Raw genomic sequence first — 57,671 nt, 5'->3', positions numbered from 1 at the left:
TTCTGCAATTTTCTCAATCGCATCAATGTCGCTCAGCCCGCCGACAGTAATCACCGGTATGCTAACGTCCTGACTGATCACGTGACCATATTCGTGAAAGTAACCTTCTTCTTGTAGTGTGTAACCATCGAACGTTTGACCAACAAGTTCGTTTGCTTTGCCGTGAACATTGCCAGATACGATGATCGCATCAACGCCTATTTCTTCAAGTTTCTTGCAGACGACGCGAGTTTCGTTGAACGTTAAACCGCCGTCAAAGAACTCTGTTGCCGTCAGTTTAACGAGGATGGGAAATTCGCTTCCAACCAGCTTTCTGGTTTCAGAATAAATTTCTAAAAGAAAGCGCATGCGATTTTCTAAGTCACCACCATATTCGTCTTCGCGACGATTATAGTACGGGCTTAAAAACTGGTTAATTAAATAAGTGTGCGCCGCATGAATCTCTACGCCGTCAAAACCAGCGTCTTGAGCACGTTTACTCGCCAATGCGAATGCCTTTACGATGTAGTCTATTTCGTCCTTTGTCATCGCTTTGCCTTGCGTATTTGTACCACGCTCAGGCACGTCACTCGGAGCGAAGATGACACGCTCACCGACGTTATGGGTGGTTTTGGTGCCACCGTAAGCAATTTGCATCACGATTTTAGAATCTTGTTGATGTACTAGCTCTGTTAGCTTTTTGTATTCTTCAATAAAAGAGTCGTTGTAGATCCCCATCATACCTGCGTTGGGTTTCTCTTCTTCAACGATATTGGCATAACCCGTAACAATAAGCCCAACTTCCCCTTTCGCAAGCGTTTCGTAAATATCGTAAAGCTTTACCGTCATGTGACCATCTTCGGTCGCCATGTTCTCCCACGTTGCGCTTCTCACAAAACGGTTCTTTAGGGTCATGTTGCCAATTCGGGCTTCGGAAAACAAAATGCTCAAAACCAGTCCTCTTAAAGTTGTCTTTATGTTTTATCTTTTCGCAAGTAAACAAGAACGAAAAAGGAACAGCGATACACGATGTATGGCTGTTCCTTCTCTGAATCCTTGAGACCTGCTAACTACAGGCGCACCTTAATGCCTCGGAGACGACAAAACTTTAATCTGGGTTAAGGTTTGGTGAGTTTTTAGATTATGTAAAAGGATGATTCTTAATCGTGTTCATTTCACTGGAGCTAAGGTGCTTCCTCACCCACTTTCAGTCGTAAAACTTTTGTATTTCGCTAGCTGGTGATTCAACTCAAACATTCACATTGTTAGTTTGTATGCTGCTATGGGAACTAGCACTCTCCCCAAATGTTTACATTACAAACTATCGATATTGAATTTTCATATGGCAAATAGAGTTATTGCGCTGTTTATACTTTTTAGCTTAATAGTCACTATCTCTTGGCATTATTACGCGTCAGCGAAAACGTGCTTCACTATGTTTTACACACTGGTTGTTTTTGCTTTTAGATATGAATACGTGATAGTGAAGCTAGAGGAGGAGCAGGAAAAACAGGGAAAATAAAGAACAATAGAAAGTTAAATGACCTTACTTCTAGGTAAGGCCATTCATGCATTCAGCAGCAAAAGATATTGGCGCTTAGCAAACGCTTAGGTTTGGTTGTTACAGAGCTAGAGGAATCAACTCGACACCAAGCACACCACTGATCCCCATCACCACTAGCAGTGAGACTTTAAACACCGACTTTGACCAAGCGATATAGTTGTTGTCATCAATGCTGCGAAAGGTCACTTTCGTCCACATAAAGCAAACAACCGCTGCAACCGCTAAGTATTCATACCCGGCTTCACCTAGTAAAAATAACCCCAATGATGCTGCTCCAAACGCCACGACATACGCTTTCATGTGTCGATGAGCTTTATGAATGCCCTCTTTAACTGGCAATACGGGAATCCCGGCTTCTCGGTAGTCTTGCATGCGGAACATGGCAATGGCATACGAGTGCGGCATTTGCCAGAGACAGAACATGGTAAAGAGTAAAATCGCTTCCAAGCTAATGAAGTTTGTTACCGCTAAGTAACCCACCAATGGCGGAACTGCGCCTGAGATACTTCCCACTAAGGTTCCATACACCGAGTTACGTTTGTACCACATCGTGTAAAAGAACACGTAATACACGTAGCCAAGCAACACGACGACAGCGGATAGTGGGTTCACTCGGATAAATAACAGTGCGGTTCCTACCAGCAATAAAGCAAGTGCATAAACAAACGCAATATCGATATTGATGTTGCCTTTCACTGTTTCACGATTTCGTGTACGTGCCATCTTTTGGTCGATATCACGATCGAAAATATTATTCACCACACAACCTGAAGCGATGACTAACCCAACACCAACTAACGTCGTAACGAACAGCATTAGACTGGCTGGTTCTGTTTTTGCGGCGAGGAAGAACCCCGCCGCAACAGAAATCAGGTTGCCGAAAATAATGCCCGGTTTAGTGATAGACAAATAACTTTTCAGCATACCTTGACCTACAACTTCATGTTGACGTTCATGTTGTAGATGATCCATACCGAGCCAGCGATAAGGATAAGTACAACAATGGCGGTAAACATCAGTGATACAAGGTTCCAACGTCCGTCGGATGTTTTTGTTTCCATGTGCAAGAAGTATTTAAAGTGAACAAATATCTGCACTAATGCACATCCAAATAGAATCGCATAGGTCGTTGTATCTGGTAATGATTTCGTCCAAACAAAGTAGAACGGAATTACCGTCAGAATCAGTGAGGCAATAAAGCCTTTCACGTAATCTGACGAACTGGTTTCTACATGTTGATCCATTACATTACCCCCAGTAAGTAAACGATGGTAAAGACACAAATCCAAACGATATCTAGAAAGTGCCAGAATAGGCTTAAGCAGTTAAAGCGCATTGCCATATTGTCGTTCAGACCTTTCGTCGACAGTTGATGATACGCTACCGCTAACCAAATCAGACCAAAGGTTACGTGCAGGCCGTGCGTACCAACCAACGTAAAGAATGCCGATAGGAATGCACTTGTTTGTGGCCCATAGCCTTCTTCAATCAGGTGATGGAACTCATAGACCTCCATACAGATAAAGCCAAGACCAAGCGCGAACGTGACTAACATCCAACGTTTGAGACCAGCAACGTTGTTGCGCTTCATCGCGATAATGCCAAAACCAAATGTGATACTGCTAAACAGAAGCAGCATGGTTTCGACAAACACGAATGGGAGTTCAAAAATGTCTTTACCTGTTGGGCCCGCAATTGAATTGCTCGACAGCACAGCGTATGTCGCGAACAAGGTCGCAAACAGTACACAGTCACTCATCAGGTAAACCCAGAAGCCAAATAGCTTGTTGCCATTCGTGTCATGGTGGTGATCATGGTCGTGATGTGCTGCGATATTAGTTTGCATACGTCACCTCCAGATCATCTTTACTTTCGCTGTCTTTCACTGAGTTTTTCTTCGCTTCTTCAAGCTGAGCTCGACGTTCGGCCTCAATTGCTTTGATCTCTTCAACTTCCACGTAGTAATCCACATCATCGTTATAGCTATGCTGAATACACGTCACGATAATACCGACCAAACTTGCCGCCGCTAGCCACCAGATGTACCAAATCATGCCGAAGCCAAATAGGAGCGACCAAGCCGACACGTAGATGCCTGTTGCCGTGTTTTTTGGCATATGAATACGTTCGTATTCCACTTCTTTAGTTGGATCGAACTCGCCACTTTGTTTCTGGTACCAGAAGGCATCCAGCACATCACCTTTTGGTAGGTGCGCAAAGTTGTAGAACGGCGGTGGAGACGATGTTGCCCACTCAAGAGTACGTCCACCCCACGGGTCACCAGTTAAATCACGATTTTGCTCGCGGTCACGGATACTCACGTAAATTTGGATGAACTGAGACAATACGCCCAGCGCAATCACAACCGTACCTGCTGCGGCAATCGACAACAGTGGGAAGTATTCTGGGTTGATGTCTTGGCTTAAACGACGAGTCATCCCCATAAAGCCCAGCGCATAAAGCGGTAGGAACGCCATTAAGAAACCAATAATCCAAAGATAGAACGCACGTTTGCCCCAAGTTTCATTCATGGTGAAACCGGTCGCTTTCGGGAACCAGTAAGTGATCGCAGCGAAACATCCAAACACCACACCACCGATGATAACGTTGTGGAAGTGAGCGATAAGGAATACTGAGTTATGCAGAACGAAATCTGCACCCGGAACAGCCATTAGTACGCCCGTCATACCACCAACAGTAAAGGTGATCAGGAAACCCACCGTCCACATCATTGGCGTCGTAAAGCGGATGCGGCCTTTGTACATGGTGAATAGCCAGTTGAAGATCTTCACCCCTGTTGGGATAGAAATGATCATCGTGGCAATACCGAAGAAGGCATTTACGTTCGCGCCAGACCCCATCGTAAAGAAGTGGTGTAGCCAAACAACAAAGGCAAGAATCGTGATAACTACGGTAGCCCAAACTAGCGATGTGTAACCGAACAACTTTTTACGTGAGAAGGTTGCGGTGACTTCTGAGAACACACCAAAAATTGGCAAGATCAAAATGTACACTTCTGGGTGACCCCAAGCCCAAATCAGGTTGACGTACATCATTACGTTGCCGCCAAGATCATTGGTAAAGAAGTGCATGCCTAGGTATCTATCCAGCGTAAGCAGAGCGATAGTCACCGTTAGGATTGGGAATGAAATGATGATCAAAATGTTTGCACACAGAGACGCCCAAGTGAAAACTGGCATCTTCATCATTGGCATAGACGGTGTACGCATACGCAAAATGGTCGCGAAGAAGTTCACGCCTGTTAACGTCGTACCAACACCTGATATCTGCAGCGCCCAAATCCAATAGTCGACCCCGACTCCTGGGCTTGCCTCAATACCTGAAAGCGGCGGATACGCTAGCCAACCTGTACGACCAAATTCACCTAAGCCGAGAGACATGTTTGTTAGGATGACACCAACAACAAACAGCCAGAAGCTCAAGTTATTCAGATACGGGAAAGCCACGTCACGTGCACCAATCTGCAATGGCACGATGATGTTCATCAAACCAATGACCAATGGCATCGCTACAAAAAAGATCATGATCACGCCGTGGGCAGTAAAAATTTGATCGTAGTGATGCGGTGGCAAGTAACCTGCTTCACCCGCAGAAGAAAGGAGTTGCTGACTACGCATCATGACTGCGTCAGCAAAACCACGAACAAGCATCACCATCGCTACTGCGATGTACATGAAGCCAAGTTTTTTATGGTCTACTGAAGTAAACCATTCATTCCACAAATATTGCCACTTTCCGGCTTTGGTCACCGCGTAAACTACGGCTAAACCAACCAGCGCCACAACCGCTAGGGTGATGACGATAATAGGTTCGTGGAATGGAACTGAATCAAGAGTTAATCTTCCAAACATTACGATTATCCTTGGTTTTCAGGCAAACAGTTCATTGAACCAGGATGCTGAGTCACAACGTCGGTGAACAAGAACGGAGGAACGCTAGAGAACAAAGTGACTGGCTCTGCGATACTTGGCGCTGCCAGTGAGCTGTATTGCTCCCAATCTTCAATACGATCAGGGCTCGCCTTCACTTTCTGCACCCAATTTAGGAACGCAGCACGATCAGACATTGCTGAAGCTGTGAACTTCATTTGCGAAAAGCCTTCGCCGCTGTAGTTCGATGCAAAACCCTTGTAGTCACCTTCGTGGTTCGCTATCAGGTTGAGCTTGGTTACCATTCCTGGCATCGCGTAGATCTGTGTACCTAAGCGAGGGATGAAAAACGCGTTCATGATGTTGTCCGAAGTCAGTTTGAACTGCACTGGCACGTCTTTCGGGAACGCCACATAGTTCACCGTCGCAATGTTTTCTTCTGGATATATGAACAACCATTTCCAATCGAGTGACACCACTTCGATGGTCATTGGTTTAACATCACTTTCCAAAGGTTTGGATGGCTCTAGTTCATGAGTTGAACGCCATGTGATCGTCGCAAGAATCGCAATGATGATGATTGGAATTGTCCATACCACCACTTCGATTTTGGTCGAGTGTGACCACTCGGGTGCGTACTCTTCTTCAGTGTTAGAGGCGCGGTATCGGTAAGCGAAGTAAATCGTCATTAAAATCACAGGGATTACAACGATCAACATCAGCAAAAGAGCAGTAATAATTAACTCTTTTTCTTGCACACCAATGGCACCTTTGGGGTCAAGTAAAGCTGAATTACATCCTGAGAGCATAAGTATGACGGACGCCAAACTTCCCCTCGACAAGATGCGTTTATATCTTGAGGCTTCCATTAACTTTCTCGATGGTTGTCTGGTTTCAAAGCAGATGCCAATCAAAGTAAATAAAAGCTCACAAATAGCGCAGAGGTAATGTATGAGAACAAGAAAAAACTTCGATAAGTAGTTATTCTACTTACAATTTTTCAACTTCGTCATCAAGCATTTAACCAGCTAGAATGAACCGTTATTTGCTACGATACGATTGGTATCAAGCCAAGAACCAGTTGTTATAGTCATTAGAATGTTTATGTGTTGAGCATGAGTAACGTCGGGCTCAGAGCGAAACAAAACGGAATTGAGTGGAGATCAAAACCACACTCTTAGTGTGAGTTTGTTGTTACACTTTGAAACACTATGTTACATTTGGCGCATTATGAGGAGTAAAAAGTTAAAGCTCATTAGCCACAACTGGAAACTAACCTTCCATTAATGGAAGTTACACACTTTAAATCGAATATTAACCTCAACACGAATTTCTCGTGCTTCAACAATTAATTATTTAAAAACAAATAGTTGAAACTTAAAATTGATGAGACTGACTATCAACTTCATTTACGCAGATAGCCTTAATGAGAAGCGGAAACTAAAAAACCAAAAGTGTGATCAGCATCAAATTAATGATTTCACTTAATATTTGAGTGGTATTTACATCTCTTTATTGGATTGCGAGAAATCATTCTCAAGGTAAATCCAAACATAAGTTGTAAATACATTTGGGTTGCGCAGAATTAGCACTCCACAACATAGAAAATGTTGAAATGGAAAGAAACTTATTATTCAGGTCTATCAGAGCCTTATTTAAGTGGTCACTTACATACGAATACCGCCATCCACTTCTAAAACCCTGCCAGTAAAGTAATCACTCTCAATAATGTATTTTACTGCATGCGCGATTTCGCTTGTTTCGCCCATCCTGCCAACTGGGATCATCTTTTCTAATCGCTCTATGGCTTCTGGTTTCATTTGCTCTGCCATCGCGGTATGAACTACACCTGGTGCAACCGCCGCCGCGCGAATACCGTATCTTGCGAGCTCACGGGCCCATGTTGTCGCCATGGTCGCGACCGCCGCTTTTGACGCAGAATAATTGGTTTGTCCGATATTCCCTGCTCTCGCAACACTAGAAATATTGATGATAACGCCTTGGGAGCCACTCTCAATCATCTTGACGGCAGCTTCACGCCCACACAAAAATGTTCCTGTCACGTTAACGTTCATGACCAAATTGAATTGATCTAAAGACATCTTACTGATCACGCCATCTTTTGCTTTTACAAGTAACCCATCTCTTAACACGCCAGCGTTATTGACTAACCCATTGAGTTGACCAAAATCTTGGATAATCGCTTCAAACGTGGTTTCAACATCGATTTCGTTGGTGACATCCACTTGATATGTCAACGCTTTCGCACTCAGCATTCGACACTGCTCTTGTGTTTCCATTAAGCCACTGGCGTTTACATCCAATAACGCTAAATCAGCGCCAGCTTGAGCAAGGGTAATGGCCATCATTTGCCCAAGCCCCTGCCCTGCTCCTGTAATGGCAATAACACTACTTTTTATGTCCATATTGGTGCACTCCATAGCTCGTAATGTTCTATACCTCAACCAGTCTAAGTTGGCCGAAATGATGCGCATTTTACGTCACCATCTCGGGCTGGTTTGTCACAAAACTCGGTCTAGCCTTTCTTACTCTTGTATAACTCAAATAAGCTTGAGAAATCGAGCTCGCCGTGGCCGCTCGCGTTGTGGAAAGAATATAAGTTGCGCGCTAACGACCCCATCGGAACCGAAGAATGTGTTTGTAACGCCGCATCTAACCCCAAGCCGAGATCTTTTAGCATGAGTTTGCTCATAAAGCCCGGTTGGTAATCGTGACTGGCTGGCGCACTGTCCATCACGCCTGGGCAAGGATTGTAAAGCTCCAATGCCCAATTTCGGCCAGAGCTTTGCAGCATGATGTTTGATAGCACTTTTGGATCGAGTCCATGATCGATACCTAGGTTTAATGCCTCGCACGTACCAGACATTAAAATGCCGAGCATAAGGTTGTTACAGATTTTTGCCATTTGACCATCGCCTGCTTTGCCAGCATGGAAAACATTTTTTCCCATATACTGCAAAATCGCATTGGCTTTAGAAAACGCTTGATCCGAACCACCAACAATAAAGGTTAATGTCGCCGCTTTAGCGCCAGCAACGCCCCCCGAAACGGGCGCGTCGACAAACAACACGCGTTTATTTGCCGCTTCATTGGCGACTAATCGCGCAGAGTCCGGATCAATGGTTGAACAATCAATCATCAAGGTACTTGGCGAGACAAGATTGAGGACACCTACTCCACCGTGTAAGTCACCAAGATACACGGAACGAACGTGAGACCCTGCTGGTAGCATCGTGATGACTGTGCTAGCACCATCTACTACCTCTTCGATAGAGCTCGCCACCACCGCACCAAAAGGTACTAGTTGCTTTGCGGCTTCGCTATCGACATCGAATACTTGCACGTTAAATCCAGACGCGAGTAAGTTTTGCGCCATAGGATGCCCCATCCTTCCTAAACCGATAAATGCGATGGTACTCATGATCATTCTCCTTATTGACCTAGTGTTTGTTCACCCAAATTAGCAAGCGGATGCTCGTTATCTGACCAAAGCGAGGTAAACAAAGTATCGATAACATCTTCATCGACTTCACTGACACTGTTAAATATCCAGCTCGGCTCGCCATCCCGGTCAATGAGCCGAGAACGGACGCCCTCTTTAAACTCACCTAATAAGGCACTGCGAACCGACAAACTCAACTCTAAACGGAAGCAATCTGCAAGCGGTAAGCTGTGGTACTCTTTCACTTGTCTAAAGCAAATATGCGCGGTGATCGGACTGCCCGATGCGAACGTTTGTTTCGCGTTTTCTATCCACTGACTGTTCCCGTCGATAGCCATGATTCGCTGTGCTATCGCATTAAGATCAAAGCCTTTGCACGCTTCCTCTATCTGATCTAAGTATGGACAAATTTGCGTGGTTGGTTTGCTATCAATAACCTGTTCTTCCATTAATTGTAGTAGCGCAGTTACCAACTCTTTCGCATCTTCTTTGCCCCACTGGAGCCGCTTTAGCTCATCCAGTAAGGTGGGATACTGCTCTTCCAACAGTAACCAATCGGCCAAACCAATAGTGACAGCGTCACTTGAATTTACCATTGAACCTGTCAATCCGAGGAATAAGCCCACTTGCGGATCTATCTGGCTTAAAAACCACGTACCTCCCACATCAGGATACAGTCCGATATTGATTTCTGGCATAGCAAGGCGTGATGTTGTTGTCACAACTTTATGGCTGGTTCCCATAAAAAGCCCCATCCCACCGCCCATGACAATACCTTCTCCCCAACCGATAATGGGTTTGTTGTAAGTGTGGATGAGATAGTCACACTCATACTCCAACGAGAAATAGTTCGTACAGAACTCTACGATTTTTTCTTTACTCTCGTTATGCATGACGTGATACATAGCTCGAACATCACCACCAGCACAGAATGCTTTTTCTCCAGCGCCAGTCAGTACCACACAAGCCATATGTGGATCATCTTGCCACTTGATAAGCTGATCGTTGAGTTGGACCAACATGTCATACGTCAATGCATTCAATGAAGCGGTGTTTTCTAACGTTGCGATACCAATGCGGTGCACGCCATCTAAGCACTCTATTTCACTAATGGTTACCATCCCTGCCATGTGGCCTCCTATCGGTTTTTCCATTGCGGTGGGCGTTTTTCTAAAAAGGCGCGAACACCCTCAACTTGATCTTCCGTATCAAAGAGATTCAGAAACAACTCTCGCTCTTTCATGAAGCCGTGCTTAAGTGGCGCAGAGCGCATATTTTGAATGAGCGCCTTACATGCGGCGACAGAAGATGGTGACTGGTTCGCAACAGATTCAGCAAGTTCCAGCGCTTTACTTAAAGCTTCACCTTTGGGAACCAGCTCCTCAACTAGGCCTAGTTCTTTTGCTTTGTAAGCGCTGACTTGCTCTCCACATAAAATGATACGCTTTGCCCAGCCTTCCCCTACTAACGCTGTGAGGTTTTGGGTACCGCCAGCGCAGGGCAAAAGTCCGACTTTGGCTTCAGGTAAAGCAAGTACCGCTTGCTCTTCAACTACTCGAATATCACAAGCTAATGCCACTTCTAAACCTCCACCCATGGCGTAACCATTAATGGCGGCAATGGAAACACCACGGAATTCCGAGAGCGTTTCAAAGGCTTCACCAAAGCATCGCGCCATGTCTAACGCAACCGCTTTGTCACCGTCAGAAAATGGCTTGAGATCTGCACCAGCAGAGAAAAATTTTTCTCCACTGCCGGTTAAAACCAGTGCGTAGACCTGCTTATCATTGTTAAGTGTGAGTATCAGCGACTTCAGTACCTTGAGGCTCTCTGCTGTCCACGTATTGGCTGGCGGGTTGTTCATCGTCACCACCGCAACGTGATTAGTGATCGTATGTTGAATGGCTTCTTGGGTTAATGGCATATCTGAATCCTTTCTCAATGAGCAAATCCAATACTTCGCTAAAGCAAAGCCGACTCCTCAGAGAGCAAACGACGTGCGATGATCAAACGCATAATTTCGTTCGTTCCCTCCAGAATTTGATGCACACGCACATCTCTGAAATGACGCTCCATTGGATACTCTTTGATGTAACCATAGCCACCATAAAGCTGCAGCGCGTGGTCGCAAACCTGAAAACCTACATCGGTTGCGAACCGTTTTGCCATCGCGCAATAAGCCGTAGCATCAGGGTCATTTCGGTCGAGTTTACTGGCGGCATAGCGCACCAACTGCCGCGCAGCCACTAGCTCTGTCGCCATGTCTGCCAATTTGAATTGTAAGGCTTGAAACTGCGCAAGCGGCTTGCCGAACTGCTTACGCTCTTGAATGTACCGTGCCGCCTGATTAAGGGCCTGTTGAGCCGTACCGACGGAACAGGTCGCAATATTTATACGCCCTCCATCAAGCCCTTTCATCGCAAAGACAAAACCTTGCCCTTCTTCGCCCAGTAAATGGCTAGCTGGAATAACGACATTTTCAAAAGTAACCGCTCGTGTTGGTTGGCTGTTCCAACCCATTTTGGGTTCTTTGCGCCCATAGCCGATACCATCAGCGTGAGCAGGAACAACAAATGCGGACACGCCTTTGGCACCCTCATCTCCGGTTCGCGCCATCACGACCAAAACATCTGTCTCTCCTGCGCCAGAGATAAAGATTTTGCCACCATTCAGCACGTAAGTATCACCTTTTTTGCTCGCGGTTGTGGCCAACGAAGCGGCATCCGACCCCGCATTAGGCTCGGTTAAGCAATAGGAGCCTAACCACTCCCCCGTAACTAATTTCGGACAGAACTGCGTTTTGGCTTCATCGGTAGCAAAACTGGCTATCATCCAACTGACCATGTTGTGAATCGTCATAAACGCCGTAGTGGACGTACATCCCATGGCCAGTTGTTCAAAGATAATTGAAGCATCCAAGCGACTCAGCCCTAGGCCACCTTGCGCTTCTGGAGTGTAGAGACTGAGAAACCCCAGTTCCCCCGCCTCTCTCAATACGTCTTTGGGGAAGATCTGCTTTTCATCCCACTCCGCCGCCATCGGTGCTAAACACTCATCGGCAAATTGCTGAGCGGTATCGGCAAATGCACGTTGATCTTCATTAAGTTCAAAGTCCATAAAAGCTCCTTCTATTCACTCAGCGCAGTTGGATGGTCAAATTAGGCCCCGTTGGAATATCGTCATCAAACCAACGTGCCGTCACCGTTTTAGTCTCGGTATAAAAACGTACCGCTTGTTTACCATACGCATGTAAATCACCATAGAAACTGCCTCTCCAACCAGTAAAGGAGAAAAATGGTAAAGGGACTGGAATAGGCACATTGATCCCAACCTGACCGACTTGAATGTCATGCTGATATTTTCTCGCAGCAGCGCCATTAGCCGTAAAAATGGAAGTGCCGTTCCCGTATGGGTTGCGATTCACCAACTCAATGGCCTCTTGCAACGTTTCGACTTCCATACAAACTAAAACAGGGCCAAATATCTCTTGCGTGTAAATCGACATATTCGCTGTTACACCGCTAAACAAGGTTGGGCCAATCCAGTTTCCATCGGGAAAGCCTTCCACTTCACACTGACTGCCATCCAGTTCACACACTGCGCCTTGTTGTTTGCCATCTTCGATTAGGTCCAATACGCGTTGTTTGGCTTGCTCACTGATCAGTGGGCCATAAGCAGCTTGCTCATCGTCCCAAGGCCCTGGGTGTACTTTCGCCATTGCCTGTTTAAGGTCTGTAATCCATTGTTTTGAATCGCCGACAAATACCGCAACAGAAATTGCCATACAACGCTGCCCCGCCGCCCCAACGGAGGACCCCACTAAGTTATTCACCACTTGTTCCTTGTTCGCATCAGGCATGATCACCATGTGATTTTTAGCACCAGCAAAAGCTTGAACGCGTTTAAAGTGTTTCGTACCCGTAGTGTAGATATAACGGGCAACAGGAACCGAGCCAACAAATGACACCGCTCGAATATCAGGATGAGCCAGCAGAAAGTCGACTTGCTCTTTGCGGCCATGAACGATCTGCAACACCCCTTTTGGCGCGCCGGCTTGCTCAAATAGTTCGGCTAAACGAATAGAGGTCAATGGCACTTGTTCGGAGGGTTTGAGCACAAACGTATTGCCCGCAGCGATGGCGATTGGGAACATCCACAACGGAATCATGGCAGGAAAGTTAAACGGCGTGATCCCACAACACACACCTAAGGGCTGAATCATTGAGTAACTATCAATATCCGTGGCAACGTTTTCGACGGTTTCTCCCATCATGTTGCTAGCAATGTTTGCCGCCTGCTCAACCACCTCGATACCACGCCACACATCGCCTTTGGCATCCGCTAAAATCTTACCCGTCTCATGAGAAAGCAGTGTGGCAAGCTCATCATGATGTTCTTTGAGCAAGTGCTGATAGCGAAGCATGACTCTGGCACGCTCGGATACTGCCACTTCCTTCCAAGATTGGAATGTCTCTTTCGCATTATCAATGGCGGCTTCCATCTCGTGCTCTGTGGAACATGGAACGTACGCAATGACATCATTAGTGGCGGGATTGGTTACCTCAACCCAATCCGATGTTTGAGATTCACGAAACTCGCCACCAATAAACAAGGGAACCAAACGAGTCATCATTTACTCCTTTCTGATTTCAATTAAAGCTGTATTTCAATGCCTATCGCCGTGGCTTCTCCACCACCGATACAAAGTGACGCAACACCCCGCATCACTTTTTTGGCTTCGAGATCACCATTGGTGCCTAACGCTTGTAGCTGACGCAAACTGTGAATCAATGTCACCAGAATTCGTGCGCCACTAGCCCCTATCGGATGCCCAAGCGCACAGGCTCCACCTTTAATATTTACTTTGCTCGTATCTAGTCCAAGTTCCGCCACCGCTATTTGTGTCACGACGGCAAAGGCTTCATTGATTTCCCACAGGTCCACTTCATAAATTGACCAATCTAGCTGGAACAGCAGTTGCTCAATTGCGTAGACGGGTGCCAAAGTAAATTCTGCAGGTTTTCTGGCATGTGTAGAGTGCGCCTTGATGATCGCAAGTGGTTTAAGCCCCTGATGACGCGCAGTGTCTTCATCCATAAGCACAAGAGCCGCTGCGCCATCTGAAATGGCACTCGAATTAGCAGCGGTCACCGTACCTTTTTCATCGAATGCAGGTTTGAGTTGAGGAATTTTACCAAGGTCAATCGAGCGAGGGTGCTCATCGTAGTTCAGCACCGCTTGTTCTGACTTGGTATTGAGTGAAACCGGCGAAAGTTCATCGGCAAACAAGCCTCGCTCTTGAGCTTCCAACGCACGTTTTGCCGACATCACGGCCCATTCATCCATTTGCTCTCTGGTGAACTTAAGCCTGTCAGCGACTTGCTGAGCATAAACACCCATTAAGTGCCCTTCGTAAGCATCTTGTAGCCCATCGAGAAACATGTGGTCATACGCAGACTGGTGCCCCATACGCATTCCCTTTCTCGCCTCCCTCAGCAAATACGGCGCATTGGTCATACTTTCCATACCACCAGTAATGGCAGAGCGAATCGTTCCAGCTTTAATGAGATCGTGCGCTAACATGACGCTCTTCATGCCAGAGCCACACACTTTGTTAATGGTGGTGCACCCTACACCCAAAGGAAGATCTGCCCCCATAGATGCTTGCCTCGCAGGAGCTTGTCCACACCCTGCTGGAAGCACACATCCCATGAACACTTCATCCACCGAAGTCACATTCACTTCGTGCATTGCCGCCTTGATCGCCAGTGCGCCTAATTGAGGAGCAGAGTAAGTTTGCAACTTGCCTTGAAAGCGCCCAATTGGCGTTCTTTTCGCGCTGACAATCCAGATGTCTTTTCCCATGATTCGCATTCCCTTAAGGTATATGTGAACACTTGGCAGACTGATGACACCCTACATAGAATTACTCACCAAGCGCCACACCAGCCTTTATCGCCTTTTTCACTAACAAACTTTCATTCCGCGATTTCTTGACGTTTACGTAAGCATAGCACTAGCCTTTACAATGAGATGAAAAAACACACCAAGCAGACGTTTATATTTCAAAGTTGATGTTCGGCCTTCCCATTTAAGGTTCGATTTCCAGAAACTGGATTTTTATTCGAGGTAAGTATGTTATGGAAAAATACAAGATCAGTGACCTCGCCAAGGAGTTTGATATTACTACTCGCAGTATCCGGTTTTATGAAGACGTGGGTCTGATTGAACCAGAGCGAAAAGGCAATATGCGCGTTTATCAACGCAGGGATAGAATTCGCCTCAAACTGATTTTAAGAGGGAAACGGCTCGGTTTTTCGCTGGCAGAAATTCGTGAACTTTTCGAGCTCTACGACATGCAACAAACCGAAGGACAGTTATTGAAAATGCTCAATATCATTGAAGAGAAACAAGCCGTCCTACAACAACAACTCAACGACATCAGCGTCGTTATGGCTGAGTTGAATGCCGCTAAGGAGCGTTGTATTCAAACACTCAAAAGCAAGCAGACATAAACGCTATACTCAATTAGCAACACCGCTACCGGCTTTTCCACCTTACCTCTGATACCGGGAGACGTTATGAAAAGCACCTATACCCCACTCAATTTCGGACTTGGTGATACCATCGATATGCTCCGAGAACACGTTAATGCCTTTGCTACGGAACATATTGCGCCCATCGCCGCTGAGATAGACCGCGATAACCAGTTCCCGAATCATTTATGGCCTTTGTTGGGAGAAATGGGGTTGCTTGGTGTGACCGTCGATGAAGAGCTTGGTGGTGCAGGCATGGGATACCTCGCTCATGTTGTTGCCATAGAAGAAATCAGCCGTGCCTCTGCGTCTGTCGCTTTAAGCTACGGCGCTCATTCTAACCTGTGCGTCAACCAAATCTTTCGTAACGGCACGCCTTCTCAACGCGAAAAATACCTTCCAAAACTCATTGATGGTACGCACGTTGGCGCCCTAGCGATGAGTGAGCCCAATGCCGGTTCAGACGTGATAAGCATGCAACTGAAAGCGGAGAACAAGGGCGACCATTTTGTACTGAATGGCAACAAAATGTGGATAACAAACGGGCCCGATGCTGACGTAGTGGTGCTTTACGCTAAAACGGATGTCAGCGCAGGTTCACGTGGCATTACCGCATTCATTATTGAACGTAACTTCGCAGGTTTCACTCATGCTCAAAAGCTGGACAAGCTAGGCATGAGAGGCTCGAATACTTGCGAACTTGTATTTAACCATTGCGTAGTGCCAAAAGAGAATATTCTTGGCGAGTTGAATCAAGGCGTCGAGGTGTTAATGAGTGGGCTGGATTACGAGCGCGTCGTCCTCGCTGCCGGACCACTCGGGATAATGCAAGCTTGCATGGACATCGTGGTCCCGTACGTACATGAACGAGAGCAGTTTGGAAAACCCATTGGCGAGTTTCAGTTAGTTCAGGGCAAGATCGCCGATATGTACTCTCGAATGAGTGCAGCAAAAGCTTATGTATATACCGTCGCAGCGGCTTGTGATCGAGGTAACGCAACACGCAAAGACGCCGCTGGCGCGATTTTGTACAGTGCAGAACTCGCCACACAAATGGCACTCGATGCAATACAACTGCTCGGTGGGAATGGCTACATCAATGAATACCCTGCTGGTCGTTTGCTACGTGATGCAAAGCTTTATGAAATCGGCGCGGGTACCTCTGAGATTCGCCGCATGTTAATAGGCCGAGAGCTGTTCGAAGAATCTCGCTAACGGAACATACGACAAGGAAGTCATTATGGCCATTATCAAAAGTAAAACTAAGCCAACTGACGAGTTATTTCTTTCCAATAAAGCTGCGATGGAAACGTTGGTCACTCAACTTAATCAACACATCGAGACCATCAAACAGGGCGGCGGTGAAAAAGCCATTCAGCACCAGAGGCAAAAAGGAAAACTCCCCGCACGAGAACGCATCGCGCGCTTGCTTGATGACAACACTGACTTTCTTGAAATCAGCCAGTTTGCCGCCTGGCAAGTGTATGACGAAGCGATCCCCTGTGCTGGCGTTATCGCCGGCATTGGTATCATAGAGGGAATTCAATGCATGGTCATCGCCAACGATGCTTCGGTAAAAGGCGGAACCTACTACCCACTCACGGTAAAAAAACACCTTAGAGCGCAAGAGATAGCCCAACGTTGCCAACTCCCCTGCGTGTACTTGGTGGACTCCGGTGGCGCAAATCTCCCTCATCAGTCCGACGTCTTCCCCGATAAAGAACACTTTGGTCGCATTTTCTTTAACCAAGCGAGAATGTCGGCGAAAGGCATCCCCCAAGTTGCTGTTGTGATGGGGCTTTGCACTGCTGGGGGCGCGTACGTTCCTGCCATGGCGGATGTCTCCATTATGGTTAAAGAGCAAGGCACCATTTTTTTGGCGGGACCACCTTTGGTGAAAGCGGCCACTGGCGAAGTCGTGACGGGTGAAGAGCTCGGCGGTGCAGACGTGCATTGTCGAAAATCTGGTGTCGCAGATTATTACGCTGAAAATGATGAACATGCCCTAATGCTTGCGAGAGAAGCCATTGCCAATGCCAATAGAACAAGACCTGTTAAGCCAGAAAACACCGTACTTCCTCCCCGCTACGACGCAGAAGAAATCTACGGAATCGTGAATGCAAACTTAAGACTGTCATTCGACGTTCGAGAAATTATTGCCCGCATCGTCGATGATTCTGATTTCGACGAATTCAAAGCCTTGTACGGCAGAACGCTAGTGTGTGGTTTCGCTCGTATTCAAGGACACTTGATTGGTATTGTGGCAAACAACGGTATCTTGTTTTCTGAATCGGCACAAAAAGGCGCGCACTTTATTGAGCTGTGCGCCAAACGGAAAACACCGCTTCTTTTTCTCCAAAACATTACCGGCTTTATGGTCGGAAAAAAGGTTGAAGAAGAAGGCATCGCAAAACATGGCGCCAAGCTAGTGATGGCCGTCGCTTGTGCTGACGTGCCGAAGTTTACCGTGATCATCGGTGGATCGTACGGCGCTGGTAATTACGGCATGTGCGGCCGAGCGTATGATCCAACCATGATGTGGATGTGGCCGAACGCGCGTATTTCTGTGATGGGCGGAGAACAAGCAGCAGGCGTTTTAACACAAGTTCGAAAAGACGCGAAGGAACGTCAGGGGGAAGCGTGGTCAGAGCAAGAAGAGCACATTTTTAGAGAATCGATCATAGACTTGTATGAAACACAAGGACATCCCTATTTTGCGAGTGCTCGGCTATGGGATGACGGAATTATTGACCCTAAAAAAACGCGTCAGGTGTTGAGTCAAGCGTTAATGGCAGCATTAAACGCCCCCATTCCTGATAGCGAGTTTGGCGTCTTCAGAATGTAAATATCCAAAGATGAATTAAGGAAGTAAATATGCAGGAAATGCAACCAAGCATTATTCCCAACGCCCAAAGGCAAGATGATGTTCTTTGGCATGTCGATGACAATGGCGTAGCGACCATCACTCTAAACAGAACAGCCAAGCACAATGCTTTTGACGCTTGTACGATCGACTTGCTGATCCACCGCCTAGATTATCTCGCTTTACGAACGGATGTGCGATGCTTGGTATTAAAAAGTAACGGCAAGCACTTTTCATCCGGGGCCGACCTGAATTGGATGCAGTCGATGGCCGACAGCACGAGGCAAGATAATTTCGTTGATGCCCAAAACTTGGCAAGACTCATGGAAACACTAGATTCGTTCCCTCAACCCACCATCGCGGTTGTACAAGGCTCCGCTTACGGTGGCGCGCTGGGATTGATTTGTTGCAGTGATATCGCCATCGCGAGCCAATGTGCCAACTTTTGCTTAAGTGAAGTTAAGCTTGGTTTAGTTCCGGCAACCATTGCACCCTACGTCATGCGCGCGATGGGGAATCGACAAGCTAGACGTTATATTTTAAGTGGTGAAGTCATTTCAGCCGAGGATGCCGAACGGTTTGGTATTGTGCACGAAGTGAAAGAAGCCAAACAACTTGAAAATGCGGTCGATAGCGTGATCAAGACGTTACTACTTAATAGCCCAGATGCGATGCGTAAAGCGAAAACGCTCTGTCACCAATGTCATCAAAACCCCATCGAACAACAACTGATTCACTATACTAGCAAGCTCATTGCGGACATTAGGGTATCGCCACAAGGCCAAGATGGCTTGCAAGCGTTTCTTGAAAAACGAAGCCCAAGTTGGGTAACCAAATCACAGGACAAGTAATGCTGCCTTCAAAAGTAAAGATTGTCGAAGTAGGTCCACGAGATGGATTGCAAAATGAATCTCCTGTTGCGACCCAGACTAAAATCCGGCTGATCAACTTACTCTCTGATACTGGGCTAACGCATATTGAGGCGGGCTCTTTTGTCTCACCCAAGTGGGTGCCACAAATGGCGGACTCAATAGAGGTCATGAAAGCAATAACACGGCGAAATCATGTTACCTACTCTGCCCTGACACCAAACCTAAAAGGCTTAGAACAAGCGTTAGAGGCTGGTGTCAATCAGGTCGCGATTTTCACTTCATCCTCAGAAGGATTCTGCCAACACAATATCAATTGCTCGATTGCAGAAAGCCTAACTCGCTTCGAACCTGTAATGCGATTAGCCACCAAACACGGCATCCCTGTTCGTGGCTATCTATCCTGCGTTGCCGACTGCCCTTACGATGGCCCGACAGCCCCTAAACAAGTGGCGAGCGTGGTCAAATCACTCATCGATTTAGGGTGTTATGAGGTGTCTCTAGGCGACACAATCGGTACAGGCACGCCAAACCGTATCGCTGCTATGCTGGAAGCCGTCATGTTGGTTGCACCTCTTCGCCAGCTTGCTGTCCATTTCCACGACACATGGGGACAAGCTCTCACCAACATTTATCAGGCACTGAGTATGGGCATCAATACCATCGACAGTAGTGTAGCTGGGCTGGGTGGATGCCCATACGCTCAAGGCGCATCAGGAAATGTCGCAACGGAGGATGTACTGTATTTGTGCCAAGGGTTAGGAATAGAAACGGGGATCGACTTAGAGCTACTGGCTAAAGCTGCCTGGATGATCAGCGAAGAGCTGGGTCGGCAGCCTACATCAAAAGTGTCATTAGCATTGCGTAACCGCGTATTATCACTTTCGTAGAAGGCCATCCGGCACCTCAAATTCTCCCAACCCAAGTTAATTTGCTCTACTTTCGGGTAGGGAAGCGAAACCGCCCGCCAGTACGATAAATAATTAGAGAAAATAAGATAAGCACACAACCTACTAGTTTATTTGCCGTTAGTACTTCGCCATACCACAGCACGCTCAGAATAACCGTCCAAACTGGTTCTAATATCATAATTAGAGCAGCGTTACCTGCCTGAACAAATTTTTGCCCCATGGTTTGCATTACGTAACGCAAGCTCGTCGCTAATAAGGTACTCAACGCAAACCACCACCAAATAGAGGAGTCCACCTCTACCGGGAAAGATTCCATAAAAAATGAAACCAACAAACCTAAACAACCTGCTGAAAAAAGTTGCACGCAAGTAAGCAGCAGCACAGGTAGTTTTTGAGAGTATTTGCTGTTCACATTAAAATGAAGCGCCAAAACCAGTGCTGCACCAAGAAACCACAATTGACTGGCCGATTGTTTCCAGCCACCAACTAAAGAAAGACAAGCAAGACCTAATACAGCGATAGGCAAAGAAAGCCAGAAAATTCGTTGTGGTCGTTGACGAAACATAACCCATGCAACAATCGGCACAAACAGCATGGAAAGGCTCATGATAAATGCGCCTTCCCCGAGAGTATCACTGATAGAAATAGCGTAAATCCATGTCATAACGGCACTGCCTAACAGGAGCCCGACACCACCAGCAGAAAGCACATCTTTTAAGTTTGCTTTCAGCAAAGGTCGGTAACATAGAGGCAGTAAGCAGAGCGAAGCGATAGTAAATCGCGCCCCAATAAAGCCAAAAGGTGGTAAACCCTGTATTGTTTCCTTAGAGAATATCCAGCCAAGTGCCGCGATCATCGTCGTCGCAACCAGAATAACCGTCGCTTTGCGTTCTGAGTTAAACATAAGTACTCACAAAATATGGAACACACAATAGCGCAGCAAGAGAGTTTTACTGCGCTATTGTGTAAATTTGAAAGGGGTTTGTGTCGAGCGAAAAAGTGAAAGCCCGATCCTCTCCTGTATTGTTGTCACGCAGACTGAAGTTTTGCTGCTAGATACATTAAATGCAGGCAAAGTCTTAAGGCAAGCCTTTTCGCATACTAAATTACTTTGGCATTCTATACAGCAAGCAAACTGGCTAAAACCTGTACCGGGTGTCGAACTACCCCTCCTTCAAAACGCTTAACTTGACTGCGGCAGGAGTAGTATTGCGACTTCAGCGATCCTCAATACAGGTTGAATAAGGCGAATTGCTTTTTACCCATCGCCCCGACAATGAAAACTTATTGATTAACTACAACGAGCGGTTAAATTGCTCCACGGCCTCTACAACACGGCTAGCGCCATCTTGTATTTCATTCATCACATTGCCTGCTTTTTCAGAGAGCTCTAGCGTATCTAGTGCTTCTTTTTGGCATTTAGCGATCAGCTTAACTGCGTTATCTGTTCGCTGTAGGTTTTCACTGACCATTGTGACAATTTCATCGGTGGTTGCATTGGTTCTTGTAGCAAGCTGTCTGACTTCATCAGCAACAACGGCAAAACCTCTACCATGCTCACCCGCACGAGCCGCTTCTATCGCCGCATTTAACGCCAATAAGTTAGTTTGGTCAGCGATACCACTGATGCTATTTACCAACTCGCTAATACGCGATGAGTGCGCTTTAAGCTCGTCAATCGCGGTGTTCGCTTGCTGCATTTGCTCGGAAAGTATCTGCATCTTTTCTAACGTTGAGCCTATAACCTCTTGCCCTTGCAGGGTTTGTGTTCCAGTTTCTTGCGAGATTTCATTCGCCAATTGCGCAGCCTGGGCCATTTTCTGTTCCTGCATCACCTGCTGGGTAATATCTGTCGCGAACTTAACGACCTTATAGAGCTCTCCTCTGTCGTTATGGATTGGGTTATATGAAGCCTCTAACCACACCTCTTCACCATAACGGTTAACTCGTTTGAATCGCTCTGATGAAAATTGCCCTTTTGCTAAACGTTGCCAAAACTCACGGTAAGCTTGAGAGCTCGACTCTTCCTGATCACAAAACATGCGATGATGCTTCCCTAGAATCTGATCAAGCGTATAACCCATTGTGTTTAGGAAATTATCGTTGGCTTTTAAAACATGGCCATCTAATGTGAACTCAATCACCGCCATAGAACGACTTAATGCATTTAGCATGTCCTCTTGCTCACGAGATGATTTGATCGTTCGCGTAAGTTCAGAAGCAAAAACAAAAAAGCTTTCTACTTCTCTGTGCTCATTTAAAACAGGCTGGATAATCGTTCTTAACCAGGCTTCCTCACCATTACCTTTCTGTACTTGCAATGCCCCATTCCAGAACACTTTATCTTGGACGGCTTTCTTCATTCGATGAAAGTGATCTGTATTACGCGAATTTGACGGTACCAATTCAGTAATTGATTTCGTTAAGATCTCATCATCATTTAAGAAAAGTTCTTGCTGTAGCTTAGTATTTGCAGAAGTAATGATGCCTTTACTATCCAATGTTAAGCGGATCATCTCTTCATCTAAACTGGTTTGGATTTGCTGCAGGATTTGCAACTCCTGCTTTAATCGTTGATTTTCTTGTTGAAGCGACTTATTAAAAAACATGACTTTCTCTCATTTGACCGACCTTCGGATTAGTCAAAGGTTTATTATTTGTATACCGAATAAACTGCAAGCGGCAAAATCGTTTGGTTGCATATTCAAACGCGATTTCTATTTCTTATCAAAGGACCCCGCAGGGAATACGGCGATTTTTTCTCCAGTGTAACCTAAGCGCAGTATACTGAAATTTCTTCAGCACCCAAGTTGTTTATATATTTATCAATATTAAAGCTCTTTATCGCCAATTTGAGGTTTGTATTTGTGGATATACTTATATGGAGAAGTGGTGTGTTCAGATCAATAAGCCTTTTCATTTAAAAAAAGGGCCTTGACTTAGTTCCAATAATTTTCGCCGTTTTACCGCTTTTCCACCCGACTTTTGAGCGATTACCCACTCCTTATTCGCTTGTATTTCTATTAACAACGCACGGAGGAACCAGCAACAAGCGCATCGATTTGCCCAGTATCAATACGTTGTGGTATCCGCTCATTCAGTTTGCCGTGAAGGTGATGAATCACCACCTCACCAGTCGACTCGTCACGATCAGAAATGAGGCAATGAGGTAATGAGGTAATGAGGTAATGAGGTAATAACGCATGACACCAGAGATTACATTATGTGTCCAACATTGTGCCCACTCCTAAGTTTCATAACTTCCTTCCCTCGGACGCTTCTATCTCTCACCACAGCAACTATGCTTTAAACGACATGTATTCAATTGTCTACCTTCAACATATGAAGGTTAAGTGAACATAAACAAGCGAAGGAAACAGGGCCATGGAAGTCGATAAAAATGATAAGTTAACAAAAAAATTACAGATAGTGATTCATTGGTCTGTAAGAGTATTGTCGATAGTTATGTTGTTTGTAATCGTCATGGGTGTGATAGATGTTGCATGGACGATATATCAAAAACTTATCACGCCACCTAAACTCATTCTGACGATTTCAGATATGCTAGCCACTTTTGGTGCTTTTATGGCCGTTTTAATTGCTATTGAAATTTTCATCAATATAACTATTTACCTGAGAGAAAATGTTATTCATGTAAAAATCGTCATGGCCACCGCGCTGATGGCAATCTCCCGAAAGGTCATTATTATAGACTTTGAAACCTTGTCTCCAATGTACCTGATTGGAATTGCGGCTGTAGTTCTTAGTATGAGTCTTGGTTACTGGCTGATCCATAAACTGCCCAATAAGAGCCATACTGAATAAACTTCTCAGCCTCCCGAATTTTCAGATACTCTCAAGGCATGAAAAAGTCTTGTCTTGGCACGTTGGAAGCTAATAAATTCCTCCATGCTAGGCTCTATATACTGCGAGACTACAAGATTATAGAGTAGTGCCTAGGCGGAGAAATTATCGATATTATTTTCTAGCAGCTAATCTTTGAGTATTGGCACAGCTCAATGGGGCAAGTGTTGCTCCAGTTCCCCATCTGATTTATACCCTCAACATCTATGTATTTTAATTTCAACTTTTCCGTGATCCTCTTAAACAAGGTCGTCACGAATAGCCTGAAGGATTACATCCGGCTAAAAGTAACCGCCAGAAAAGTGATTGTCAGGTGGTCGGTCATCTCGCCGTAAAATTAGCTCTTAACGCATACCTTCAGCTCAGTTTGCGAAAAAGCCTTAAAGGTCAAAGTAACTTTCAATCCCATTCAGAGTGTTGGTCGTGGCCACAGCGGCTAATATCAACCCCATGATCCGACTTACAGCACTAGCTCCTGTATTCCCAATAATCCTGTGTATGCCGCTGGCCATTAATAGCAAGATATAAACAACCAATAGTACCAGCAGCATCATAGCCACTGTCTGGACTTGCTCCCAAATATTAAACCGCACGTTCTCTGTGAGTAAAACGGCGGCTAATATTGCGCCAGGGCTAGCAATTGATGGAATGGCTAGAGGAAAAACTGCTGTATCATGATGACTATTGAGCGTTCTGATTTCTTCTGCTGGTTTACTCTCACCAAATATCATAGTCAAAGCAAACAAGAACAATACGATACCGCCCGAGATTTGAAACGCAGACAAGGGAATACGCATTGCTGTAAGTATGATTTCACCAGCAACAACAAAAAACAGTAGGATAGCAGCGGAGAATAGAGTCGCAAACAGAGCGACCTTACGCTTTGCCACTTCTTCATAGCTTTTTGTGGCTGCGATAAAAACGGGCACAGTACCTATGGGATCGATGACAGCAAAGAAAAAGATAAAAGTTGCCACAAAGTCAATCATGCTACTTTCTCCAGTACCAATTTAGCTTTAAGGATAGAAGATCAGCTTGAAGTAGCAGAGAAAATGTTTGACGCTAACATAGCGAGAGCTCATTCAGAAAAACAAAAATGGTGCGTTATTTACAATACAGAACTTACTTCTATCCTATCGATAACTATTAATATCTCAAAGGTAATGACTACCATACCTAACGGTAGTCGCCATCGCTTTAGACTTCTCAGAGAACATCAAAAAAACAAGTGAACGAGAAGAATATCGACGTCATAAGATAGTGAGGCTTTAGTGTTTATACCAGTGCTCTTTTGACTCCATTTGAGCTTTTACTTCTGCACTATATTCAGCAGTAGGTCGTGCCAATAACCTTGGAATGCCGATAGGTTCTCCGGACTCTAAACAATAGCCATACTCCCCTGCGCGCAAGCGAGCCAACGATCGTTGAATCTTAGGTAACAGCTTTTGCTCTCTATCTATGATTCTTAATGCGATTGCAGATTGCTCCTCACTGGACGCCCTATCGCTTTCGTCACTGAATTCCATTGGCGCAATCATCTCTTCTTTCGCGCGTTCAATATGCGCTAACGTCAATTCATAAAGCTCAAATAATCGGTTTTCAAAAAACGCGAGCTGAGCTTCATTCATATAATCCGCCTCGGGCGCTGCAAGAATTTCTTCTTCTGTCATGACATGCTTTTTCTCTTCGTTCATAGAACCTCCACACCGAGATAAGAGTTCGATCTCTAAATTCCGGACATCTGAACCTGTGCAACTAAACGACAAATAAAGCCGCCAATAAGGTGCAGTGCTCGACACACTCACAAACTGCTTGATGCCAGAGTTAAGATCACCGACTATATTAATTGTTATATTATAACATTACACTATAAAGAGCATGAGCATGAACACCCAGAAACTCCCTGTTACGGTTTTGTCCGGCTTTCTAGGCGCAGGAAAAACAACCGTTTTAAGTCATATTCTTAACAATAGACAAGGCAGAAAAGTCGCGGTCATCGTCAACGACATGAGCGAAGTCAACATCGATGCAGCGACCGTTCAGAATGAAGTTTCTCTCAACCACAGTGAAGAAAAGTTGGTTGAAATGAGTAACGGTTGCATCTGTTGTACCCTGCGTGAAGATCTGCTTGAAGAAGTCACTAAACTCGCGCAAGAAGGCAGATTCGATTACTTAGTTATCGAGTCCACTGGCATCGCCGAGCCACTTCCCGTTGCAGAGACTTTTACGTTTGCTGATGAAAACGGGCTATCACTTTCAGACGTTGCACGTTTAGACACCATGGTTACGGTGGTTGATGCGATTAACTTTCTGCGTGATTACGATGAAGCTAAGTTCTTAACAGAGACTGCCGAATCATTAGGTGAAGACGATGAACGCAGCGTTGCTGACTTACTCGTTGATCAAGTAGAGTTCGCTGACGTTATCTTGATAAGTAAAACCGACCTTGCTGAGAAATCAGAAATCGAAAGGCTTCTTGCGATTCTTAAAACTCTTAATACATCGGCCACTATTCTTCCTATCTCGAATGGTGAAGTAGAACTTGATGCGGTACTCGACACACAAAGCTTCAGTTTTGAAAAGGCACAACAAGCCCCAGGTTGGTTGAAGGAAATGCGAGGCGAGCACATACCGGAAACCGAAGAATACGGCATTTCCAGCTTTGCCTATCATGCGAGACGCCCTTTCCATCCAGAGAAGTTTTACGACTTCCTCCACAATGCGAAAGATTACGGCAAACTGATTCGTTCCAAGGGTTACTTTTGGCTAGCAACCAGACCAGAGTTTGTCGGTCAATGGAGCCAAGCGGGAGGCATCGCACGTTATGGTGTTGCGGGTATGTTTTGGAAAGCGATTCCGAAGGAGGAATGGCCGACGGATCAAGATTACCTAGATGCTATAAACGACATTTGGCAAGAACCATACGGCGATATGCGACAAGAATTGGTGTTTATTGGTCAGGGATTAGAGCAAGAGAAATTGATTACTCGTCTTAACGAATGCTTGTTAACAGAAGATGAGATGGAGCAAGGGCTCGACTATTGGTTATCTCTGGAAGACCCTTTCCCTGAATAGGAACAGTAAACGACTGAGATTCAAAAAAGCCTCCCACCATTCGGGAGGCTTTTTCGTTACACAGAGCCAATTTTGGTATACCGAGCCAATTCAGTAAGTTCGTTCTTGGTACAAGCCGAGATTCAAACATGCACCAAGGGAATCCTCACCAGTACATTCAAACTGTCTTCTTCTGGCTCAACTTAGCTATTTTCTTTGGCCAAGGATCTTCAAATGTTGCCCCCTGTTGCCATTGCTCCAATTCCGCATCCGTTAAAAAGCAGTTTTCCAGCGCATCAATAAACACATCGACTTCGTTTTCTTGCCCAATCACCGTTAAGCGACAACGACGATCACCAAAGCGGCTTTCAACACTGTCTATCTTATCTTGCAGGATTTGACGATGTTCCTCAGTGAAGTTTTGCGATTCGTCATTGATTACCGAAGCGCGCCAAAAGCCTGTAATTTCAAGCCCCACATTGCCGCTTGCTTGGCTCCAAAGCAGTGAAACATCGTCTCGAGTTGGAAACCAAAAGAACCCCTTACTGCGGAACACACCTTTAGTTAAATACTGGTGGCAGGTACTCCACAAACGCGCAGGATGAAAAGGTCGATCATCTTTGATCACTTTGGCGACAAGGCTTTGTTCGTCTTTATCAGAGAGATTCAACGGCTCATTCACCGTCTCACGAAGTTCTGCGATTAACTGCTCAACAAGGAAGAAATTGTAGTCTTGCTCACCTTTCAACATGCGGATATCCAAGTTTCCCCATGACGTTTTGATTATCTCGGTGTAAACATTAAGCGGATGAATCCCCTGCGCGATGTTGCGAACGGTATTGTCATCCACTTTGTCCGTCTTGGTGAGCATGACACGGTTTGAGAACATAATTTGCTCTACCAACAAGTTTTCAACGCCGCGAACACCCTGCTTTACGTTCTCTTGCCACTTCGGAATTAAGGCAGAACCTTGTCGATAGTCATCTCGCAACCAAGTCGCATCCACCAACGTAATTACGTCTTTGAGTGCGAATTGTGCGTTACTTTTGAAGTACTCGACCAAAGGTAAAGGATGACTGCTGCCCGACGTTTCAATCACAACCCATTCTGGCGATTTTTCTGCGCAGAGCTTTTTAAGGGCTTTATCGAGCTGCTTTACACCACTCAGGCTGCTGATGCTGTCTCCACTGATCGTAACAAAGTTGCCCTGCTCTTCACTCACCGCATCGGTATTTAAGATAAGCACGCCATCGACGTCTAACTCACTCATGTCATTAACAATAACGGACAGATCAATACCAGAAGAATCGGCTTGTTGAAGAATGTTGCGTAAAAACGTGGTTTTCCCGGACCCGAGAAACCCATGCAAAATGGTGACTGGAATTGATGGCATACTTTTGACCTACAAACTCTGGATGAACGCATGTTATAACATAACAGCTTAGTGAGTTATAGAAGGAATCCAATTGCTGTCTTAGACGCAAAACTTAAGAATCGGTAAAGATCACAGGGGCTGATTTCTCAGAACTCTCCTTCGTTTCTCATCACGTTTCATCACCAGCAAAGGTCTGACTATTGATAAAAATAATAAGTGGTTACAAAACGACCATTGCTTTGTTTATAAAATTGGAGAAAGATGACAATACAGCGATTTATAGGAGGTGGTGTTATGACTTTAGTTCTTACCGTCCTTATTTTCCTAAGTTGTATTGCGATGCTCGCGATTGGTGTGATGTTTTCACGTAGGCCGATCAAAGGCGGAGGTTGTTGCAAAGTGTCCGATGTTGCGGATGTGGGCGCACGTAAAAGAAAAAATCGCAGTCATTATTCTTCTAGGAACACATATTGACACTCACCTATTGCTCCAACCTCACAACACAAAATAGCATAACTGAGCCCTAACAAATTGTCGGGACTCAGTTTTTCGTTTCTACTAGATAATCAAACTCTGATACTCGCGCCAAAAACGAAGGTTTCTGGATGTTAGGAAGCGACTTCGCGATAGGTAAGTCGGCTTTCATTGCATCAACCGGACGATTACGAACTAAAACTTCAAAATGTAAATGTGGTCCGGTTGAACGACCAGCATTCCCAGAGAGGGCTATTTTTTGCCCACGCTTTATAACTTGACCTTTTTTAACCAAGATTTTATTCAAGTGTAGGTAACGAGTTTTGTACACACTGTTATGTTCAATCACTAAATAATTACCGGCATAAGGGTGCTTGCGGACCGCAATTACTTTTCCATCCCCAGTAGAATAAACTGGCGCACCGATTGGTGTCGCGAAATCCGTTCCGTTATGCGGGGTGACTCTTCCCGTCACTGGGTGTTTACGCTTAGGGTTAAACCCAGAGGTGATTCGGCGGTATGCCCTATCGACAGGATAACGGTTAAACGCTCGCTCCAAACTGTTACCAGCTCTATCATAGAACCGTCCATCCTCGGCTAGAAATGCAGCGACTTCGCCCCTCGCTAAGTTAAAAGAAATAGCCTTAATCTCACTATTGCCAGTTTTGTGTTCACCTAAATATTGCTGTTTCACTAATATATCGAAACGGTCACCGGCTCTAAGAGATCGCGCAAAATCAATCTTATCTTTCATCACCTGCGTAATATTTGCGACGTGGCCTGATGCCAATCCTACTCGATGTGCCGAGACTGAAAAACTCCCTTTGATTTCTCCCGAAAATAAGGTTTCACGCCATTCCCCTGAAATTTCCTGAAATTCGTAAGAGAAGGAGCCATCGTTTTCTCTAGTGTAGATAGCCTTCTCTACAAGGCTCATATGATAAATTAGTCGACTCAATTGCCCCATGTCATCCATCACTAATTCAAGCTCTTCTCCGGGCTGAATCATATCTAGCTGGAGGTGATCAAGATCAACTGAGAGAATTTGCTGCAAAATACCGTAAGGGAGACCCAATTGAGCGAAGATACCACTGAGCGTATCTCCCACTTTAACTATATAGTGTATTTGTTTAGGTTTAGGCAACGGAGTCAAACTGACATCTGAGGGAACCACTATCTTTGATGATGGAGGTGGTGACGAATCACTGCTTTGATTCAGTTGAACGCTGTGACTATCTTGATTTGGCTCATCCTCTGTAGGTAGAAGCAAAGCGACCGAAAAACAAAACACAGCAACGATTAAAGCAATAAATTTAAACTGACTCATGAGAAACTAAGTATCAATAACAATGATTGTTATGTTATAACATATCTAGGATTATTTTTACTCAGTTTAGTAAACGTTTATTCAGTTCACTGGATTGGCTAAGAGAAGACCAGTCATTCACCCCATTCTCTTTGAGAAGGCTCAATAATGAACACATTCAATTCAGCACTTATCGTTGCAGGAACACACGGAAACGAACTTTCTGGTATTTATTTACATAAACTAATCAAAGAAAAACGTTACTCTGTCAATAGATCAACCTTTTCAGCCTGCTCGATCATCGCAAACTCCGAAGCAGTAAAACACAACGTCCGATACATCGATACAGACTTAAATCGCGAGTTCTCAGCAATGAATAGCAATCATTGTCCTGATTTGCATGAAAGCAAGATTGCACATCAATTTATCGAGAAATATGCAAACCAAGAAAAACTGTTGATTGTTGACCTGCACAATACAACAAGCAATATGGGAGCGACGTTGATTTTGCTTTCTAACGATGTGTTTTATCGGAAACTGGGCGCGTACGTCAAACAACGAATGCCATCAGCACATGTCCTTTTCGAAGAGCGAAAAGAATGGCAAGAGCAACCTTACCTTTGTACTGCTGGGCAATATGGAATAATGATTGAGGTCGGGGCGCAAGCACATGGTGCGCTAGAGTACAGTACGTTGGAGTTGATGAAACAGATGCTTACCGCAGTATTGGACTATGTTGAAAAGCACAACCTCAACCAAATAGGCTTACTGAGCGATTATGAGGCATTTTTTTACACCGAAGAAATCAGGATTCCACTTGATCAAGAGGGTATGCGGCAAGCACTAGTACACCCTACTATTTGTGGCAGAGATTTTGAGGCGGTCAAACCAGGAGCACCTTTATTAGCGACTTTCGCTGGTTATGATATCCATTGGAATGGCAAAGGGGAAATTTACCCGCACTTTATCAATGAGAGCGCCTACAGTACCGCAAATATAGCAATGGCCCTCGCTAAAAAAAGACGTGTTTCTTCCGGGTAACTTAAAGCAAGTAATTAGGCCACGTGTAACGTGGATACCTCACACCATGAATAAAACTGTGCCTGAACCGCATAGGCAGAAAATACGGGTACTAACCCCACCCTAATACGGCAGCATAAGTGCCCTAAGCGCAGCTTTAAAAGAAACCCCACTAGAATTTTAAGGAGGTAAGACATTATGGTTAAAAGGAGAGTTTTCTCTTTTCTATCATGATGCCTTCTCCAAACATCGAAATAATCTATCTTCAAATTGGTCATCTAGACCGGAAGAGATCAGTTCTAGGCGGCTTTCTGAACACTCGTCTAGTTCAAACTCTGTGAGTCCATCTGATGTTAGATTGTAACCAAAAATACCGCTTCCCGTGATAAAAACCGCTTTCATTCGTTCGACCTTGAGGTCGAGCAGCAATAATCTCAGCTTTTGATGATCGAACACGTTTTCAGCGGATATACGCCAACCGATACTGTAGAAACCTTCCCCCTGATTGGTTGCTTTTAGAATGCCGCTCTCAGGCATAGGCAACTCAGGAACAAGTGACTTTTTCTCTCTTTCACGATAAAGAACAGAGGGCGTTTTTTGCACGTCAATACGAGTCGCTCCCCCACATTCATGAAAAGGGATAGCGCCATGTTCAGCGAAAATCACTTTTGTTTCCCGCAGACCGAGCTTTGCTATATAAGCCGTCAGCTTTTGCTCATCTTCATCTTGATAGAGATCGCGCTTATTACCTACCACTGTATCTGCGATAGTGATTTGCTGGTTAAACGTTTCATGCTCAGTGTACTTAGGATCCGATAGTTTACGTGCATCGACTAAAGTAATGTTTTTTTGCAAAGCGAGAATTTGACGATAATACTCGGTCGATAGCACTTGCAGTACTTCTTTAGGATGACCAAGACCTGTAGGCTCAATCAACAATCGATCTGGCCTTGCTTCAGACAATAATTGATTTAAAGCGATTTGCATCGGAAGACCTGCTGCACAGCACATACATCCCCCGGGGACCTCTCGAATAAACACTTGGTCTTGTTGTTTTTTTTGGCCTTGTAACAAGCTGCCATCAATACCAACTTCGCCAAATTCATTGACCAATACAGCCCAACGTTCATGGCTAGGTTTATGGGTCAATAAGTGCATTATTGCCGATGTTTTCCCCACCCCGAGAAAGCCAGTGATGATGTTAGTCGGCACTCGCGAAATCAGTGGCTTATTAAAGTTCATTGGCAATTCTCCGGTAGCCTTGGACTAGTTCATGGTTGGCAGAAACGACGGATTCGGAAAAAGCTGAATATTCTGGCGGCACTTTAGAGATACTCTCTAAATCAAAACCGACACCAATATTGGTCATCGGTGGTACATGGAAATAAGCGGGTAAATCGAGGCCATCGACGACACAGTTATGACGAATAACACACCTCTCACCGATGACGCTATTGAACACGACGGAGTTGAAGCCAATGAAAACATCATCACAAACCTGGCAAAGACCATGAATAATCGAACGATGAGCAATGGATGAGCGCTCACCAATGGTCACCGCAGCCCCTGCCTTAGAGTGAATTACGACACCATCTTGGATATTGGTGTCACGTTTGATGACGATAGCTTCCATGTCTCCATGGTTATTAACTTCGTCAGCTCGAATAACAGCATAGGGTCCAATAAAAACGTTATCCTCAATAATGACTTTGCCACAGATAATAGCGGTTGGATCGATAAAGGCTGTTGAGGACACCTGTGGCATATGGCCCGTTGGGCTTCTTCTTAACATAATGCTTCCAGTTTGTTTATGGCTCTTTTTTTACGGTCAGCGACTTAACGATTGAAGGATAAACGCATCGCTCCAGCTGGTTTATCGATGACTTTGTTATTGGCATAAACTAGCGCGCCATTGACCCAAGTCTTTTGAATTTGAGCTGAAAATTCATGTCCAGCAAAAGGCGACCAACCACAGTGATATAAACTGTTTTCGTTGCTAACTCGTGTTGGGGTATGAGCATCAACCAACACCAAATCGGCGTAGTAACCTTCACGAATAAAACCTCGGCCTTGAATGCCATAGCGAATGGCCAGGTTGTGCGCAGTTTTTTCGACTACTTGAGTCAAACTCATATGACCTAAACGGACATGCTCGAAGAGAGTAAGTAACGCATGCTGAACTAACGGCAGTCCGGCTGGAGCCTGCTCGTAAGGCACTTGTTTTTCTTGCCAAGTGTGAGGAGCGTGATCTGTTGCAATGATATCTATTTGCCCCGTATTTAACGCTTTTAACAACGCATCGCGGTCACTAGGAAACTTGATTGAAGGATTACATTTGATCAAATTACCAAGAGCGCCATAATCTTTGTTGCTGAACCAAAGATGGTGAACACAAGCCTCCGCGGTGATTGATTTATCTCGAATGTCTCCCTCGTCAAAAAGTGCTAGCTCCTTCGCCGTTGTGATGTGCAGCACATGCAGTTGGCTGTGATACTTTTTGGCAAGTTCTACCGCATAAGAAGATGAAGCGTAACAGGCCTCTTCGTCACGCAAAATGGGATGGTCTTCGATAGTGAAACCTGGCTTCTTAAGCCTTTGCTTTTGCTGGTTTTGTTTAATAACAGTCCCACTTTCACAATGAGTAACAATGAGTACTGGAGAGTCACGAAAAATTGACTCTAACGCTTGCGGATCTTCGACTAACAAATTTCCTGTTGATGCCCCCATAAATACTTTCACACCACAATGTTATTTGGGGTTAAGTTGTTTAATCTGTTCAAGATTGTCTTCGGTTGCACCGAGGTAGAAAGAATAATTCGCAAACGAGCTTTCTTTAGCGAGAGCGAACTTGCGCTCTAACGAGTCAATAGTCGTTGTAGCCGGACTAACATTGGGCATTTCCATGTAGCTTGTAATACCGCCGGCTACCGCTGCCCGCGACTCGCTTGCAATTGTGCCTTTATGTGTCAACCCAGGTTCTCGGAAATGCACTTGATCGTCAATCATGCCTGGCAGTAAATAAGCCCCTTTAGCATCAATTACAATATCTCCGTGTTGTACGGATATATTAGTAGCAATCTTGTCAATTCGTTGATCAACAATACGTAAATCTGTTTCGGTAATGGCTCCTTCGTTAACCACCCGAGCGTTTTTAATCAATGTTGCTGACATAATTCATTCTTTTAGATAATTTGAAAAGGTGGCCAATACTCGGTCACCTTGTGAAGCTATAAGGGGAGATCGTGTGTCTGCCTCATAGGGGGCGGTTTGCGCATTCATCGCAAACACAGGAAATCTCAAATTGTGGGCTAAGAACGGTGAAGCCTTCTTGTATGGCTTTCGCACATACGCTAGAAATAACATTGGCTTCAACCGCTATTTCACTAACCTTTCCACACTGAGAGCAAATCAAAAACTGTGGAACGCCATGCTTCTGATCGCACGCGATTTGAGAACAAACGACGTATTTACTAGATGTATTGAGCTTATGGACAAAGTGCTCTGCTTCAAGGAAATCGAGTATTCGATAAACCGACATCGCTTGAATGTTTTGAGAAAAGTTGTGATTGCAGTAGTCAACTAGTTCGTAGGCAGAAAGCGGCTTCTCCGCATATAGCAGTGAAGTCAGTATCAATTTCCGTTTAGTAGTGAGTTGTTTACCTCGCAGCAGGCAGATTTTCTCTACCTGCTTCATGACGTCATCTACCGTTTTGAGCTTTCTCATATCTCTAGATGAAATCCAATGTGAGTAGTAAGCGACGTTCATTGTCTGCAACATGTGGAGAGCGATGTATAAGTCCAGTGGCTTCATTGCCTTCCCAACCACTTCCTTTGAGCAGGGCAACATCGCCAGGCTGCATTCGTCGTATGGCACTTTCAGAGTCGTATAAGCCCGATAGGTGATCAGGTTGACCAAGACTACCGGCACCGAGTTTAGTGCGATCAATGGTATCGTTGGTTAACCATTCGGTCGCTCGGCCGGTATAAGTTATGACAAGTCTGCAAGGCACACGATCAAAGTGAAATTTCGGGCACATCGGGCTGTCTAGGCGAGTTAGCCTCAAACCTGCTTCTTTAACCTCAAACAAACAGCAGAACATATCGACGATTAAAGCAACATCTTCACTCAGCGCATCAGCACACGCATAGCCCTTTAACTTGCTTCGTACCCATTGTGCAGCATCATCTGGCGTGACACTTTGTACCAGTGCCAATCTAGGCTCCTGTGCCAGCATCAGATTAATGTCCTTCGTCAACTCTTTCGAGAGCGTTCGCTGCCATATGGCAATATTGTGCTCTGGTTTGTAGATGTCGCTAAGTATGTTCGCTGATGTCGATATCGCCAACGATGATGTTGTTTGGACACGAAGCGGGTTCTCAACTACATCAATGCTCATATATCTTCCTCCCAAGCGTTAAAAAGGTCAGGTAAAGGTTTTAATAACGTTGATTTTCTAGGGCTATGAGACCTAGTAATCGTTACGATTTCGCTCTAGTTCACGGACATATTGACACAGTCCCACCCCATGTAGAGTCAAGTCAGACAACGCTTGTGAAGAAATCAACGTTTACTCTCTCTCAATAGGAGACTACTGGTTGTGAGATCAATTCTTTAAACAACAAATTGTAGAGCCCCAAACAAAGCAATGTTATAACATAACAATTAATCTTTTCAATATTTACCTTTTTTGATTAAAAATAATTAGGGGAACATCATGAGCATGCGAGCACGGAAATTATATTCCGCGATTAGAAAAGTAACGCGTAGGTGAATCGCCATAGACCCGACGAAACATCGCGATAAAGTTGCTGGGCGTCGAATAACCCAAAGCATGTGCAACCGCTCCTACAGATTCCCCTCGAGCTATCATTTCTAATGAATGTATTAGCAGTACTTGTTGCCGCCATTCATTAAAACTCATGTTTAACTCACTTCGAATCAATCGTCTTAACGTCCGAGATGAGACTGCCCCAATATTGGCCCAATGCTCCACAGAATGTTTGCTGTTTGGGTCTATTAAAATTGCTTGAGTAACTTTTTGCAGTCTCGGATCTCTGGGCAGCGGGATGTGGAGTGACTCATGAGGGCTATTGACGATTTCATCGGATATTACGGCAAGAATACGTAAAGACTGTATGGATAGATCGTCTGTTTTGCTCCATATCGATGCTCTAACCGATAGGGCTTTCAACACATCGCTCATTTGGATAACACAAGGTCTCATTGGAAACCGCTCACAACTCTCTGGAGTAAACAGTAATGAACGACCTTTCAGAGAACCACAAAAATAAACACTGTGCATCGCACCCGGGGGGATCCAACCAGCTCGGTGAGGTGGTAGTATCCACGTTCCTTCATCGGTTTTGACCTGAATTAGCCCTTCATCTATACACAGTAACTGGCCTCGATGATGACTGTGCCAATTATGTGGCCGTTGATCCAAATGGTTGAAGTCGCTCCTTTCATGCTGCCACTCCTTAACGATCAGTGCGGCGCCATTTTTCCATTCGCTGTAATCAGAGTTTGTCACTTTATTTACTCAATTCCATTTTGGCCATTATTCATTATTTTCTGTCCTCTTAACGTTACCATAGCAAGTTAGCGTTCGAGTAACATTTTAGCAACGACCATTTTATCGAAGGCAGAACCATCATGAACGAACCTATCTTTATTATCTATTACATTACGGCAGGCTTGGGCATTGGCTTTCTCGCAGGACTCGTTGGTGTGGGTGGTGGTGGAATGGCCGTCCCTATTTTTGCGTTTCTATTTTCACTACAGGGAATAGCTGATACGGAAGTAGTGCATCTTGCGTTGGGGACATCAATGGCTTCGATGATTGTTACAACATTGGGCAGCATGCGCGCTCACTACAAAAAAGAGAATGTAGACTCGACAATGGTAGTAAAAATGTTGAGCGGAGTTCTAGTCGGAACATTTTGCGCCACATTCGTAGCATCGTATCTACAAGGAGTCTATCTGGCAGGCTTTTTCAGCGTATTCATGTTGTATGTTGCTTATAAGATGTTTCTCAACACTGAAAATGAGTACAACCCTAACCCACATGGGGCTATCGGTAATATCACTGTAGGCTCGGTCATTGGCTCTGTATCAGCACTTGTCTCTATAAGCGGTGCGGGGTTGATCATCCCCTATCTTGTCCAGCAAAATTTTGAAGTAAAACGTGCTATTGGAACCTCTGCTGCGATAGGTTTCCCTATCGCGCTGTCAGGAAGCCTCGGTTACATGTTAAACGGATGGGAAAATACAGATTGGAACAACTTAGTCTTAGGATACATATACCTTCCTGCAATGCTCAGCTTCTCCATTAGTAGCTACTTAACTACTAGCCTCGGCGTGCGTTGTGCAGAGTATTTCCCAAATAAAGTTCTTAAGAAAATCGTTGGTATTTTGTGTGTTCTTCTAAGTTTCAAAATGTTGGTACAAGTACTTAGTTAGAGCAAATAACACGGTCACTAGTAGGCCTTGCACTATGGTGAAAGGATAAGCCTGCAAAAACTTACTTCTCGCTTTGCTGGTCCAAGCACACAATGTGTAAGAAAGCTCCTCATTGTTGCACTCTTATGACTTTGTTAACCTGGCCAGAATTACATCCAAAATGTGCTGATGATTGTCCTTTCTGGAAACCTCGTCACGCTCCTGGCAAAGTGCTTCCTCCCCTTCTGATGCGAGAATTTTAATGCCACGCTCAGTACATTCTGCGAACGCACTAAACTGACTCGCACTGGGGATCTCTTGAAATGTTACATTGGGAAGAGCAACAAGTGATTCGGCTGGTGTCAGTGCGGGATATAGCCGATCAGAGAGCGCCACCACGGTGATAGCATTGTTCATCAAGGCCAGAGTTTCAGGGACAAAAGTTTTCGTTAGCTCAGGGTTGATAACGACGACCGATTTCAGTTTGTTTTCAGACTGAAATCGGGGAAATTTTTGATCCGGGATGCTGGTAATATCAACGTTATTTTCACGTAACCAATGACAGTCTACATTGGTGGCGTTGTGACACGATGTTCGATATTTCTCCGGGCTTATTTGCGCTCCGGAGAGCATCAGCATAGATGTGCCGCCCAGAAAAAAGCCGACCCCCTGCACTGCATCAGTATCTACGCCTCCGGACAGTATCCCGACCGAACTTAATTCGTTCAGCCCAAGCACCAAATCACTGGTTCTGAATGTGATTTCATCGACAGCCATTTCTGCATTGATTTCGTTCGGTGCAGGAGGCTTTGGTACCACAACGACATAACCTTGTTGCGCCAGGCTCGAGGCTATCCAACCACTGTGGGAAAACGCTGACCGTGTTCCGCCCTGCGACAAAAGCACAACGGGAAATTTTCCACTTGCTAAAGGGGCATCTAACTGCGTTTCGACTGATTTAAAAATGTTCCCCCTACCAAACGAGAAGTTGTTTTTTTCGTTCGTTGTGGGATACCAATAATAGACTTCCACAGGCTTGTCTCTGTCTTCACTGAATCCCGTTTTGATTGTTAGCGCAGAATGGTATTTCGGCTCATTCGTACTGGCGCTGGCACTGACACACAATGTAGCGAGTAGAAAAGACATTATTATTTTGGTTTTCATTTTTCCCTCAGCCGGCAAACACATTCTTCTGCACGGAATCTGAAGATAACGAGCAGAAGAATATCCATATATTTTGCGAAACATAGCAATTAAGCTATTCATAGTCGAGGTAACCCAAAGAAAATGATAGACCGCTCCAGCTAGAGCCTTTCTTTTCAATAATTTTCTGCGGATATCCACCATGCAGAAGTTTGTACTTTACTCATTGTAAACGACTAATCATTGCCTCTTAAGGCAACATTAGAAAACCAACCGTATTCACAATCCATAACTCCATAACTCATAGTTACACCGATGTATATCTAAGTGAGCCGAAGCTTCATTGCCCATCCAGTGCCCTTTGCATTTTTATAGCAAGGTAGCCAAGCACCATTTTATTACGGACCATTGCTGCGCGGCTAATGCTTTTGTTTTGTATCGTAACTGATTTGCTTACTGACGTTCTTTAGTTGCACTCCTACCTTATTAAATGCCTTTTGAATAGTTGTGGAAACATGCTGGCGGCCCTCTCCTTCAAAAAAATTAGCTCGATCTTGCTTCGTTTCGAATACGCAGACTATTTCTAAACTTTGTGGAAAAGAAGAGAATTTGACGGTATGAGTCACCCAAAGAAAGCCATCGTAGCCTTTTAGCGTATCTTCACAAACTTCGGTCAACACTTCTCTAATTAGATTCTCGACCTTCTTATCTGATTTGCGCATGAATTAAACTGCCTTCCTATCTAACGCCTTTAATTAGGTTTCAGTGTACATTGTCTTAAACAGTATTTGGCAGTGGTATTTAGTCAATAGCCTGTAGATGAAGTTATTCGCACGAAGATTTACCGACCTACTCGCTTCGAACTACATCTTACGCTGTTAAAAATAAGCGCTTTGCAACTCTACAAAACGCTTCTAACTTATTAGATTATTTTAAGTGTGTTTCAAGGAATGCAGAAACCTTGTCCATTGCAATGCCGACTGCTTCTGGATGGTCATACAGTTCATAGTGAGACCAGTTTTCCAAATTAACCAGCTGTCGGTCTTTTGATTGAACAGAGCGGCCATAAATTTCCTGCCCATCACGATAAGCACCAAACGCCCCGACTTTTTGCCCTACCACGGCCATAACAGGCTGAGTCAATAACGTTTCGGCAAATGCAAAGGCATCCCAGCTCAGTGTTTTCTGTGCATGTGAAAACAGCATACGAGTTGCACCACCTTCGGTTTGTCCACGTGATGTTTTGTAGTATTCAGTAGCTTCGAACACGTCTCGTTCTGTTAATCCATTTTCTTTTGCAAATTCAATATTTGGAGGAAGAAGTTCATCGATTTTCAGCTCTGAGCCGCGAGCTTCGGCTGTTCTCTGTGCAGCCATAGCTTCAAGATTGGCGATAGGGTCGTACATACTAAAGCCTTCACGGAACAAGCGGCCTAAGTTAACAGGCGTAATACCTACGACAGCTTTCAAGCGCTTTTCGGTTAGGGCTGAATTGATCATGTAACCACCACCGCCGCAGATACCGAGTCCACCAATTCTATTCTCATCGACATAAGGTAAAGTCACTGCATAGTCGATAACGCGACTGATATCTTCAACACGTTGACTTGGGTCTTCTACGTAGCGAGGCAATCCCCCCGATTCTCCTTGGAAGCTCGCGTCAAATGCGATCACGACGTAACCTAACTCAGCAAGGGCTTTACCATAGACAGCGCTGGATGTTTGTTCTTTACAACTACCAAAAGGATGAACGCTTATCATTGTTGGGTAGCGTTTCGATTCATTGAAGCCTTCTGGAAATAAAATTAATGCAGACATATCCCAAGCCATATCAGCATTTCTAAAAGTGATTTTTTGCATATTCATAATCAATACCTTAAGAGTAAAAAGCCTTGAGAGCAGAAAGGCTCGAAGCAATTGAGCCTTTCATCGGGAATATTAAAGAGTGCGTTGGAAGAAAGATGCGAGTTGGGATACTGCGTCATCGACGTATTCGGCAACATCATAAAGCGACATATGGTTTGCACCATCAATGGCATACAAGGTTTTATCTGAACTCGCTGCACGTTCTATCAGGTCATCACTCATCCATTTGCTGCCTGCGTCACTACCAACGACAGCAAGAATTGGCTGAGTTAGGAATGCTTCCGCTTTGTGGTACGCATCGTAAGTAATGATCTGGTTTAAGTTACGAGTTAGAGCAAAACCCGGCGCATTTGGATGTTCACAACGTGGTGTGTGGTAATACTCCCAAGCTTCGCGTAGCTCTGCATTTGAGGCATCTTCTTCACGCATCGGAGCTAGAGGAATAGTCGCGAATTCTGTACCATTCGTGTCGGTTGTGCGAGCATTCGAACCAAATTCTAAGTAACCAACAGCGTCAGCATCGTTAACCGAATTATCCCAACCATTACGGAACATTTGGCCAATGTTTACGGCACTAACCATACCCAGTGCTTTGATTCGACGATCATTGATCGCTGCATTTGCACTATAGCCCGCACCAGCACAAATCCCCATTGCGCCAATTTTATCGTTATCGACGTACTCTAACGTTGTCAGATAGTCGACGACTGCGCTCACGTCTTCAGTACTCGTGTAAGGGTTTTCCATTTGGCGAGGCTCACCTGTACTTTCACCTTGATACGAACGGTCAAACGCAATGGCAATTATGCCGCTTTTTGCAAGTTTACTCGCATATAGGCCTGCGGTTTGCTCTTTTACGCCACCACCTGGGTGTGAAACAACAACCGCCGCATATTGTTTACTTGCATCAAAATCTGTAGGGAAGTTGATAACCGCTGAAATCTCAATACCTTGACCATTGAGATTTTTGAAAGTGACTTTAGACATAGCGACATTCTCCATTAGAGGTTAACTGTTCATCTCAGGCTGACCTAAGCTTCGATGTAATATTAGTCAACACACTGTTTCGGATAAATATCGTTTTATCTACATGACTGTTTAGTTATACTTAACAAATGAGAATAGAACCTTCTTTAATTTCATCACTGACGTGGTTTGCACATATTGCTCGCCATCGCAGTTTCACTAAAGCAGCCTTAGAAATGGGGGTAACCCGTGCTGCCTTATCACAACACCTAAAAGCGTTAGAACAACAGCTACAAGTTCGGTTAATTAATCGAACCACCAGAAGTATGTCGCTGACGGAAGAAGGCCAACGTCTGCTTGATATTTTGCAACCTTCATTGGTGAACATTGAGCAGGTCGTTAACGAATTGAACGACTCTCATCTTGAGCCTTCGGGATTAATCCGTATCAGTGTATCAAGAACCGCTGCTCGGCTGCTTATTGAGCCCTATCTAGGTGAGTTCCTCTCTCGTTATCCTAAAATACGCCTAGAGCTAATCATGGATGATGGGTTTTCTAACATCGTCGCAGAAGGCGTTGACGCTGGCATTCGCTTAGGATTAAGCTTAGATGAACATATGGTTGCGATCCCTATTACTCCGCCGTTAACAACGGCAATAGTGAGCTCTCCTGAATACTTTAGGCAAAATGGACTACCTCAAACTCCTGAGGATTTAGAAGATCACAATTGCCTTGCTTATCGTTTTACCTCTAGCGGAACAATTGATCATTGGTCGCTAACCTCTCCAGATGTTGCAAAGCGCACCCTCGTTTTCGAGCCTAAAGGCAATGCTATTTTTAATGATGACTATAGTATGTTACAAGCTGCAATACAGGGTGTGGGTTTAGTGAAGCATATTGATTTATGGGTGGAAAAGCACATAAATGAGGGAAGATTGACCCGAGCTCTGACACCTTGGTGCAAAGAGTTTCCAGGGTTTTATTTGTATATACCTTCACGAGAGCATATGCCGAAAAAAATCCGCGTCTTGATGGATTTTTTAATCGAAAAGCGCGAAGCTCTGAAACCCAAAGAGTAATTGTCAAATTGCTTTAAGTAAAAAAAGCGAGCACGAGGCTCGCTTTTAACTTTCTGTTTTCGTTATATATTACAATAGCTCAACCGATTGTTTGGCTATCACAAATTCCTCGTTAGTAGGAATAACAAGAGCTTTGGCACCTAACAACTCAGATGTTGCAATAACACCTGCGTTACCAAATCTTGCATCTTCGTTACCTTTCTGATCTTCAACAAAACCTAACAGTTTTAGGTTTTTCAAGATTTCACGACGAATTGGTAGTGAGTTTTCACCAATACCACCAGTGAAGATGATGCCGTCTAATGAATCCAGAGCCGCGAGGTAGGATGTAATGTATTTCGCAACGCGGTAAGTGAAGATCTCAAATGCCAACTTCGCACGTGAATTCCCCGCTTCCATTGCTTCTAGTACGCCACGAGCATCACTTGTCACACCAGATACACCTAAGAAACCTGACTTCTTGTTCATCATCTCGAACACTTCGTCTTTTTCCCAGCCTTTACGGAAAAGGAACTCGATAACACTTGGGTCGAGGTCACCACAGCGAGTGCCCATCATTAGGCCAGCTAACGGCGTCAAACCCATACTTGTATCAACACATTCGCCATTTTTAACCGCACTCACTGATGCACCGTTACCTAAGTGCACAGTGATAAAGCTGCTTTCTTCAACCGGCTTATCTAGCATTTTCGCTGCTTCACGGCTTACGTAGTAGTGGCTTGTGCCATGAGCACCGTAACGACGCACTTTATGCTCTTCGTAAAGCTCGTAAGGAAGTGCGTACATAAAGGCTTTGGCTGGCATTGTTTGGTGGAAAGCAGTGTCGAATACAGCAAATTGAGGCAGTGAAGGGAACGCCGCCATTGCCGCTCTCATGCCTTCAGCGTTCGCTTTGTTATGAAGTGGTGCAAGTTCAGCAAGGCGCTCTACTTCTTGAATAACTGTTTCATCAACTTTCACAGTTCCTTTAAAGGTTTCACCGCCTGCGACAATGCGATGGCCTACAGCGACAAATTTTGAGCTCAAACCTAGAGTTTCGAGTAGTTTTACCACTCGCTCAACAGCGTACTGATGATGGTTACCGCCAGCTGGAATTGCTTCAACGGTTTTTTCTCCCTGATATTTCCAACTGATTTCAGCTTCAGGTAGGCCAAAACACTCACCAATACCTGATACCAAAGCTTCACCGGTTTCAGAATCAATAACAGCAAATTTTAATGAAGAGCTACCAGAGTTGATCACCAGTACAAACGAATTAGACATGAAATAGTTATCCTGTTGTAGAGCAGAGGTTGTAATAGCGCTTGTGCGCTGCGTACTTCTTGTTTGCCCCTCTATTATTCAATAATTTTTTAATCTTTCAACAATCTTTTAGTAAAAGCGATTTGATTGAACAAATTTTGTTGATCTGTAGCAAGTTTTGATTTTATTTGAAGACTAAAAAATATCACTTGTTAAACATAATTTATGAATAGGTCAATTTGTACAAAGTCAGATATATAAGCTACGTTGTTTATTGGGTGAACAAAAATAACAAACCAATCAATAAATCGGGGTAATAATGTGCCCACTATTGCATTTCTATTAGTGATCTTAGGTTTGATTTTGCTCTGCTGGGGATGGCAGATGACAAAAAACATCTGCTCGAAAACTGACGTAACCGGGTGGACTTTCCTATTATTGTTAATCAGCTGTTTCATTTTTGCTTATGCCGTTTTTTTGCACGCTATCATGCAAAAACCTATTACTTCTCTCTTAGAAACGGGGGTTTCTCTTATACTTTTTGGCGGCAGTATCTTTGTCGTGCTGGTGATTAAGTGGAGCAACGATTCGATATTAAAGCTTCATACTGTTGCTGAAAGAGAGAAGCGCAATGCCGTCCATGACGCTCTTACTGGGCTCCCTTATCATAAATACTACTTTGAGTCTATCGAAGACATGACACAACCTGAAGGCCAATGACTGATTCAAATTATGAGATAACCTCAAAAACGTCGAAAGATTGATAATACGTTTCAAGGTAAGCTGGTTAATTTCTTTTCACAGCAAGCCGCACTGAAGGCTCCCGCTCTATCGTTGAGAACACGATTGCGCTAGCACATGGATTAGGGTATTCGGTCGTAGCAGAAGGCGTTCAAGACATGGACACACTGCATTTTTTGAGAAGTCGAGGCTGTGACATCATTCAGGGTTACTTGTTCTGCCCTGCCCTTAGACGAAGTAATAAGTTGGGTAAACAAACACGATGAAAAGCAAAACCGTATTAGACGCGCATAAAAAAGCCGAGCGCTTTGCTCGGCTTTCAATTCTTTTTGTAGCAACTTAAACCGTCGCTTTAATCACTCGTGATTATGCGTCTGTACGACGGCCACGACCGTGACCACGTTCACCACGATGTGCACCACGGTGATCACCACCACGGTTGCGATCGAAACGACGTTCGCCACCTTCACGATTACCATCGCGGTTGCCGTCACGGTTACCACGGAAACCACCTTCGCGACGACCGCCTTCACGACGATCACCACCACGATTGCCGCCTTCGCGGTTGCCACGGTAACCACCGCCATCACGACGACCACCATCGCGACGACCACCGTCACGGCGACCACCACGAGACTCGCGGAAATCATCGAAGTCACATACTACAGCACCAACATCTTGTTGACGGATACGTAGTTTGCTTAGCTTGTTCGCCGCGTCTGAAGTCATTGCTTTAGGTAGCTGTACGAATGTGTGACCTTGAGCTAGTTTGATCGCACCGATAGAACCTTTACCTAGACCTAGTTCGTTTGCTAGAGCGCCAACGATGTCTTTAACTTGAACGCCTTGCTCACGACCAACTTGAAGCTGGTAAGTATCCCAGTCTTGGTTGTTGAAGTTACGACCGCCGTCGCGACCACCTTCACGGCGCTCTTTACGACGTTGCTTGTCACGCTCAATTGCTTCAACCATTGGGTCTTCGCCAATATAGAACAGAGGACGTTTGCCTTGCTGACGCTTAAGAAGCATAGCAGCAAGTGTTGCAGGGTCGATGTCTAGAGAAGTTTGTAGTTTCTCTACCAACTCAGCAAATTTGTCTAGTGCTTTGTGCTCTTTTTCTGCTTCAAGCTCAGCGCCTAGCTTAGCTAGACGAGCTTCAGCAACTTGGTCACGTAGAGGAAGTTGGATTTCTTCCATAGATGACTTAGTTACACGCTCGATAGTGCGAAGCATACGAATTTGGTTAGTGCGAACTAGAAGGATCGCTTTACCTTTACGTCCAGCACGGCCAGTACGACCGATACGGTGGATGTATGACTCAACATCAAATGGGATGTCGTAGTTAAATACGTGCGTAATACGTGGAACGTCAAGACCACGAGCTACAACATCAGTTGCAACTAGGATGTCAATAACACCTTGTTTGATGTGATCAACAGTACGTTCACGTAGAGACTGAGGAATGTCACCGTGCAGTGCAGCTGCTTTGAAGCCACGTGCAGATAGCCAGTCAGCCAGACGCTCAGTATCTTGACGAGTACGTACGAATACGATTGACGCGTCAGTTTCTTCAGTTTCAAGAAGACGAGACATTGCTTCATCTTTCTCTACACCTTTCACTACCCAGAACTGTTGTTGAACTTTGTCTACAGTGTGGTTTTTACCAGCAACGTCAACCGTTACAGGGTCACGAAGGAAACGTTCAACGATCTTCTTCAGCATTGGAGGCATAGTTGCAGAAAACAGAACGCGTTGTGCTGACTCTGGAGCGTGCTCCATGATCGCAGTTACGTCATCTACGAAACCCATGTTTAGCATTTCGTCTGCTTCATCAAGAACGAAAGTACTAACTTCGTCTAGGTGTAGACGTTCGCGATTGATAAGATCTTGAACACGGCCTGGAGTACCGACAACTACATGAGCGCCACTTTTAAGAGCACGCATTTGGTCGACAATAGATGCGCCACCGTAAATCTCTAGAACTTTCAAACCTTTGATGTTTTTACCAAGGTTTTTCATTTCCGCTGCAACCTGAATTGCCAGCTCACGAGTCGGAGCAAGTACAATCGCTTGCGGTTTGCGTTGGTTTAGATCGAGTTTGTTGAGAAGAGGCAGAGAGAACGCTGCTGTTTTACCTGTACCTGTTTGAGCTTTACCCAGCGCGTCAGCACCTTCCAATAGGTGTGGGATTGCCGCAGCCTGAATTGGAGTTGGTGACACGAAACCCATTCCGTCTAGAGCAGAAAGGATAGAATCATTCAGAGATAAATCACTGAATTGAATAACAGAATCTTGCATTGGGATCCTACTTAATTAAACAAAAAAACAGTCCCATATGCTCTTCCAATTCGATACTGATCCATCCAGATACTGATTCCATTCAGACGGGAACACAGCACAGTACACAACCGCGATAAGCCATTAGGGACGACTAAGGGAGGCGGATTATTCCTTAAAAGCATAAAAAAATCCAGAAAAAATTGAATTACATCACAATTTATTCTCAATAATGGTATTTTTAGCATATTTTTCCACCAACCCTACCATTCCCCGTAGATTCGCGTAACTCACAGATGAGAATTTCATCAATATTTAAGCCAATTTCTCGTGGTTAAATTGGCAAAATTCACGGCGAAATTACGCTCCACAGGTAGTAATAATAGCTCGCAATGATTATAGTGTGCCCAACTCCATAGGTAATTTAAGAAAAGATGTTTCAAGATAACCCACTACTCGCTCAGCTTAAGCAGCAAATCCAAGAAAACCTGCCTAAAAAAGAAGGCTCAATAAAAGCCACAGATAAAGGCTTTGGCTTTTTGGAAGTGGACAGTAAGACGAGCTTCTTCATCCCGCCTGCGTACATGAAAAAGTGCATGCACGGTGACAAAGTCATCGCCATTATCCGCACCGAAAATGAACGCGAAGTTGCAGAGCCACAAGAGCTGCTAGAACAAGCCGTGACTCGCTTTATTGGTCGAGTAAAAATGTTCAAAGGCAAGCTCAACGTAGCACCTGATCACCCACAGCTTAAAAAGCTATCTCTTAAAGCGAAACTAAAGAAAGGTCTAAAACCTGACGAGTTCGCCGAAGGTGATTGGGTTGTCGCACATCTTATTCGCCACCCTCTAAAAGGCGATAACTCTTTCTTCGTAGAAATTTCTGAAAAAATCACTGACGCGAATGATAAAATTGCGCCTTGGTGGGTAACGCTTGCTCAAAACGATCTACCAAACTCTGAGCCAGCAGGCATCGATAACTGGGAACTGAAAGACGACGCGGAGCTAGAACGCGTAGACATGACTCATGTTCCATTCGTCACTATCGACGGTGAATCGACTAAAGATATGGACGATGCGCTGTACGCGAAGAAAACCGTATCTGGCGATTTCGAACTCACCATCGCTATTGCGGACCCAACCGCTTACATCACACCTGAAGATGAAATGGATAAAGTAGCGCGTGAGCGTGGCTATACTATCTATCTTCCAGGACGCAACATCCCGATGCTACCTCGCGATTTAGCGGACAACCTATGTTCTCTGATTGAAGGTGAAACCCGCCCTGCTATTTGCTGTACCGTAACGGTAAGTAAAGATGGTGTGATTGGCGACGATATTAAATTCTTCGCGGCAAACATCAAATCACATGCACGCCTAGCATACGATCACGTGTCTGATTGGTTAGAAAACGGCAGCTCTGAAGCATGGACGCCATCTGAAGAGATCGCGACCATCGTTCGTGATCTTTATGAGTTCTCTCTTGCTCGCGCTGAATGGCGTGAGAAAAACGCAGTGGTCTTCCCTGATCGTCCTGACTACCGTTTTGAGCTCAGTGAAGATAACGATGTAATCGCTATCCACGCAGACATGCGCCGCAGTGCAAACCGTCTTGTTGAAGAATCCATGATTACCGCAAACATCTGTGCAGGTCGTACATTACGCGATAAATTTGAAACAGGTGTCTTCAATACGCATGCAGGTATCAAGAACGAGAAGATTGAAGAAGTGGTTCAACTTGTCAATCCAGAAGGCCAGTTGGAGTTCACAGCGGAGTCTATTGCTACGCTAGAAGGCTTTGCTGCGTTGCGCCGCTGGTTGGCAGCTCAAGAAACGTCTTATCTAGATAACCGCATTCGTAAGTTCCAAGCATACAGTGAGGTGGGTAATCAGCCTCTGCCTCATTACGCAATGGGTTTAGACATCTATGCAACTTGGACATCACCAATTCGTAAATACGGTGATATGATCAACCACCGTATGTTGAAGGCCGTCATCCTTGGTAAAGAACCCGTACAAAAACCAGATGACCAAGTAGGCGAAGAGCTAGCTCTACATCGTAAACATCATAAAATCGCTGAGCGAAATGTCTCAGATTGGCTATATGCACGCACGCTTGCTGATGAGCCGAGTAAGAAAACTTGTTTCACAGGTGAGATTTTCGATATTAATCGTGCAGGCGCACGTGTCCGACTTCTCGAAAATGGCGCAGCAGCCTTTATTCCTGGTGCACTAATTCTTGATAATAAAGAAAGAATTGAGTGCAATGGCGACAACGGTACCATCTCTATCGATAAAGAGGTCGTATACAAACTTGGGGATACATTGGAAATTGTCCTTACGGACGTAAACCAAGAAAACCGCAGTTTAGTTGCAAAGCCAACCCAGGTATTCGCTGAACAACCAGCAGCACAAACAGAACAGACTGTAAGTGAGTAATACCGAATGAAGTTAAAAGGCGCTCTATTGAGCGCCTTTTTTATTTGTTATGTAAAACGATAAGAAAGAGTATGCCGAACATTGAGATCATTCGCTTTAATCACTTCACTGCGCGCAAAAGTGAGCGTTACACTGCAACACATAATGGGTTATATATTGTTGAAGAAGGTGCCCTATTAGTTCATCAACCTAATGGCGAGCAATTTGAACTTAAAGCCGGAGATTTCACACTCTATAACTCCGCAGATCTGAGCAGTGCAGAAGCCGTCTCTAGTGACGGAGGCTTTAAAGCACTGGCTTTAGTCTTCAATCCAAATATATTCTGTGACTTTAAGAAAGCGCACCCGATGCTACGTTCCAAAACGGAAGAAAGGCGCTTCTATCCTTTTTCAACGCAATCCAGTAGCGAAGTAGCACAATTGAAGGACATGTTGGTTAAGTTAGCGAGTCGCAATGCTCCAGACTACACACAAAGCCATATCGCAATGGCATTGCTGTCGTTGATGGTTGAGGTAGAGCCAAACATCCTATCTATCATAGATGATGCAAGTAGCCTGAGCGACTCTCAAAAAGCCATTAAGTACATTGAGGGTAATATTGAAAAAGACATCACGCTAGAAGGCTTAGCGGCTCATATGAGCATGTCCATCGCAACCTTAAAACGTCGCCTCGCCGCAGATGATCTTTCGTTTTCTCAGATATTAAAGGTGAAACGGATAAACTTCGCAGCAACCCAACTGCGCAAGTCAGAAAAATCAATAACAGAAATAGCGTTTGAGTCTGGCTTTAAAAGTGCAGCGCATTTCAGTACAGCATTTAAATCCGTTTACAACATGACCCCCAAAGACTTTAGAAACCAAGTTGTTAGGCCTAAAGTATAAATCATGTCGGCATTCGCATCCGTTGGGCTCGCCCTATTCCCAAAAACACGCTTGAGGATCGCGCTCCAACTCGTTGAGTAAGTCCTCAAGCATTCGGCTAAATGGAAGTGGCTTATAAGGCACCCACCTTAACAGCTCGTTGTGATATGTGGGAACATAGAAATACCAAAGTTGGTTTTCCTCATCAAACATGATCTTCGCGACGGGAGAAGTATACTCGCTATGCTGGGAGTCGAGGAGAAAATGCGCCCGATGAAGCTCAACGCCATTTTCTACTAGCTCATAGAGGCACTTGCCCTGTTCGACAGGCAAGTTAGCATTACGCGCAGAGCAGAGCGATTGAACTGATTTGTATAAACGACTTGTCGCCATTTGGGACACTGACATCAACGTTCTCCCGATGGATGATAGTTAGAGCTGTCGATCCTAGTATATAACCTTTACATCATCACCGATGGTAGTTATCTACCTAACTCAAGTATAAGATAGCTATATTATCATTTGCCCAGATTATCATCTCAGTCCACTTGGAAACGCTAGCTCCATCACCTCTTGACTAGAAACAATTCCCCTGTTTAGCGCTAACAGTTCACAAAAGTGTAACCTGAACGCAATATCATAAACTCTGCTTTATCCCGTATATGGAGTTTAATATGTTACGTTTTACTGTGGCGACGTTATTGGCCATAGCAGTCTCCCTCCCTACCATTGCAAAAGAAATCAACATCTCGGGTTCAACGTCGGTTGCTCGTGTGATGGATGTACTTGCTGAGGAATACAACAAAACACACCCAGACGATTACGTTGCTGTTCAGGGCATTGGTTCGAGTGCTGGTATCACCATGGTCAATAAAGGAGTAGCCGAAATAGGCATGAGCTCTCGCTATCTGACTGAAAGCGAAAAAGGTGAAGATCTCAATGTATACCCTATCGCTTATGATGGCCTCGCTGTTGTTGTAAACCGTACCAACTCTGTAGAAAACCTTTCTCAGCAACAGCTGTTTGATATTTACAAAGGTAAGATTAAGAATTGGAAAGAGGTCGGGGGCGCAGATCAGCCTATCGCGGTGGTTACTAGAGAAGCGTCTTCAGGTTCACGTTACAGCTTCGAAAGCTTGCTGGGACTGACCAAAATCGTTAATGATCGCCTTGTCTCGGATATCAGCCCAAACAACTTGGTTGTAAACAGCAACAGCATGGTAAAAACCATTGTTAACCATAACACTCGCGCCATTGGTTTTATCTCTGTAGGGTCAGTAGATCGCTCGATCAAGGCGATTCAGTTAGATGGTATTGACCCAACCTCGACAAACATTAGCAATCATAAGTACAAGTTGGCGCGACCATTCCTAGTGCTATACAAAGTAGATAAGATTAGCGATGCAGGTAAAGGTTTTATCGCTTTCCTTCGTTCAGAGCAGGGACAAAAAGCGATTGCAGATTACGGTTATACGCCAGTAAAAAACTTTAATCAGTAAAAATGAAAAAGAGAGCACCCTGATGCTCTCTTTTACTATGTCGTGTTCTATCCGGTTTCGGAATTAGAAATGCAGTTGAATTACAGAGACCACAACCGCACCAGGTCGACGAATACCTTCAATTTCCACTTTAATTTCGCGCTCAATCTCCAAACCTTTTTTGATTGGCGTTACTTTTGTTAACGTGCTGACTGCACGAACATTATTGCCTGCTTTGACAGGGTAAGGGAAACGGACTTGGTTTAAACCCAAGTTAACTACCATTTTAGCTGTTGGGAACATTGGCTTTTCTGGATCGACTGAATCCGTCAGTTTAGGCAGCAATGCTAATGTTAAAAAGCCATGAGCGATAGTTGTCTTAAATGGAGATTCAGTTGAAGCACGCTCTGGATCAGTATGAATCCATTGCATGTCTTCCGTTACCGCACCAAATTGGTTAATACGTTCTTGAGACACATGAACCCAATCACCAGTGTGAATAACTTCGCCAATTTTTTCACTTAACTCGTCATAAAGCTTTTGAGCCTCAGGTGCCATTACGATCGGTGCAGGTTGAGGTGCAACTTCTTCGTTGACGGCTGGCTGCTGGTGATCACGAACTTTTGAGAAAAGAAAGCTATTTTGAGCTTTCCCCAAAAAGTCACTCCAATAATCGCGTAACGTTGGAGACATCCAATTCATAAACTCGGATTGATGAGCAGAAATCGCATCAACTTTGTCTTTAAATAGATTTGTGACCTTCATAAACACCCTTAAGAATTCTAAGCACAACTGGCTATACCAGTTAATTTTGAATTAGTTCACAAAGTCTTGCAAATACTTTCGGGCGAACACATGTACCCTAAAAGCATGTTATGTCTTATATATCAGCAAGATAACAATAAAACACCATTTTATTGACGTGCGCCAATATAAAGTAAAAACTCTATAAATTGGTACTTTTTGTCCCTTTTTCACTCCGTTTTCAAACTGTCCAACATCACATCAGTGATCATAAAACAAGCAAACAGTACTTCTATTATAATTCAGCACTTTACAAGTCGGACTATGCTCCTTATTATACCGCCCACAACGGAGAGATGGCTGAGTGGTTGAAAGCACCGGTCTTGAAAACCGGCATACGTTAATAGCGTATCTAGGGTTCAAATCCCTATCTCTCCGCCACTTATTTAGAGAGCTCGCATTTATTGCGAGCTTTCGTCGTTTTAGCTCTTAAAAAACGAGATTTAGAAATCCTCGCTCGTAAACGAATCCGGCACTTCAATATATTCCAGTTAAAAGCCCGCTAATGTTTAGCGGGCTTTTAACTTCGATTTTCTAAAGTTTAAGCAAACTTCTTAATCATTTCAGACAGGTCATTGGTGCAATTTTGCACTTTGGTGTTCATATGATTCGTTTCAGTCATCAGTTCATACGATTCACTGTACTTTAAATTAAGCGACTGGATGTTTTCATTTATTTCATCCGTTACATAAACCTGCTCTTCTATCGCGACCGCAATTTGTTGGTTTCGTTCGACGACGTCCTGAACAAGGGATTCCAGTTGTTGAATGCTATCCAAAGCAGTACCTAACAATGTTACCGTTCCGGTCGACATTTCGTTACCTTTCTCTAACGCTGAAACCGCTGATTTGCTCCCATTTTGAATCCCTTCAATGGCCGATTTAATCTCTGTTGTCGATTCCTGAGTTCTTTTAGCTAAGGTTCTCACTTCATCTGCTACAACGGCAAACCCTCTGCCTTGTTCGCCTGCCCTCGCGGCTTCAATTGCAGCGTTCAACGCTAATAAATTAGTTTGTTCGGCAATATCATTGATGACTTCAACAACGGTTCCAATTTGCTCGGTTTGTTGGTTCAAACGTATGACCACTTTAGATATTTCGCCGAGCTCATCAACCAACTCTAAAACCGATTGGTTAACATTATCGATAACGCTACGGCTGTCTATCATCGTATTTTGCGCTTCTAACGTAGCCTCGGCGGTCGCTTGAGCATTATTTGATATCTCAGATGAAGATGCTTGCATCTCGTTGACCGCTGTTGCGACCGAGTCAATCTCCACTTTCTGTGCGCTTAAATTCTCCGTCACTTGCTGGCTATTTGTCGCAGCACTGTTAGCACTTGCGCGCGTTTCTTCGCAAGAGTCTTTTACAGACACGCCAACGCGCCCCAATAGCGCATTGGCAAATTGCTTACGCATCTTCATACCCAGCTCAATCTCAGCCAGATCGTTGATTCTTCCGCAATAAATATATTCCATGAGTGGATTGTTGAAGTCTTGCCTAGCCTGTTTAGCGAGCTTTTCAACTGGTCTGGTTAATACATAAATAGAGAAAACGGAAAGTAACGCAACAACGCTAAACGCTATCACTGGTGATTGATTCATTTGTAGAATGAGTAAGCCAAGAAGGTTTGAAATTAAAAGGAAGAAGGCCGATCTCATCCACAAACGTGTACGAGGAAGATACATTTTCCACGGCTTACGATTATTTCGAAGCTTCGAATACGCTTTTTCCGCTCGCTGGATGTGTATACGCTCAGGTTTAAATCTCACTGATTGGTATTCCACAACTTCACCATTAGATTTTATAGGAGAAGCAAACGCGTCAACCCAATAATAGCCGCCGTTTTTACGTCGATTTTTGACCATTCCCATCCAGTGTTTGCCAGTTTTCAGGTGAGTCCATAAATCTTTAAAAGCCTGTTTTGGCATATCAGGATGACGCACAACATTGTGGGGTTTACCGATAAGCTCCCCTTCATCAAACCCCGCTACTTCATTAAAGTTTTCACTGGCATATTTGATGTAACTGGAGGTATCGGTAATGGAAACTAGGCTGTAACTCGAAGGGTAATCGTATTCCGTTTCACTCATAAACATGTGTCCTTACATTGATTAATTAACAAACGGCAAATATGAATTTATCGGCATAACATTTACATGCATAATGATAGATTGATTCAAAAATAAAACAAAATTATTGACAAGCTTACTTGTTACTTAATGACTCTAGTCGCATTTTTATCCTCTAATACAAGGCTTCGTTGATATGCACAAGACTGAGCACTGTTCAAAATTAATACACAAAAGCGCTTCCGTACTGAGTTCGTAAATTGTTATAAGTAATCCACTAAAACGAAAACAAGGAAGACAAACACAATGACTATTCACTTTCGTCAGCTTGCAGCTAAGAGAAACACGACACACTTGTTTATTGACGATTGGAAAATTAACACTCAGCAGTCTTGGGGGATATTCAGCGCGGATGGAGATATTGGCTCTCTGCTTGGAGACCTTATTTGTGATGAAATGTCACCAAATAGTGGGGAAATTGAGCTAAATGGGCTATCCGTTGCGCAAGTGTCGTTATCAGAGCAACAGCGATTACTGGAAAGAGAATTAGAAAAAGATGATACGGATTTTCTTGATCGTATCGACCAAGGAAGCACTGTTTATTCATTAATCCTAGAACAGAGCCAAGACACTAACTTAACTGAACAGCTAGTTAATGATCTCGACCTAAGTCATCTTAGAGATAGTGGCTTCCGTGTTCTCTCTACCGGAGAAACCAGAAGAGTAATGCTCGCCCGAGCTTTAGCCACACAACCTGACTTAGTATTACTCGATAATCCATTTACTGGCTTAGATATTGCGCACCGAGCTGCTCTCGCTCGCTATTTACACTCGCTTTCTCAAAATGTGCAACTACTCATAACCTTCTCTCGCGAATCTGACATGCCTGAGTGGATCAATAGCATCGCGCTTTTCAGTGCAGGAAAGCTTGATAGTACAATGGATAAGTCCAGTTGGGATAATCATCCAATCATTGGACAAATTAAATCTCAGTCAGAACAACAGAGTGAAGAAATGATGAGCTTGATACGTCAGCATCAGCACTCGACACCATTCAACAACCCAATATTTGAACTAAAGAATGGGGCTGTTGAATATACCGATAAGAAGATTTTTACTGGCTTGAACTGGCGCATAGACAAGGGCCAACATTGGCAGGTCAAAGGTCCAAATGGTTGTGGAAAGAGTACCTTACTTGGATTGATCTTTGGCGATCATCCGCAATGCTACAGCAATGACATTGATATTTTTGGTAAAAAGCGTGGTACTGGCGAGACAATCTGGGAAATTAAGCAGCATATCGGTATGGTGTCTTCAGCGCTACACCTCCAATATCGAGTCAATTGCAGCGCATTAGAAGTCATTTTGTCAGGATTTTACGATTCGATTGGGTTGTATAACCAGCCAACTCGCAAAGAGATGAATATTGCAAACGAGTGGCTCGATATCTTACATATGAGCCAGTACAAAAAAACCTCATTCAAGCAATTAGAGTACGGTCAGCAGCGACTATTACTGATTGCAAGAGCCATCGTGAAACAACCCACATTATTGATTTTGGACGAGCCGTATCAAGGGTTAGATTTTTTGGGTAGACGGTTAGTTAAGAACACACTTGAGCTCATCGCTAGAGAGAATTTAAGCCAACTATTGTATGTGTCTCACTACCAAGAAGACCGCTTAGATAGCATCAAAAATGAGTTAGAGTTTGTGTTTGATGAAAATGCTCAGTGTTATAGAGCTAACGTCTACCAATCATAATGACTTCGCTGCGCAAGCTGCTCATAAGGTAATGGTTTGGAGTACAGGTATCCCTGATGATATCTCACTCCCATCTTCTTTAAGTGTTCAGCTTGCGCTATGGTTTCCACGCCTTCAGCGATCAATTGTACTTGTAATTCTTCCGCGAAGTGAACCATCGCTTTTAAGACAGAAGCACTAAGGCTAGGAATACCAATAGTTTCGACAAAGCACTTATCGATTTTTAAGTAATCTATGCGCATGTGCTGTAGAAATGCTAACGAGGTTTGGCCAGTTCCAAAATCATCGATCAGCACATCAATACCATGCACTCGCAGCGCTGCAATGCATTTTCTCGCCTCTGAATCAATGAGCTGACGCTCCGTTATCTCTACCCCTAATGAGACTTTGTTTCGGCTCAACTGTCTGTCGAGCAATTGAATTTTTCTGATCGCGTTTGGTCCGACTAAATAACCAGGCGGCACGTTAATACCAAGGTGGACAGGCTGATCAAAGCCTAATTTACTGAAGTCCTCTGCCGCTTTATCCAGAACGAAATCAGTAAGTAAAAAAACCAATCCACTTTGCTCTGCCGCAGGGACAAACTCATCCGGAGAAATGAACCCCTTACTTTGATGCTCCCATCGCACTAGCGCTTCAAACCCGAATAACTGGCCGGTATCAACGTTAACTTGCGGTTGGTAATACAGGGTCAACTCTCCTCTTTTTATCGCTCTTTTAAGATCCAGTATCAAATTGCGATGGGGATCAATAAACTTATTCAACGCATACAAGCAAAGGTAGATAACGAAAATAATTGGAATTGAGTACAAAAAATAGGAAAGTGTTCTCTGTTTGACGAAAAGATCGCTGGCTTCGCTCAAAGCTTCATACTCAAACATTTGCGACGATTTGATACCGATAGGATTACTTCCCGCTCTTAATGCTCCTTCAGGTGAAACTTGATCATGGATAAACAGCGCAGAGCGTTTTAGGCGTAAATCGTTGTTAAACCCTATTGTTGCATTAAAGTAGTCATGATCGATAATCGTTACGGCTTGATAACCCCGCTCTCCCTCCGTTACCACAAGCAAGAACTGATCGTACAAGCTATCAACACTACCAAACGCTAGCGTTTGTCCCTTAGGAAAGGTGATGTGCTCAGCTAACGGTTTAGAGATACTTCCCAATTTCGAAGAACAAGTAATGACTCCCTCTTTCACAATGAGCATTTCTTCAATATCTCGTTCAAACATTAAGCTTTGCTGGAGCTCTTCACATCGTTCAGGGTGTAGCAACGCCGTGCGGTTTTCTGTCTCTATTTGGAATAAAATTTCATCTGCAATTTGCACATTTTTT

Annotated in this window: 49 protein-coding genes, 1 tRNA gene and 3 pseudogenes (2 of these 53 cut by a window edge); 17 read left to right on the top strand and 36 right to left on the bottom strand. The window is 44.5% G+C overall.

Features of this window, described 5'->3' with window-relative positions:
- The 13 genes from R7E47_RS03705 to R7E47_RS03645 form a co-directional block, all read right to left on the bottom strand.
- Window positions 1–930 carry the 5' portion of an NADH:flavin oxidoreductase gene (locus tag R7E47_RS03705; RefSeq protein ID WP_062730958.1) on the bottom strand. 177 nt of this gene lie to the left of the window's left edge, so only the first 930 of its 1,107 coding nucleotides appear in the window; it begins with the start codon at window positions 928–930; the stop codon falls past the left edge of the window.
- A 670-nt stretch (window positions 931–1,600) separates the two neighbouring features.
- A complete protein-coding gene (cyoE, locus tag R7E47_RS03700) occupies window positions 1,601–2,515 on the bottom strand; it encodes a heme o synthase (RefSeq protein ID WP_033906955.1) in 915 nt (304 codons plus the stop codon).
- On the bottom strand, window positions 2,476–2,787 hold the full coding sequence (cyoD, locus tag R7E47_RS03695; RefSeq protein ID WP_005375783.1) for a cytochrome o ubiquinol oxidase subunit IV: 312 nt from the start codon (window positions 2,785–2,787) through the stop codon (window positions 2,476–2,478). The genes cyoE and cyoD overlap by 40 nt, the downstream gene beginning before the upstream one ends.
- Complete coding sequence (gene cyoC, locus R7E47_RS03690) at window positions 2,787–3,389, bottom strand: cytochrome o ubiquinol oxidase subunit III (protein WP_005375782.1); 603 nt, start codon at window positions 3,387–3,389, stop codon at window positions 2,787–2,789. The genes cyoD and cyoC overlap by 1 nt, the downstream gene beginning before the upstream one ends.
- Window positions 3,379–5,415, bottom strand: a complete 2,037-nt coding sequence (gene cyoB, locus R7E47_RS03685; protein WP_005375781.1) for a cytochrome o ubiquinol oxidase subunit I — start codon at window positions 5,413–5,415, stop codon at window positions 3,379–3,381. Before cyoB ends, cyoC begins: the two co-directional genes overlap by 11 nt.
- A 5-nt stretch (window positions 5,416–5,420) precedes the next feature.
- A complete protein-coding gene (gene cyoA / locus R7E47_RS03680; RefSeq protein ID WP_005388604.1) occupies window positions 5,421–6,302 on the bottom strand; it encodes a ubiquinol oxidase subunit II in 882 nt (293 codons plus the stop codon).
- 798 nt (window positions 6,303–7,100) lie between these two features.
- Complete coding sequence (locus R7E47_RS03675; RefSeq protein WP_005375778.1) at window positions 7,101–7,859, bottom strand: SDR family oxidoreductase; 759 nt, start codon at window positions 7,857–7,859, stop codon at window positions 7,101–7,103.
- Window positions 7,860–7,969: 110 nt separating this feature from the next.
- Window positions 7,970–8,875 (bottom strand): 3-hydroxyisobutyrate dehydrogenase, encoded by a 906-nt coding sequence (gene mmsB, locus R7E47_RS03670; RefSeq protein ID WP_005375775.1) that lies wholly within the window; start codon window positions 8,873–8,875, stop codon window positions 7,970–7,972.
- An 11-nt stretch (window positions 8,876–8,886) separates the two neighbouring features.
- Window positions 8,887–10,026, bottom strand: a complete 1,140-nt coding sequence (locus R7E47_RS03665) for an enoyl-CoA hydratase/isomerase family protein (protein WP_017821198.1) — start codon at window positions 10,024–10,026, stop codon at window positions 8,887–8,889.
- 8 nt (window positions 10,027–10,034) lie between these two features.
- Window positions 10,035–10,820, bottom strand: a complete 786-nt coding sequence (locus R7E47_RS03660) for an enoyl-CoA hydratase (protein WP_318083763.1) — start codon at window positions 10,818–10,820, stop codon at window positions 10,035–10,037.
- A 38-nt stretch (window positions 10,821–10,858) separates the two neighbouring features.
- Window positions 10,859–12,013, bottom strand: a complete 1,155-nt coding sequence (locus R7E47_RS03655; protein WP_318083761.1) for an acyl-CoA dehydrogenase family protein — start codon at window positions 12,011–12,013, stop codon at window positions 10,859–10,861.
- Window positions 12,014–12,032: 19 nt separating this feature from the next.
- Window positions 12,033–13,526 carry a CoA-acylating methylmalonate-semialdehyde dehydrogenase gene (locus tag R7E47_RS03650; protein ID WP_017634263.1) on the bottom strand — a complete coding sequence of 498 codons (1,494 nt, stop codon included), beginning with the start codon at window positions 13,524–13,526 and terminating at the stop codon, window positions 12,033–12,035.
- A gap of 23 nt (window positions 13,527–13,549) precedes the next feature.
- Window positions 13,550–14,761: an acetyl-CoA C-acyltransferase gene (locus R7E47_RS03645; RefSeq protein ID WP_318083760.1), complete on the bottom strand. Its 1,212-nt coding sequence runs from the start codon at window positions 14,759–14,761 to the stop codon at window positions 13,550–13,552.
- Window positions 14,762–15,036: 275 nt separating this feature from the next.
- Here R7E47_RS03645 and R7E47_RS03640 point away from each other — a divergent pair, with 275 nt between their 5' ends.
- The 5 genes from R7E47_RS03640 (at window position 15,037) to R7E47_RS03620 (ending at window position 20,054) form a co-directional block, all read left to right on the top strand.
- Window positions 15,037–15,411 carry a MerR family transcriptional regulator gene (locus tag R7E47_RS03640; protein WP_017821195.1) on the top strand — a complete coding sequence of 125 codons (375 nt, stop codon included), beginning with the start codon at window positions 15,037–15,039 and terminating at the stop codon, window positions 15,409–15,411.
- Between the two features lie 66 nt (window positions 15,412–15,477).
- Complete coding sequence (locus R7E47_RS03635) at window positions 15,478–16,647, top strand: isovaleryl-CoA dehydrogenase (protein ID WP_318083758.1); 1,170 nt, start codon at window positions 15,478–15,480, stop codon at window positions 16,645–16,647.
- Window positions 16,648–16,672: 25 nt separating this feature from the next.
- Entirely contained in the window at window positions 16,673–18,277 is a 1,605-nt protein-coding gene (locus tag R7E47_RS03630; protein ID WP_064376502.1) for a carboxyl transferase domain-containing protein, read from the top strand.
- Window positions 18,278–18,306: 29 nt separating this feature from the next.
- On the top strand, window positions 18,307–19,146 hold the full coding sequence (locus tag R7E47_RS03625) for an enoyl-CoA hydratase-related protein (RefSeq protein WP_085568957.1): 840 nt from the start codon (window positions 18,307–18,309) through the stop codon (window positions 19,144–19,146).
- Window positions 19,146–20,054 carry a hydroxymethylglutaryl-CoA lyase gene (locus R7E47_RS03620; RefSeq protein ID WP_318083755.1) on the top strand — a complete coding sequence of 303 codons (909 nt, stop codon included), beginning with the start codon at window positions 19,146–19,148 and terminating at the stop codon, window positions 20,052–20,054. The genes R7E47_RS03625 and R7E47_RS03620 overlap by 1 nt, the downstream gene beginning before the upstream one ends.
- Window positions 20,055–20,100: 46 nt before the next feature.
- Here R7E47_RS03620 and R7E47_RS03615 read toward each other — a convergent pair whose 3' ends face one another.
- From R7E47_RS03615 to R7E47_RS25485, 3 genes and pseudogenes are all read right to left on the bottom strand, one after another.
- Window positions 20,101–20,979: a DMT family transporter gene (locus R7E47_RS03615; RefSeq protein WP_017634269.1), complete on the bottom strand. Its 879-nt coding sequence runs from the start codon at window positions 20,977–20,979 to the stop codon at window positions 20,101–20,103.
- A 391-nt stretch (window positions 20,980–21,370) separates the two neighbouring features.
- A complete protein-coding gene (locus R7E47_RS25490; protein ID WP_372082083.1) occupies window positions 21,371–21,775 on the bottom strand; it encodes a methyl-accepting chemotaxis protein in 405 nt (134 codons plus the stop codon).
- 129 nt (window positions 21,776–21,904) lie between these two features.
- A pseudogene (locus R7E47_RS25485) lies at window positions 21,905–22,591 on the bottom strand (PAS domain-containing protein); the annotation flags it as partial.
- A gap of 868 nt (window positions 22,592–23,459) precedes the next feature.
- Between R7E47_RS25485 and R7E47_RS03600 the strand changes: the two are divergent.
- Complete coding sequence (locus R7E47_RS03600; RefSeq protein ID WP_005375731.1) at window positions 23,460–23,900, top strand: phosphate-starvation-inducible PsiE family protein; 441 nt, start codon at window positions 23,460–23,462, stop codon at window positions 23,898–23,900.
- Between the two features lie 419 nt (window positions 23,901–24,319).
- Here the strand turns inward: R7E47_RS03600 and R7E47_RS03595 are convergent, their stop codons facing one another.
- Entirely contained in the window at window positions 24,320–24,928 is a 609-nt protein-coding gene (locus tag R7E47_RS03595) for a MarC family protein (protein WP_017635732.1), read from the bottom strand.
- 279 nt (window positions 24,929–25,207) lie between these two features.
- Entirely contained in the window at window positions 25,208–25,633 is a 426-nt protein-coding gene (locus tag R7E47_RS03590; protein ID WP_064354628.1) for a TraR/DksA C4-type zinc finger protein, read from the bottom strand.
- Window positions 25,634–25,823: 190 nt separating this feature from the next.
- Here R7E47_RS03590 and zigA point away from each other — a divergent pair, with 190 nt between their 5' ends.
- The gene (gene zigA / locus R7E47_RS03585) at window positions 25,824–27,014 is read left to right on the top strand and encodes a zinc metallochaperone GTPase ZigA (RefSeq protein ID WP_318083750.1); all 1,191 of its coding nucleotides are present in this window, start codon (window positions 25,824–25,826) and stop codon (window positions 27,012–27,014) included.
- Window positions 27,015–27,171: 157 nt separating this feature from the next.
- Here zigA and R7E47_RS03580 read toward each other — a convergent pair whose 3' ends face one another.
- On the bottom strand, window positions 27,172–28,386 hold the full coding sequence (locus R7E47_RS03580; RefSeq protein WP_258670109.1) for a CobW family GTP-binding protein: 1,215 nt from the start codon (window positions 28,384–28,386) through the stop codon (window positions 27,172–27,174).
- 523 nt (window positions 28,387–28,909) lie between these two features.
- Window positions 28,910–30,169 (bottom strand): peptidoglycan DD-metalloendopeptidase family protein, encoded by a 1,260-nt coding sequence (locus tag R7E47_RS03570; protein WP_318083746.1) that lies wholly within the window; start codon window positions 30,167–30,169, stop codon window positions 28,910–28,912.
- Window positions 30,170–30,316: 147 nt separating this feature from the next.
- Between R7E47_RS03570 and R7E47_RS03565 the strand changes: the two genes are divergently transcribed.
- On the top strand, window positions 30,317–31,189 hold the full coding sequence (locus R7E47_RS03565) for an aspartoacylase (RefSeq protein ID WP_064354625.1): 873 nt from the start codon (window positions 30,317–30,319) through the stop codon (window positions 31,187–31,189).
- 207 nt (window positions 31,190–31,396) lie between these two features.
- Here the strand turns inward: R7E47_RS03565 and R7E47_RS03560 are convergent, their stop codons facing one another.
- From R7E47_RS03560 to R7E47_RS03535, 6 genes and pseudogenes are all read right to left on the bottom strand, one after another.
- The gene (locus R7E47_RS03560; protein WP_005375717.1) at window positions 31,397–32,410 is read right to left on the bottom strand and encodes a CobW family GTP-binding protein; all 1,014 of its coding nucleotides are present in this window, start codon (window positions 32,408–32,410) and stop codon (window positions 31,397–31,399) included.
- Window positions 32,400–32,960 (bottom strand): carbonate dehydratase, encoded by a 561-nt coding sequence (locus R7E47_RS03555; protein ID WP_318083745.1) that lies wholly within the window; start codon window positions 32,958–32,960, stop codon window positions 32,400–32,402. Before R7E47_RS03555 ends, R7E47_RS03560 begins: the two co-directional genes overlap by 11 nt.
- Window positions 32,961–33,004: 44 nt before the next feature.
- A pseudogene (locus R7E47_RS03550) lies at window positions 33,005–34,339 on the bottom strand (dihydroorotase).
- Window positions 34,340–34,421: 82 nt separating this feature from the next.
- Window positions 34,422–34,892: a Fur family transcriptional regulator gene (locus tag R7E47_RS03545; RefSeq protein WP_017635740.1), complete on the bottom strand. Its 471-nt coding sequence runs from the start codon at window positions 34,890–34,892 to the stop codon at window positions 34,422–34,424.
- Between the two features lie 4 nt (window positions 34,893–34,896).
- Complete coding sequence (locus tag R7E47_RS03540; RefSeq protein ID WP_005375711.1) at window positions 34,897–35,565, bottom strand: DUF1826 domain-containing protein; 669 nt, start codon at window positions 35,563–35,565, stop codon at window positions 34,897–34,899.
- Window positions 35,566–35,904: 339 nt separating this feature from the next.
- Window positions 35,905–36,699 carry an AraC family transcriptional regulator gene (locus R7E47_RS03535; protein ID WP_005375710.1) on the bottom strand — a complete coding sequence of 265 codons (795 nt, stop codon included), beginning with the start codon at window positions 36,697–36,699 and terminating at the stop codon, window positions 35,905–35,907.
- 122 nt (window positions 36,700–36,821) lie between these two features.
- Here R7E47_RS03535 and R7E47_RS03530 point away from each other — a divergent pair, with 122 nt between their 5' ends.
- Window positions 36,822–37,628 (top strand): sulfite exporter TauE/SafE family protein, encoded by an 807-nt coding sequence (locus R7E47_RS03530; RefSeq protein ID WP_062730947.1) that lies wholly within the window; start codon window positions 36,822–36,824, stop codon window positions 37,626–37,628.
- Window positions 37,629–37,751: 123 nt separating this feature from the next.
- On the opposite strand, the gene R7E47_RS03525 is transcribed toward R7E47_RS03530, so the two are convergent.
- The 4 genes from R7E47_RS03525 to R7E47_RS03510 form a co-directional block, all read right to left on the bottom strand.
- The gene (locus R7E47_RS03525) at window positions 37,752–38,771 is read right to left on the bottom strand and encodes an alpha/beta hydrolase family protein (protein ID WP_238970826.1); all 1,020 of its coding nucleotides are present in this window, start codon (window positions 38,769–38,771) and stop codon (window positions 37,752–37,754) included.
- A gap of 398 nt (window positions 38,772–39,169) precedes the next feature.
- Window positions 39,170–39,472 carry a hypothetical protein gene (locus R7E47_RS03520; protein ID WP_005375707.1) on the bottom strand — a complete coding sequence of 101 codons (303 nt, stop codon included), beginning with the start codon at window positions 39,470–39,472 and terminating at the stop codon, window positions 39,170–39,172.
- A 205-nt stretch (window positions 39,473–39,677) separates the two neighbouring features.
- A complete protein-coding gene (locus tag R7E47_RS03515) occupies window positions 39,678–40,616 on the bottom strand; it encodes an alpha/beta hydrolase (protein WP_005375705.1) in 939 nt (312 codons plus the stop codon).
- Window positions 40,617–40,688: 72 nt separating this feature from the next.
- Window positions 40,689–41,603 (bottom strand): alpha/beta hydrolase, encoded by a 915-nt coding sequence (locus tag R7E47_RS03510; protein ID WP_017821078.1) that lies wholly within the window; start codon window positions 41,601–41,603, stop codon window positions 40,689–40,691.
- A gap of 128 nt (window positions 41,604–41,731) precedes the next feature.
- Here R7E47_RS03510 and R7E47_RS03505 point away from each other — a divergent pair, with 128 nt between their 5' ends.
- Window positions 41,732–42,661: a LysR family transcriptional regulator gene (locus R7E47_RS03505; RefSeq protein WP_318083743.1), complete on the top strand. Its 930-nt coding sequence runs from the start codon at window positions 41,732–41,734 to the stop codon at window positions 42,659–42,661.
- A gap of 69 nt (window positions 42,662–42,730) precedes the next feature.
- Here R7E47_RS03505 and R7E47_RS03500 read toward each other — a convergent pair whose 3' ends face one another.
- Complete coding sequence (locus R7E47_RS03500; protein ID WP_017821080.1) at window positions 42,731–43,924, bottom strand: acetate/propionate family kinase; 1,194 nt, start codon at window positions 43,922–43,924, stop codon at window positions 42,731–42,733.
- A gap of 468 nt (window positions 43,925–44,392) precedes the next feature.
- On the opposite strand from R7E47_RS03500, the gene R7E47_RS25480 reads away from it, so the two are divergent.
- A complete protein-coding gene (locus R7E47_RS25480; protein WP_258670099.1) occupies window positions 44,393–44,623 on the top strand; it encodes a hypothetical protein in 231 nt (76 codons plus the stop codon).
- Between the two features lie 71 nt (window positions 44,624–44,694).
- A pseudogene (locus tag R7E47_RS25475) lies at window positions 44,695–44,938 on the top strand (EAL domain-containing protein); the annotation flags it as partial.
- A gap of 72 nt (window positions 44,939–45,010) precedes the next feature.
- On the opposite strand, the gene R7E47_RS03490 reads toward R7E47_RS25475, so the two are convergent.
- On the bottom strand, window positions 45,011–46,942 hold the full coding sequence (locus R7E47_RS03490) for a DEAD/DEAH box helicase (RefSeq protein WP_005375680.1): 1,932 nt from the start codon (window positions 46,940–46,942) through the stop codon (window positions 45,011–45,013).
- Window positions 46,943–47,355: 413 nt separating this feature from the next.
- Here R7E47_RS03490 and rnb point away from each other — a divergent pair, with 413 nt between their 5' ends.
- A complete protein-coding gene (gene rnb, locus R7E47_RS03485; protein WP_017635749.1) occupies window positions 47,356–49,359 on the top strand; it encodes an exoribonuclease II in 2,004 nt (667 codons plus the stop codon).
- Between the two features lie 71 nt (window positions 49,360–49,430).
- Window positions 49,431–50,240: a helix-turn-helix transcriptional regulator gene (locus R7E47_RS03480; protein ID WP_017635750.1), complete on the top strand. Its 810-nt coding sequence runs from the start codon at window positions 49,431–49,433 to the stop codon at window positions 50,238–50,240.
- A 33-nt stretch (window positions 50,241–50,273) separates the two neighbouring features.
- Here R7E47_RS03480 and R7E47_RS03475 read toward each other — a convergent pair whose 3' ends face one another.
- Window positions 50,274–50,627, bottom strand: a complete 354-nt coding sequence (locus R7E47_RS03475) for a DUF3024 domain-containing protein (protein ID WP_017821084.1) — start codon at window positions 50,625–50,627, stop codon at window positions 50,274–50,276.
- A 266-nt stretch (window positions 50,628–50,893) separates the two neighbouring features.
- Here R7E47_RS03475 and R7E47_RS03470 point away from each other — a divergent pair, with 266 nt between their 5' ends.
- Window positions 50,894–51,718 carry a phosphate ABC transporter substrate-binding protein gene (locus R7E47_RS03470; protein ID WP_017635752.1) on the top strand — a complete coding sequence of 275 codons (825 nt, stop codon included), beginning with the start codon at window positions 50,894–50,896 and terminating at the stop codon, window positions 51,716–51,718.
- A 63-nt stretch (window positions 51,719–51,781) separates the two neighbouring features.
- Here the strand turns inward: R7E47_RS03470 and R7E47_RS03465 are convergent, their stop codons facing one another.
- Window positions 51,782–52,462, bottom strand: coding sequence for a MaoC family dehydratase (locus R7E47_RS03465; protein WP_005386198.1), 681 nt, complete (start codon window positions 52,460–52,462; stop codon window positions 51,782–51,784).
- Window positions 52,463–52,791: 329 nt separating this feature from the next.
- Between R7E47_RS03465 and R7E47_RS03460 the strand changes: the two genes are divergently transcribed.
- A tRNA-Ser gene (locus R7E47_RS03460) sits at window positions 52,792–52,882 on the top strand.
- A 160-nt stretch (window positions 52,883–53,042) separates the two neighbouring features.
- Here R7E47_RS03460 and R7E47_RS03455 read toward each other — a convergent pair.
- Entirely contained in the window at window positions 53,043–54,593 is a 1,551-nt protein-coding gene (locus R7E47_RS03455) for a PAS domain-containing methyl-accepting chemotaxis protein (RefSeq protein ID WP_181881322.1), read from the bottom strand.
- Window positions 54,594–54,878: 285 nt separating this feature from the next.
- Here R7E47_RS03455 and modF point away from each other — a divergent pair, with 285 nt between their 5' ends.
- Window positions 54,879–56,333 carry a molybdate ABC transporter ATP-binding protein ModF gene (gene modF / locus R7E47_RS03450; RefSeq protein ID WP_053350645.1) on the top strand — a complete coding sequence of 485 codons (1,455 nt, stop codon included), beginning with the start codon at window positions 54,879–54,881 and terminating at the stop codon, window positions 56,331–56,333.
- Here the strand turns inward: modF and R7E47_RS03445 are convergent.
- On the bottom strand, window positions 56,321–57,671 hold the 3' portion of the coding sequence (locus tag R7E47_RS03445) for an EAL domain-containing protein (protein ID WP_005375659.1). 122 nt of this gene lie beyond the right edge of the window; 1,351 of the gene's 1,473 nt are visible here — the last part of the coding sequence; its start codon lies off the right edge, out of view; it ends in the stop codon at window positions 56,321–56,323. The genes modF and R7E47_RS03445 overlap by 13 nt on opposite strands.

Origin of the sequence: Vibrio sp. Vb1026 (genome assembly GCF_033338745.1) — a bacterium.
GTDB classification, from domain to species: domain Bacteria; phylum Pseudomonadota; class Gammaproteobacteria; order Enterobacterales; family Vibrionaceae; genus Vibrio; species Vibrio alginolyticus.
Note: the sequence above shows the minus strand (reverse complement) of the source record. Positions and strands in the feature narration are given on the sequence as shown.

Bases quoted from the DNA above. Each gene is read 5' to 3' on its own strand.
- cyoE (WP_033906955.1), bottom strand. From the start codon at position 2,515: ATGGATCATCTACAACATGAACGTCAACATGAAGTTGTAGGTCAAGGT.
- cyoD (WP_005375783.1), bottom strand. From the start codon at position 2,787: ATGGATCAACATGTAGAAACCAGTTCGTCAGATTACGTGAAAGGCTTT.
- cyoC (WP_005375782.1), bottom strand. From the start codon at position 3,389: ATGCAAACTAATATCGCAGCACATCACGACCATGATCACCACCATGAC.
- cyoB (WP_005375781.1), bottom strand. From the start codon at position 5,415: ATGTTTGGAAGATTAACTCTTGATTCAGTTCCATTCCACGAACCTATT.
- cyoA (WP_005388604.1), bottom strand. From the start codon at position 6,302: ATGGAAGCCTCAAGATATAAACGCATCTTGTCGAGGGGAAGTTTGGCG.
- R7E47_RS03675 (WP_005375778.1), bottom strand. From the start codon at position 7,859: ATGGACATAAAAAGTAGTGTTATTGCCATTACAGGAGCAGGGCAGGGG.
- mmsB (WP_005375775.1), bottom strand. From the start codon at position 8,875: ATGAGTACCATCGCATTTATCGGTTTAGGAAGGATGGGGCATCCTATG.
- R7E47_RS03665 (WP_017821198.1), bottom strand. From the start codon at position 10,026: ATGGCAGGGATGGTAACCATTAGTGAAATAGAGTGCTTAGATGGCGTG.
- R7E47_RS03660 (WP_318083763.1), bottom strand. From the start codon at position 10,820: ATGCCATTAACCCAAGAAGCCATTCAACATACGATCACTAATCACGTT.
- R7E47_RS03655 (WP_318083761.1), bottom strand. From the start codon at position 12,013: ATGGACTTTGAACTTAATGAAGATCAACGTGCATTTGCCGATACCGCT.
- R7E47_RS03650 (WP_017634263.1), bottom strand. From the start codon at position 13,526: ATGACTCGTTTGGTTCCCTTGTTTATTGGTGGCGAGTTTCGTGAATCT.
- R7E47_RS03645 (WP_318083760.1), bottom strand. From the start codon at position 14,761: ATGGGAAAAGACATCTGGATTGTCAGCGCGAAAAGAACGCCAATTGGG.
- R7E47_RS03640 (WP_017821195.1), top strand. From the start codon at position 15,037: ATGGAAAAATACAAGATCAGTGACCTCGCCAAGGAGTTTGATATTACT.
- R7E47_RS03635 (WP_318083758.1), top strand. From the start codon at position 15,478: ATGAAAAGCACCTATACCCCACTCAATTTCGGACTTGGTGATACCATC.
- R7E47_RS03630 (WP_064376502.1), top strand. From the start codon at position 16,673: ATGGCCATTATCAAAAGTAAAACTAAGCCAACTGACGAGTTATTTCTT.
- R7E47_RS03625 (WP_085568957.1), top strand. From the start codon at position 18,307: ATGCAGGAAATGCAACCAAGCATTATTCCCAACGCCCAAAGGCAAGAT.
- R7E47_RS03620 (WP_318083755.1), top strand. From the start codon at position 19,146: ATGCTGCCTTCAAAAGTAAAGATTGTCGAAGTAGGTCCACGAGATGGA.
- R7E47_RS03615 (WP_017634269.1), bottom strand. From the start codon at position 20,979: ATGTTTAACTCAGAACGCAAAGCGACGGTTATTCTGGTTGCGACGACG.
- R7E47_RS25490 (WP_372082083.1), bottom strand. From the start codon at position 21,775: ATGCAGCAAGCGAACACCGCGATTGACGAGCTTAAAGCGCACTCATCG.
- R7E47_RS03600 (WP_005375731.1), top strand. From the start codon at position 23,460: ATGGAAGTCGATAAAAATGATAAGTTAACAAAAAAATTACAGATAGTG.
- R7E47_RS03595 (WP_017635732.1), bottom strand. From the start codon at position 24,928: ATGATTGACTTTGTGGCAACTTTTATCTTTTTCTTTGCTGTCATCGAT.
- R7E47_RS03590 (WP_064354628.1), bottom strand. From the start codon at position 25,633: ATGAACGAAGAGAAAAAGCATGTCATGACAGAAGAAGAAATTCTTGCA.
- zigA (WP_318083750.1), top strand. From the start codon at position 25,824: ATGAACACCCAGAAACTCCCTGTTACGGTTTTGTCCGGCTTTCTAGGC.
- R7E47_RS03580 (WP_258670109.1), bottom strand. From the start codon at position 28,386: ATGCCATCAATTCCAGTCACCATTTTGCATGGGTTTCTCGGGTCCGGG.
- R7E47_RS03570 (WP_318083746.1), bottom strand. From the start codon at position 30,169: ATGAGTCAGTTTAAATTTATTGCTTTAATCGTTGCTGTGTTTTGTTTT.
- R7E47_RS03565 (WP_064354625.1), top strand. From the start codon at position 30,317: ATGAACACATTCAATTCAGCACTTATCGTTGCAGGAACACACGGAAAC.
- R7E47_RS03560 (WP_005375717.1), bottom strand. From the start codon at position 32,410: ATGAACTTTAATAAGCCACTGATTTCGCGAGTGCCGACTAACATCATC.
- R7E47_RS03555 (WP_318083745.1), bottom strand. From the start codon at position 32,960: ATGTTAAGAAGAAGCCCAACGGGCCATATGCCACAGGTGTCCTCAACA.
- R7E47_RS03545 (WP_017635740.1), bottom strand. From the start codon at position 34,892: ATGAGAAAGCTCAAAACGGTAGATGACGTCATGAAGCAGGTAGAGAAA.
- R7E47_RS03540 (WP_005375711.1), bottom strand. From the start codon at position 35,565: ATGAGCATTGATGTAGTTGAGAACCCGCTTCGTGTCCAAACAACATCA.
- R7E47_RS03530 (WP_062730947.1), top strand. From the start codon at position 36,822: ATGAACGAACCTATCTTTATTATCTATTACATTACGGCAGGCTTGGGC.
- R7E47_RS03525 (WP_238970826.1), bottom strand. From the start codon at position 38,771: ATGAAAACCAAAATAATAATGTCTTTTCTACTCGCTACATTGTGTGTC.
- R7E47_RS03520 (WP_005375707.1), bottom strand. From the start codon at position 39,472: ATGCGCAAATCAGATAAGAAGGTCGAGAATCTAATTAGAGAAGTGTTG.
- R7E47_RS03515 (WP_005375705.1), bottom strand. From the start codon at position 40,616: ATGAATATGCAAAAAATCACTTTTAGAAATGCTGATATGGCTTGGGAT.
- R7E47_RS03510 (WP_017821078.1), bottom strand. From the start codon at position 41,603: ATGTCTAAAGTCACTTTCAAAAATCTCAATGGTCAAGGTATTGAGATT.
- R7E47_RS03505 (WP_318083743.1), top strand. From the start codon at position 41,732: ATGAGAATAGAACCTTCTTTAATTTCATCACTGACGTGGTTTGCACAT.
- R7E47_RS03500 (WP_017821080.1), bottom strand. From the start codon at position 43,924: ATGTCTAATTCGTTTGTACTGGTGATCAACTCTGGTAGCTCTTCATTA.
- R7E47_RS25480 (WP_258670099.1), top strand. From the start codon at position 44,393: ATGCAAAAACCTATTACTTCTCTCTTAGAAACGGGGGTTTCTCTTATA.
- R7E47_RS03490 (WP_005375680.1), bottom strand. From the start codon at position 46,942: ATGCAAGATTCTGTTATTCAATTCAGTGATTTATCTCTGAATGATTCT.
- rnb (WP_017635749.1), top strand. From the start codon at position 47,356: ATGTTTCAAGATAACCCACTACTCGCTCAGCTTAAGCAGCAAATCCAA.
- R7E47_RS03480 (WP_017635750.1), top strand. From the start codon at position 49,431: ATGCCGAACATTGAGATCATTCGCTTTAATCACTTCACTGCGCGCAAA.
- R7E47_RS03475 (WP_017821084.1), bottom strand. From the start codon at position 50,627: ATGTCAGTGTCCCAAATGGCGACAAGTCGTTTATACAAATCAGTTCAA.
- R7E47_RS03470 (WP_017635752.1), top strand. From the start codon at position 50,894: ATGTTACGTTTTACTGTGGCGACGTTATTGGCCATAGCAGTCTCCCTC.
- R7E47_RS03465 (WP_005386198.1), bottom strand. From the start codon at position 52,462: ATGAAGGTCACAAATCTATTTAAAGACAAAGTTGATGCGATTTCTGCT.
- R7E47_RS03455 (WP_181881322.1), bottom strand. From the start codon at position 54,593: ATGAGTGAAACGGAATACGATTACCCTTCGAGTTACAGCCTAGTTTCC.
- modF (WP_053350645.1), top strand. From the start codon at position 54,879: ATGACTATTCACTTTCGTCAGCTTGCAGCTAAGAGAAACACGACACAC.